Consider the following 56,806-nt stretch of genomic DNA (forward strand, 5'->3'; position numbering starts at 1 on the left):
TGGATTCTCAGGGACGAGTGATTGGCACCTGGGCTGACGTCATCAACCGGGCGAACCTGGGTATGGAAGTGATGCACGAGCGCAATGCTCACAACTTCCCCCTGGACCTGGCCACTGCTGAGGCTCCTGAAATCATCGGCTAGGCTTTGCTAGTCCATTGATTGAGTAACGAAAAAAGCGCTCCCGACCGGGAGCGCTTTTTTCGTTTTTGCTAATGATTTAAATTGAATCTCTTCCTTTCCTAGGCGGCTGTGACCCGACAGATACTCTACACGATCGCAGATATCACCAGTAAATGCCCCCTGACAACGGCTAATGTCATAGGGGTACTCTGCACAACCGCGATATGTCTCTCAATTCTCAAGCGCTGCCCGACTACGAACGCCACCTGTTGGCGGCTATGGCCTTCTTTCTAGGCCGCGACTCAGATGCCCAGGCCCGCGCCTGCCTGTGCATGTACCTGCGCCAGGCCGAGCCTCGCATTATGGCTCAGGTGCGCTACTACGCCCACCAGATTTCTGCCCAAACCGGAAAGCAGATCGCAGCCTATGACCTGCTCCAGATGATTGTCGACTCGCCCGAGGCGGTGGCGGCGGCTCTGCCCCACCTGGGTCGAGTCCATAACGATGACCAGCCCGACATCTTTAGCTGAAAAACTACAAGTTAAGTTTCGCAATCTCTGCTGAATTGGGGGAATTGCCTGTGTATAAATCCTATCAGGCAACTCAGTGGAGTTTATGATGGCGTCTTTTTTGATACAGGAGTTCCGGTTCAGGCCTAGCACCCGCTGGGGGCAATTCGTCGGGCTGATGGGGGCGGCTCTGGTGGGTAGCCTGCTGCTGGCGGCACCGGGGTACGAGGCTAAGGCGCAGGCCAACTCTGCCGCCACCGTCACCGAAATTTTAGACAGCAACCAGGTCTACATTCAGAACCGCGCGGCCCAGGTCAACAGCGTGGCCCAGCAGCGGCAGCAGGTTAGAACACGAGCCGCCCGTGCCTCGCTGCGGTTTAACAGCGGGGCTGTCGCGCGCCTGGCCCACAACTCCAGTTTGGTGGTGGGGCAGTGTGCTCAACTCAACCGGGGCACGCTGCTGGTCAACGGCACGCTCAACGGCTGCTCGACCTCCACTGTAGCCGGGGTGCGGGGCACAATTTATACCATCGAGGTGACCGAGGCGGGCGAGACGATTATTCAGGTGTTTGAGGGGGAGGTAGTAGTCGAACGCAACCTCAACCCGGTGACGGCTGACCCGATGGCAGACGACTTTGACCCCCTCGATCCATCCCTTGACCCGGTGGTGCCGGGCAACGACCCGGTAGTCCCCTTTGTCAACCCGATGGAGCCGCCCGCCAGTCCTGGGATCAATTCCCCGGGGACCAGCCCAGGCATTGAGCCACCTACCACAGGGCCAGGAAGCCCAGGTTTTGACCCGCCTCTAGAGCCCAATCCATCTACCCCGCCCGCTAGCCCCACGACAGGACCCATGGGCTCCCGCACTAAGCCTATTGAGAGACTTTTAGTAGCTGCCCAGGCTGAGCTCAAGCAGGATGGCTTACCGAGCAGCGACGCAGATTCTGATTCTGCTTTGCCCGAGGGGAATGCTGAGGAGGCTGACGGAGAAACCGTGGACTTTAGCGCAGATGACTCCCTGACGATCGCGGAGGGGCAGCAGGTGATTATCGATGCCGAAGATGACGAGGCGGTCATTCTACCCCTGTCGCCCGAGGACTTTATTGACCTGCTAGAAGGTCCGCTGATTGACGGCTTTGCGCTTGAAATACCGGGCATGGCCAACCTGCGGCGATCGTTCGAGCAGCTGTTTCCCGGGGTGCCGCTGCCCTACTACTGGGTGCCGTCAATTCCCAGTCCGCCGATTCGTTTTCCCTTCCCGTTTTAGAGCGAGGCCAAATGCTAGGGGATGGTTGCCGTGGTTAAGTCCTACCGCCGCCTGTTTCAGCTGGGGCACGGGCTGATGGTGAGCTGGGCCGTGTTTGGGGCGATCGCCCTCACCTCCCAGCATCCGTGGATTGTGCTGATTGAGGGACAGGCTCAGTCGTTTTTGCTGCGCCTGCGGGGGCCGGTGCCGCCCCCTGAGGAAATCGTGATCTTGGGCATTGACGAGTACTCTCTCAGCCAGGGCGATCTCTACCGGGCCGACCCAGAGCGCTATCCCTTTCTAGCTCCGCTGGCGATCTGGCCCTGGCAGCGACAGGCCTACGCCCAGGCGATCGAGCAGCTGATGGCCGCTGGCGCGAAGGCGGTGGCCATTGACGTGCTGCTGGTCGACCCCAGCGGCTACGGCCCCGCCGACGACGATGCTCTAGAAGAAACTCTGGCCCGGTGGGGCGATCGCGTTGCCCTGGCCGCCGCCTACGACGTATCGAGCAGCGACTTTGGCCTGTTTACCAACCTGCTGGAGCCGATCTACAGCAGCCAGTCCCAAGTGGGGCTAATTAACCTGGAGGCCGATGTAGACGGCAAGTACCGGACCTTCCCCGATCGCGGCATTGCCACCCTGCGGCAGACCCACGGCTTTGACGATAACTTACCCTCCCTGGCCGGGGCGGCCCTGGCTGCCGCCGACTTACCCAAGCCCGATCGCCAAAGTCAGGATCTCTTTTTCTACGGCCCGGCGGGGACGTTTCCGGTGGTGTCGTTTGTGCAGGTGCTCGACCCCACCAACTGGCCCCTGATTGCCGACCAGTTTGAGGGCAAAATTGTGCTGATTGGCCCGATGGCTGAGTCGTTTCAAGATCGCAAGCGCACCCCCATCGACAACACCATGCCGGGGGTCGAGCTTCACGCCCACGCCCTGGCCGCGCTGATGGCGGGCAAAACCCTCGGCGCGGCCATCCCCAATCCGCTGGTGCAGGGACTGCTGACGGCGATCGCGATCGGCGCAATTGGGCTGGGGTTGGGCTACCGCTTTACTCAGCCGGTGCCCAGGTTGGCGGGCTTTTTGGGCGCGATCGCCGCTTGGGGAGGGCTGGCCTACCTGCTGATGGTGCAGGGCGATCGCCTGGTGCCCGTCGCGATTCCTGTTGCCTGTCTGGGTATGGGCGGTGTCACCTACATCGCCACCGGAGCGGTCAGCAACCGGCTCGAAGAACAACGCCTGCGCCGCACCCTGGAGCGCTACGTGGCCCCCTCGGTGGCCCAGGAAATTCTCAATCAGCCCGAAGATTTCACCAGCCTCACCGTGGGTCAGCGGTTTCAGGCGGCGGTGCTGTTTTCAGACATTCGCGGGTTTAGCCGCATCTCGTACCAGCTGGGGGCCGAAGAAACCGTCAGCCTGCTCAACACCTACCTCGATGTCATGGTGGCCGCCATTTTGGAGTACCGAGGCACCATTGACAAGTTTATTGGCGATGCGGTAATGGCCGAGTTTGGCGCGCCTAAATCGCTCGGGCCAGAGCAGGATGCCCTGGGAGCCGTAGCCGCTGCCCTGGCGATGCGAAAGGTTTTAGCGACCCTGCGCACCACGCTGGTGGCCCAGGGGCTGCCGCCGCTTTTTAACGGTATTGGCATTAGCTACGGCGAGCTGGTGGTAGGCAACGTGGGCTCGGTGCAGCGGCTGGAGTACACCGCCATTGGCGACACCGTCAACGTGGCCAGCCGCATCGAGGGGCTGACCAAACTGATCGGCACCGATATTTTGATTACCGAGCCCTGCTACGACCTGGTCAAAGACCACATTGTGACCGTAGACCACGGCACCCACTTTTTGGCTGGACGCGAGCAGGAAGCGGTGCAGGTGTATGGCGTCGTCGCCCTCAAGGGCGAAAGCGATGAGCTATACCACCAGGTGCAAACCGATCTGGTTCAGCACCTTAGCCAGCCCAAGGCAATCACCATTCCCACCCAGCCCCCCGCGACCTGATACAGCTGGTTAAGGCGGGCGACCTGCGTCAGCTGGCCTGGGTGACCTGGTCGCTGGTGTACGGCCTGTTTATGCTGCTGATTGAGCAACAGTTGCCCATTGCTGATCAGACAGAGAGCATGTCATTAGCTCAATTGGCAACTGACACGCTGGTCAGCGGTCTGACATCCAGTGGTCCAAGTTTGGGGCAACAGTCACTCTCGCCGTCATGCCCTTAGCGCTTGAATAGTCGCCTGGAAGCAGGAGCGAATGCCGCGATCGCCCTTCTATCAGGCGATTAACTGCCCAAGCAAGTCTGTCCGTACTTTCAAGGTCCTATTCTTTTGGTTAGGTACAGCTCACGCATAACTTAGGAAAATAACCCAATCAACGAGTTCAGAACAACTATGATGACGCCCCTCAAGTTTCGGCAGCAGTTTGCACACCATCATCAAGGAGCTGATTGGGCGATCGCCAGCCAGCCGTCAAACTGTTTGCCAGGGTAAAAACCTTGCGTGCCTGGAATTTTCCTTTTATACCTATGCCTTGCAGTATTAGTTGTCTACACAACGAAAATGGGAGGTTTTATGATCCCTTACGTAACGTTAAATACTGAGCGCCTGCGGCTGCGACCCCTCGGTGAAACAGATGCTGAGGTGCTTTACAGCATTTTTTCTGATGCTGCCGTCATGCGCTATTGGAATACGGCCCCCTGGGAACATGTGGGGGAAGCTAGGGATGCGATCGCTAACGATTTTGAGGCCCGTCGTACCGGCAGCTATTTGCAGCTCGGCATTGAGAAAAATGCCGAGGCCCAGCTGATTGGCACCTGCACCTTATTTAACTTCAACCATCAGTGTCGGCGGGCAGAGTTGGGCTATGCTCTAGCGCGCTCAGCCTGGGGGCGAGGCTTTATGCATGAGGCGCTATCGGCGTTAATTGACTACGCCTTCGCCGAACTCAAACTGCACCGCATTGAGGCCGAAATTGACCCCAGAAACCAAGCCTCTGCCAAGACCTTAGACCGTCTAGGCTTTCTCAACGAGGGGCATCTGCGCGATCGCTGGATGGTCAGCGACGAAGTTTCAGATTCTCACCTGTATGGTTTGCTGGTAAGCGATCGCCTGAGCCCGGCCCAGGGCAATCGGCAATATCTGCGTGAATATGCTTGATTTCCAGCACACTTCGCCTTTAAACGCTGTTTGGCACGAGAGAGTATCCATCTTCAAAAAAACTAATCAGCGACCTCAGGCTTGGCCTGTCACACCAAGCCAGCCTGATTCGTCCTATGAATGCATATGAATGCTTTTGACCCAATTAATCAAAGAACTATCGCCATGGTACATCTATTACACATTGATACCAGCCCGCGAGGGGAGCGCTCGCACTCTCGATGCATGACGCGCGAGTTTGTTGCCCAATGGCAGCAAGTTCACCCTAGCGATACCGTCACCTATCGAGACCTGGGCCACCAACCTGTTCCCTACGTCGATGAACTGTGGATCGCGGCAGCGTTTACGCCACCCGAACAGCGCACGCCTGAGATGTGGGAGGCGATTCGCCTCAGCGATCAGCTCGTAGACGAATTCTTGGCCGCCGATATCTACGTGATTGGCGTTCCGATGTATAACTTCAGTGTTCCTGGGGTTTTCAAATCGTATATTGACCAGATTGTGCGGGTCGGCCGCACGGTCATCTATGGCACAGACGACTCTACCCATGGATTTAAGCCTCTAGTGCTGGGTAAGAAAATGTTCGTCATCGAATCTCGAGGAGCCGCTGAGTATCACCCTGGTGGGCAGTACGAGGCCATGAATCATCACGATCCCTATCTGGTTACTGTGTTTGGGTTTATCGGCATTACCGATATCACTTTCATTTATGTCGGCAATGATGTTGAGTCAATCTCTAAGGCACGTACCCACGCCATTGACCTAATTGCTGCTTAGTACGATGTGTTGAGTCGTCTAAATTTCTATGAGTGATCTGAAAACATTCAACCAATACCGTCCTTTACTGTTTTCCATTGCCTACCGAATGTTGGGGACGGTTGCCGATGCGGAAGATATGGTGCAAGAAACCTTTCTGCGCTGGCAAAAAACGGCAGGGGTAACGGTAAACTCTGCCAAAACCTATTTATCAACGATCGTTACCCGTCTCTGTATCGACCATTTGCGCTCTGCTCGCGTGCGGCGAGAACAGTATGTTGGGCCGTGGCTACCTGAGCCCATGCTGACCCAGCAAACGTCAGATCCAGCCGATGCGGTGGAGCTGGCCGATACTCTCTCAACAGCTTTCTTAATGTTGATGGAAAACCTCTCGCCTCTAGAGCGAGCTGTATTTCTACTCCGGGAAGTTTTTGACTATGACTACAGTGATGTGGGGCGCATGGTGGATAAAACCCCCACCTATTGTCGGCAACTGGTGCGACGGGCACGCCAACACCTCACGTCCCAGCGGCCTCGCTTCGAGGTTTCACCCCAGCGGCAGGAGCAACTCGTACAGCAATTTCTTCGAGCTTGCCAGCAGGGTGATTTGCAGGGCTTGATCAGGTTGCTCTCCGAAGATATTACCTTCTGCTCAGATGGTGGCGGTAAGGTGGCGGCCGCTCTAAAGCCTGTCCAAGGGGCGGTCAAAGTTGCTCGACTATTGCTAAATATTCGTCGTCACAAACCCCCTTCGACGCGAGATTATTCAGTCGAGATTAATGGGCAGTCAGGAATACTTCAGTTTGTTGATGAGCAGCTTTCCTATGTGTATACCTTTGATTTTTCTGGCGATCGCATTCAGACCATTTATACGCAGGGCAGTCCAGACAAACTGATGCTGTTAAAGCAAAAAATAGCTTCCGAGCAACATGTTTTCTCAGCTTTTTAGATCGCTAATAGATCTGCTATCTACTAATCGATTACAGAATCATGCGGTCAAATTTTAAGCAGATAAATGGAGAGAATTGATGCAAAAAATCAGTGGACTTGCAATCATGGCGATCGCCTTACTTCACAGCCTGATCGGTCTAATCGCACCAGGGCTGATCGGCTTTGAAGGCATTTGGCAGGATATTGCGGCTTCAGGTGTTTTCGATGCCGCTAAACCACAGACCCTCAGCCTTTGGGGGTATTACTGGTTCCTGCTGGCTGGAATCTTTCTGATGCTTTGTGGTGGTCTATGTTACTGGGTTGAACATCGCCTCGACCACATTTTGCCAGCTTTTGTAGGGTGGGGGCTGCTGGCGATCGCCCTCTTTGGCATCGGTCTAGATCTAGATACCGGCCTTTGGCTGGTACTGCCTGTAGCCATCAACACCGTGCTAGCCTCGCGAGCTAGCGCTGCGTTGCCAGACTAATCATCAAAACGTTTAAGAGCCCATAACGAACGATGCCTCCTATTAATCAAGAACGAGCAGCAGCATGAAAGAACTGACCTACTTTGTCGCTTGCAGTGTTGATGGGTTCATTGCCCACCCCGACGGCTCCCACGACGGCTTTTCTCAAGATGAAGCCTATCTACAGGACTTATTCAGCGACTTTCCTGAAACGGTGCCGACTCATTTTCGTGCGGCTCTAGGTATCTCCAGCGAGAACAAGTGGTTCGACACGGTGCTGATGGGCCGCAAGACCTATGAAGTCGGCCTCAACGAGGGCGTGACCAGCCCTTACTCCCACCTCAAGCAGTATGTGTTCTCGCGCAGCTTGCCAGCCAGCCCCGATAAACATGTAGAGCTGATCTCAACCGATGCCGCCGGATTTGTGTCTCGTTTGAAAGACGAACCCGGCCAGGGCATTTGGCTCTGCGGTGGGGCAGATCTCGCCGCCACGCTCTTTGCCCACCGCCTGATCGATCAGCTGATTTTGAAGGTCAACCCGTTTTTGATGGGGGTGGGCATTCCCCTATTTGCCCATGGGATTGAGCAAACGGCGCTGACGCTGTGCGATCGCACCATCTACGACAACGGCGTAGTGCGACTTCACTACCGCTTGAAGTAACGCTTTTGAAGATTCATTTCGTCTGCCCACAAAATAGTACGTGAGAACTATAGTATTTGGGCGGTTAGCCGACGTTGCCCCAGCCGGTACCCACCATGTCTGAGTCAAACACCATTGCCCTGCGGCCCGCCACCCTAGCCGATGTGAGCCTCCTCCGTCGCTGGGATGAGCAGCCCCAGGTGATTGCCGCCGACCCCAACGACGACTGGGAGTGGGAGGTTGAGCTAGCCCGCACCCCCACCTGGCGCGAGCAGCTGATTGCCGAGCTAGATGGTCGCCCCATTGGCTTTATTCAAATCATTGACCCGGCCCAGGAAGACAGCCACTATTGGGGCGATGTGCCCGCCAATTTGCGGGCGATCGACATCTGGATTGGCGAACCCACCGAGTTGGGCAAGGGCTACGGCACCACCATGATGCGGCTGGCCCTGGCCCGCTGCTTTGCCGACCCCCAGGTGACGGCGGTGCTAATTGACCCGCTGACCAGCAATACCCGCGCCCACCGCTTCTACCAACGCCTGGGGTTCAAGTTTTTGGAGCACCGCCGCTTTGGCGACGACGACTGCTCGGTCTATCGCCTAGACCGGGCCACCTGGTCTGAGATCAACGCCCAGTCTCCCTAGCTGGGCAATACATTATTTGGGGTAAATGATTGGTCGCCCTGTCGATTTTGCCTCCCGGCGTTCGACTAATGGGTAGAGCCAGAAATGTCATTCATTCAAGGAGACCGTTATGCAAGTTAACCCTTACCTGATGTTCGATGGTCAGTGCGAAGCCGCCTTCAAGTTTTATCACCAGGTCTTAGGGGGAGAGCTAGGTGACATGATGACCTTCGCCGGTTCCCCTGCCGAGGGCGCAGTGTCCCCCGAGTTTGCCAACAAAATCATGCACACCCAGCTAACCTTGGGCAATTGGGCGATCATGGGCTCTGACTGCCCTCCTGGGCAATACGATGCGCCCAAAGGCTTTTCAGTTTCCCTGCAAATTCCTGACCCCGATAAAGCCGAGCATGTTTTTCAAGCTCTAGCCGAAGGCGGCACCATTCAAATGCCCCTCGAAAAAACCTTCTGGGCGCAGCGGTTTGGTATGGCAGTCGATAAATTTGGCATTCCCTGGATGATCAACTGCGAGTAGGTCCAGGTCGAAAAACCGGCTCGTTGACGGTCAATTGAGAAGATTTCTAAGCAAGAATTTTCCGATTTGGCTCAAACATTCCGGACGCTGTAGCAATGCCCATCATTAGAGAATCAGTTCTCTAAAAATAATCTACGCAGCAATTAGTTTTTCACCGCGTAAATCGGATGTCTGCATGTCGTATTCAGCGATGACATGCAGGCATTTACCCTCAAAAGCGATAACTCAAGGAGAAATCTAATGACTACTACAACTGACCTGCAACAAACTCAACCGGCAGTAGAGCAGCCCACAAAAGCACATCAGTGGCTTCAACAACTCGTAGGCGACTGGGCCTATGAGGTTGACGGCATGGCAGGACCAGACCAGCCCATGGAAACATCCACAGGGACAGAGAGCGTGAAATCTCTGGGTGACCTGTGGGTAGTCGCCGAAGGCCAGGGGGAAATGTGCGGCAGCCCCGCCACCACCATGATGACGCTCGGCTATAACCCTCAAAAACAGCGCTTTGTCGGCACCTGGGTGGGGTCGATGATGGCTCACCTCTGGGTCTACGACGGCGAACTCGACGCTGCCGAGCGGGTGCTCACTCTGCAATCTGAAGGCCCAGTCATGACTGGCGAAGGCAAAATGGGCCAGTATAAAGACGTGATCGAATTCAAGAGCCCTGATCACCGGGTACTGACCTCCTTTTTCTTAAGCGATGACGGCCAGTGGCAGCAGTTTATGACGGCCAACTACCACCGCCAGTAGCGGTTGCCCAAACAGCTCCTCGGCTGCGTCCCTCTCTGGCTTGAGGCACCCGAGGAGCTTTGACGATTGTGAATTTTAGTTTTGCCAGAAACCCCACAGCAGCAACTCCTCTGAATTGCTTTTCATTGATGTGGACGATGCCAGTGCCGAGCATCAGCGCATTGCGGCAATGGGGGTATCGATTGAGGTGGAACTGCGCGATGAACCCTGGGGCGATCGCCACACCCATCGAGACCGAAGCCCAGGGTGAGCGCTTCTTCCAGGTGAGCGACCCCAACGGGTGGTGATTCAACTGGTGCAATGGATGACGCCCTCAACGGCGTGATTGATTGGTAAAAATCTTGCAACATTAATTTGTAGTATGTATACTACAAATCTGTCGTTGATGCTTTAACAAAGCCGCAAAACACCTAAAAACATGGATGGGGGCCGATTCAGGTTGCTCGGAGGTGGCTAAAGCACCTCGTTTTAACTGAGGAATTGGCTATCCGATGGGGGTAATTACGAGGGCAATAAACTCTTCCATGTGAGCATTCCTGTCAGAATCCGACCTCAGAATCTGGCTAGACCAGCGCTACTACAGCGATGCCCGTTCCCCTATTTGGAGCAGTCCCACTATCGCCACCAGCGCTGGTGGCGATAGCTTTAGGTGAAGACTGATAAACCCTGGTTTATGCAGCTGTAGGGTGGGCAATGCCCACCGCTAACCAACGCTACTTATCCCAGACCTCTACTGCATAGTATTGATGAAACCCGTTTTCTACGTCATTTTAGCTAACTCATTGGTGGCAAGCCTAACCAACACCTTGGTCTGGTTTGGGGTCACGTTTTGGGTTTACCTGCAAACGCAGTCGGTGCTGGCGACCTCGGTAATGGCCGGGATATACCTGGTTACTGTCGCCATTTCTGGCTTTTTCTTAGGCTCACTGGTCGATCGCTACCGCAAAAAAACGGCCCTGCTGATTTCCAGTGTTGGTTCGCTGGTAATGTATGCAATCGCCTACTTAGTTTATGTATCTACGCCAGCGGCTGTTTTTGCCGACGCATCTAGCGCCATTCTCTGGGCATTTATTATTTTGGCGCTGATGGGGGCGATCGCCGGGAACCTGCGCACCATTGCCCTGCCCACCCTGGTAACGGTGCTGATTTCTGAAGCGGAACGCGACAAAGCCAATGGCTTGGTGGGCACCGTCAATGGGGTAGCTTTTTTGGCGGCTTCTATTGTAAGCGGGCTGGCAATCGGGTTTTTAGGTATGTACTGGATGCTGGTGATGGCGATCGCGCTCACCGTTCTGACCATTCTCCATTTGTGTACTATCCCCATTCCTGAAAAGCGAATTGTTCAGACCGAGGCAAAGCTCAATCACATTGATATTCGAGGCACCATTCAGGTGATTCGTCTGGTGCCCGGATTATTTGCGCTGATCTTCTTCAACTGCTTCAACAACTTTTTGGGCGGCGTCTTTATGTCGCTGATGGATGCCTACGGGCTATCTCTGGTGTCGGTACAGGTGTGGGGCACTGTGTGGGGAGTTTTGAGTTTGGGGTTTATTGTTGGCGGGTTGGCAGTGGCCCGATTTGGGCTGGGTAAAAGCCCGCTAAAAACCATGTTTCTGTCCAACATTGTGATGTGGATAGTGGCCATGGGCTTCACAATTCAGCCGTCGATTGTTTTGCTAGCGGTAGGGTTGCTGGCGTATCTCTGTCTAATTCCCGTGGTGGAAGCTTCCGAGCAAATGATCTTACAAACGATGATTCCGCTGGAGCGCCAGGGACGGGTGTTTGGCTTTGCCCAAAGTATTGAGCAGGCGGCCTCACCGCTTACCGCCTTTATGATTGGCCCGATCGCCCAATTTCTGTTTATTCCCTTCATGACCACCGGGGTCGGGGTCGATTGGATTGGCCCCTGGTTTGGCACCGGCAGCGATCGCGGCATTGCCCTGTTATTTACCCTGACAGGCTGCGTAGGGCTGGTGGTAACGGTGCTGGCGATGCGATCGCGGTTCTACCGCAGACTGGCAACAAATTATGAAAAGCGCTACGCAGAGAATCTCCAACTTGAGGCCAGGCAGCTTTCTTGAGATGTTGATTGCTACATTTTCAAAAATTATAACATCCCATGAAATTACCGAGGCAAACTTTAACCCTATTGAGGTTTTAGGCCATGACCAATCAACGCCCCGCAGGCGTCACTATTCTTGCCATGATTCACTTGATCGGTGGTGTGTTGACCGTGGGTGTCTCAGCCATAGTTTTTGGCGGGATATTTAATGCTGATGCAGCCGCAACGCCAGGTACAGAGATTAGTACGAGAGAGTTGTTAGCCGCTAGCGTTGTTATCTTCATTAGCGGTTTAGCTGGTCTTTTCACAAGCTACGGGCTATTTAATCTCAAAGGCTGGGGGCGGATTCTGGCCATAGTTTTTACCTTCATTAATGTTATTTATAGCCTGATCAATTTGTTTAAGGCAGTCAACATCGTCGGAGCCTTTGTCGGCATCTTTTTCTCTGGTTTTATTCTGTATTATTTAAATACTGTCTCTGTAAAAAGGGCATTTGGTAGAGTTTGAGTATCTTGGTTAAACTGGGTTGCCCTAGGGCTATTTTTGCTGGTTATAAAAATTATTTTTTCTCAGATTTTTGGGGCAGAAATCTTCTCCTTAGTTATGCCCATTTTGGGGTAGACGCGCTGGCATTTCACTAAGCAGAAGGATAGGCGATGACCGATTCCATTCGTTACCGTAATACTGTTCTGGCGTTGACCCAGGCCAAATGCGTGGCTACCCCGCTTCTACTGACTAAGCTGCACCGACCGTCACCGCGATCGCATCTGGTGAGGCGTGATCGCATTTTGCAAACCCTTCAGCAGGGGGTGAGCAGTCGGATAATTTTGGTGTCTGCCCCCGCTGGTTTTGGCAAAACGACAGCCCTGGGCGAGTGGGCGCAGCAGACCCAACAGCCGGTAGGCTGGCTGGCCCTAGACGAGCGAGACAACAACCCAAGGCGCTTCTGGAGCTATCTGGTGGCAGCCTTGCAAAAGGCAGATGGGTTGCTGGGAGAAGCCACGCTGTCGATGGTGCAATCGCCAGAACCGATCCCCTTTGAGGTCTTTTTAACGCCGCTCTTGAATGAGCTAACCCAGCTGCAAAGCGATCTAATTCTGGTGCTGGATGACTACCACGTGATCACCGCTCCGACTATCCACGAGGGGCTGAGGTTTTTGCTGGAGCATTTGCCTGCGGGGGTGCGGATGGCGATCGCCACCCGCAGCGATCCGCCATTCCCCCTGGCTCGCTGGCGGGTGCGGTCGCAGCTAACAGAGTTGCGAGCCACCGACCTGCGCTTCACCGATGCCGAAGCTACCACCTTTTTGCAACGGTCGCTTCCGCAGTCTCTCACTGAGGCTCAGGTGATGACCCTCCAGCAGCAAACCGAGGGCTGGATTGCAGGACTGCAGCTGGCGATGCTCTCCCTGCGGGAGTCGGCTAGCCCGACAGCGCTGCTAGCAACCTTTGGCGGCACTCAGCGATACATTTTGGACTATCTGGTGGAGGAGGTGTTGAACCGCCAACCGCCCTCCGTGCGGCAGTTTTTGCTGCGAACGGCGATCTTGGAGCAGCTGTGCGGTAGCCTCTGTGCCGCCGTGGTGGATGAAGCGGCGGTTAGCAGCACCCAGGCCCTGGAGCAGCTAGATCGGCAGAATTTGTTTGTAGTGCCGCTGGATGACGAGCGCACCTGGTATCGCTACCATCACCTGTTTGCCGAGGCCCTGCGCCACCAGCTCCAGCGGACGGAACCAGATCTGGCTCTGGGCTGCCACCGCCGCGCGGCCCAGTGGTATGAGCAGCAGGGTTACGTGGCCGACGCCCTGCACCACGCGATCGCCGCCGATGCCTTTGACTATGCCGCCCAGCTAATCGAGCGGGAAATGCAGACCAGCGAAAACCCGCGACTGGATGCCGTGGTGCTGAGTGATGCCCTGGCGACGCTGCCCCTCGACCTGGTTCAGGCCCGTCCCTGGTTGCTGGCGGCAAAGGCCTGGGTGGGGTTTACCGCTTCCCAGTTTGCCGAGGCGGTTGCCGTTATTGAACAGATGGAGCAACTGCTCGAAAAGAACATATCCGAGACGGAAAACACCGATCAGCTCTGGGGATTGGTGGTCGCCCTGAAGGGAATGAAGGCCCGACAGCAGGGGAATAACGTTGAGTCAGCCGCCTTTATGGAAAAGGCGCTACAGCTGTTGCCCCAAAACTATTCCTGGCTGCGATCGCTGATTCTGCTCAATTTGGGCGTCACCTATTTTGTCGATGACAACTACAATGCCGCCCAGCGGTTGCTGCCGGAGGTCAGCCGGATTGGTCGCGCGCGGGGGGCGGCAGATCCGGCGATCGCGGGGCTTTACCTACAGGCTCAGTTTCTCGCCCTGCGCGGACAGCTCACTGAAGCCACCGCCCTCTGCCAGCAGGGGTTAGACCTGGCGACAGAACGACGCTGGCTCGCCACCTATGCCGGAGTTCTGGTGCAGGTGGCGTTAGCCGATCTGCTGCGGCAGCAAAATCAGCTAGACGCCGCCGCCCACCATCTCGGCCAAAGCATCGATCGCGCCATTGCAAACCAGCAGCCCGGCCTGATGATGGGCTACATCACCCTGGCGCGGGTGCGTCAGGCCCAGGGCGATCTAGCGGCGGCCTGGGCGGCGATTCGCCAGGCCGAGCGGTGTCAGGTCTGGCTCTGGCCAACCATTCTCCCGGTCGCAGCCTGCAAGGCCCGACTGTGCCTGGTTGAGGGCAATCTCAATGCCGCGATCGCCTGGGTGGAGAGCAGCGGACTGACCGTGGACGATGACCTGCACTACAACACCACTGAGAAATGTCCCACCGCCGCTGAACTCATTTACTTAACCTACGCCAGGGTGCTGCTGGCCCAGGGGCAGCAGACCGCATCGGCCCCGCCTTTACAAACCGCCCTGCGATTGCTCACCCGCCTGCAAGCCCAGGCCCAAGCGGGCGGGCGCACCCTGCGCCTGATGGAAACCCTGCTGTTGCAGGCGCTGATTTGGCAGGTACAGGATGAGCGATCGCGCGCCTTAAATTACCTGCAACAAGCGTTAGAAATCCCGCATCAGGATAACGATATGCGTCTGTTTTTAGATGAAGGGAAAGCGATGGCAGACCTGCTTGCCTGCGCTGCTTCCAGCAGAGTTCAGACTAAAGAAGTAGTGAGATTACTGGCAATCTTTGAGCTTCAGCCAGCCCAGAAACCTGCTGTGGTGCAGCCGCTGGTGGAACCCCTGAGCGATCGCGAACTGGAGGTATTAACCTATTTGGCCACGGGCATGACCAACCAGGCGATCGCCGATGATCTATACGTCAGCCTCGCCGCCGTCAAATGGCACGCCCGCAACATCTACGGCAAGTTGGCGGTCAAAAACCGTACTCAAGCCGTCGCGAAAGCCAGGGAATTAGGAATCTTACAGTAGCAGCAGCTCAAGCTTCAGGATCTATCCTTTTGGTTAGTGAGTCGGTGGAGCGATCGCGCCATACTAAAACGCTATCGGACGCGTGACCCGACGTGACGACGATACGGTTCCCTTTAATCAAGCGGACGCTTGGCCAACAGTTGTGACTGATGTCGTCGCTGGCGCTGTACAGGAGGGTGCAACCTCTCTCGGCTAAACCCGAATTGAGAATTTCTCTATGGAAAAACAGATTGTTTATCTTTTCGTGTTCGACACCCTGGCTGACTGGGAGACGGGCTATGCGATCGCAGCCATCAACAACCCAGCCTACCAAAAACGTCCCAAACGCTACTGTGTGCAGACTCTGGGGCTATCCAGTGACCCCGTTACCACCATCGGCGGCATCACCATTCTGCCCGATGTATCCCTAGACGAAGTGGAGGCCGGTGCTATGCTGATTTTGCCCGGTGGTGAAGCCTGGGACGATGGCAAAAACGCTCCGATTCTAGAAACAGCTAAGGCTTTTCTCCAAACAGGCATCCCGATCGCAGCAATCTGTGGAGCGACCGCCGGACTAGCCCGAGCCGGGCTTCTAGACGACAGCCCCCATACCAGCAATGCTGCCGAATATTTGCAAGCCACCGGCTATCGTGGTGCAGCCCATTACCAAAACCAGCCTGCCGTCACCGCCGACAACGTGATTACGGCCAATTCAACGGCTCCAATCGAATTTGCCTACCACATCTTTAAAGCGCTCGATCTGTATGATTCGCCCGTTTTAGACGCCTGGTTTGGCCTTTTTAAGACCGGTGATCCGGCTTACTATTTTACGCTACAGCAGCTCACCGCCTCACCCCAACCTTAGCGGAGGAACCGATGAAAGCAACTATCCGGCAGCACTTTAAATCAGAACTTGCCAGGGCAAAATCAGCCACCGCAGAGCAAAACGTTGCGGCGGCCTGGACGGCTCTACAGCGGGCTCACCTGCTGGGGCAGAAAGATGCGATCGCCCACACCGTCGCTCACTGGCACATGCTCACTCTGGCCTGGCAACAACAGGATTTCAAAGAAATTAAAGGACAGATTATGCCGACCCTACTGGCCTTTCCCCTCTCGTATGACTTGGGGGATTAAGCTATGTCTCTTGCTGAGTTAATTCCTTTGGTGAACGATCTGAGCCAGTCAGACAAATTATCACTCTTCAAACTCTCAGCAGTACAAATCCCAGACGCTGAACTACAAATCATCTTTTCTGCATCAGAGTACCCGATTTGGTCACCCTACGACGCAACAGAAGCCGCAAATGTTTTGATGCAGATGATTCAGGATGACCGAGAGGCATCTACTCATGCCTAGTACGATCGAATTTCCTTTTTCTGCTGATGAAGCATTGCTGACGATTCCTATTGCTCTGAGTCATGCTGACTTTTCTATCTCCGCGAATGCATTGCTAGACACTGGGTCTACCGTCAATCTATTGACTTATAGCATTGGGGTTCAATTAGGTGCAATTTGGGAAGAACAAACCGTTCGGTTGCCATTAGCTGGAAATCTGGCAACGGTTGAAGCACGAGGCTTATTTGCGCATGTTCAGATCGGGACTCTAGAACCTGTTCGCCTGGCATTTGCTTGGGCACAAGTCTCTCAGATACCCTTTATTCTTGGGCAAACAAACTTCTTTCGGGAATTTGATGTCTGTTTTCAGCGATCGCGGCGCACAATCGAAATCATCCGCCTCTAAACCTTATTCTCGTTCAGAGATTACTAGTTGATCCTCAATTATTTCCAGACAAAGGTGTAGCGGCAGCTCGTTTCGGCTAAAGCCCAAAATTCTTTCGACCAGATCATTAATTTCTTCTTGAGGTACTTCATGAGCCTCAAGATAGTAAATATAGCCCTCCAGATCGGAGTGAGACAATTCTTTACGGGCAATCATCTGTAAATCATCATTTAGCAATAATGATCGAGCATCGATTGGAACATGACCAATAGAGGGAAACAAGTCTCTCAATTGTTCTAGAGTTGGTGTGTCAGTGAGTTTTTCGGCGAATAAAGCTGCATGATACGCATCACGGTTGAAGTCAAGCATGCGGAATACGGATACTTGACCGTCATCAGATGAGATCGATGCATAGTACCCGCCCCACACTAGGTCAAGGTTAAGCTGTTTTTCCATTGGCCTTCACAAAACTCAAAATCCTTCTTCAACGCCGTCTAACAAATCAATCAACTGCTCGTTTGGGCGAGCAATCGTTTGACGGAGACGGCTACATTCTCAAAAGCCAGGGGAATAATGCTGCCGTCTTGTACGGTTGTTCGCTGTTTGTATTGGCCTGCTATCGGCTGCCTGAATATCGTGACCTGCATTGTCGATAGACTTGCAACCCAATATTCGGGAATCTCGGCGGCGGCGTAAATAGCGGTTTTAATGCTCAAATCTTGCTTCAGGCTCGTTTGAGCAACCTCGACCAGCCAAAAAATATCTTCGGGGTGCGGATGGCGATTACAGTAGGTCGATTCGGGCAGGCGAACCACGGCAATATCCGGTTCTGGTTCAGAATCTGCCAGGGTAATGGGGCCATTGAAGCGAACCTCGGCCTTCCCTGCCAGCAGTGTTTCCAGGTATTTTGCCCCCTGTTTTGCAGTCGTGTAGTGGATCGGGGTTTCTGGACTCATCTCAACGATCTCTCCCCTCAGCAACTCGACCCGGCGCGTCTGTAGAATGCCCGCCTGGATCATTCGGTGGTAGTCGTCTACAGACCATTTAGCGAGGGTTTTCATCGCAAGCTCACTTAATCATCCTCTCGCTATCAGTATAGAGGTGCTGTTGGGAGGAGTCCCTATCCCATATCACTGTAGACTCGCCCCTTCCAGGCACCACCCTGACCTGCCCAGTGCCGTCGCGCCGAGTCGAGCGTCATCAGCGTGTAGAACAGCGCAATGATCGGCAGCGCCAGAGCTAATAGAGGATTACCGCCGTAGAGGCGCAGTGTGGGCCAGTAGGCTAGAGCCATTAACAACCACCCCGCCAACCCGGTCAGCGCCAGGGTCGGGTTGCCCCAAACCAGCCCCAAACCTACGCCGAGGGGCGAGACCAGGTAGACGAGCACCATGCCCAGCACCGTGCCGACCAGCAGCCAGGGTGAGTAGTTGAGCTGCGTGTAGGCGCTGCGGGCGACCATATTCCAAATACTGTGCAGATCAGGGTAGGGGCGCAGGCTGTGGATGGTGGTGCTGAGGCCGAGCCAGATTGGTCCATTGGCTTTAACCGCTGCTCCCAATGCGCAGTCGTCAATTAAGGCCTGTCGAATGGCCTGGAGACCGTTGATCTGCTGTAGAGCGCTAAAGCGGATCAGAGCGCATCCTCCCGCTGCCGCTGCGGTTCGTTTTTGGGGGTTGTTCACCCAGGGGAAGGGGTAGAGCATCTGAAAAAAGAAAATAAAGGCGGGAATCAGCAGCCGTTCCCAAACGCTCTCGCAGCGCAGCTGCACCATTAGCGATACCAGATCGAGCCTGTCGCCCTCGGCCTTACTCACCAACTGCTGAGTGCTGGTCGCATCGTGCTCAATATCCGCATCGGTAAATAGCACGTAGTCGGGCGGGGTAATCTGCGATGCCAGGTAGCGCCAGCCCTGCTCCATCGCCCAGAGCTTGCCCGTCCAGCCGGGAGGGAGGGTTGCGCCTGGGAGGATGGTCAGGCGATCGCCCCGATCTACTGCGATCGCCGCTTCCTTAGCCACCGCCGCCGTTCCGTCACTGCTCTGATCATCCACCAGCACCACGGACAGGTTGCCGGGGTAGGTCTGAGTGAGGTGCGATCGCACCGCCACCCCAATCAGCTCCGCCTCATTGCGGGCCGGAATCACCACCGCCACCGTGGGCCAGGTGGCCAGAGGAGTCACGCCATCGGCATCAAGCCGCTGGTCAGCCCGCCAAAACTGGCCCCAAAACAGCAGCATTCCAACCCAGATTAGGAGGGCCAGACTCGTTAAGCTCAACGCTAAGATCGCCATCACCATGCCTGCGGTTAATTCTTTCGCATCATAGAGGCGATCGCGATCGCTGACGACGCTAAGCTAGAGCAAAAGGCACTCCCAGGAGACTTCCATGGCTCAAGCCAACCCCAAAATTCGCTGGACGACTGCCGATTTAGAGGTTCTGGCCGCCGACGAATGGAAGCGCTACGAAATTATTGATGGGGAGCTGTGCGTGACTCGCGCTCCCCATATCAAACATCAAGATACTGCTGGAGAGATCTATGCCCAGTTGCTCCTATGGTCAAAGCAGAGCGGGTTGGGTAAACCGTCCCTGGCCCCAGGACTGATTTTTACCGACACCGACAACGTCATTCCCGATGTGATTTGGAGTTCCCACGATCGCCTCGCCGCCCTGACGGATGACGAAGGCCACCTGCGCGGTGCACCAGAACTGATTGTAGAAGTGCTCTCTGAGGGCAGCACCAACGAGCGGCGCGACCGCGAAGCCAAGCTCAAGCTCTACTCCCAGCAGGGCGTGCAGGAATACTGGATTGCCAACTGGCGACTGCGGCAGGTAGAAGTCTATCGCCGCCAAGCCGCTCAGCTCCAGCGAATTGCGACGCTACTGGCAACAGACAACCTTGAATCACCACTGCTGCCAGGGTTTCTCTGTCAGGTAGGCAGCTTTTTCTAGATAGACTGTTTAGGTTTAGAGTTGCCCCTCCTAGGCAGTGTTTTAAAACCTGCGATACGATGGGAGTGTAGATTAGTACACTTAAACTGACAGCCTTTGGTAGAACGCAATCCTATTTCACGACGAGATTTGACCAATGATCAATGGCAACGCTTGCAGCCCTTGATGCCTAAACCGAGCCCCGAAGGCGGACGACCGCCTAATGACCATCGCATTACCATCAATGGCATTCTTTGGGTCTTGCGCACCGGTGCCCCCTGGCGCGATTTGCCCGACCGATATGGGGCATGGGAAACCGTATCAGGACGATTTTATGCCTGGCGCAAACGCGGACTTTGGTCTGAGATCCTGGAGCAATTACAACAGGACGCCAATACGGCTGGGGAGTTTGGCTGAACGCTCCATTTTGTCGATGGCAGCGTGATTCGAGCCCATCAGCACGCCGCTGGTGCTAGCGACAGTTCAGCCGAGCAAGAAGCTCTCGGCTATAGCCAAGGTGGCTTCAGTACCAAAATTCACCTCCGTTGTGAAGCCTCTGGCAAACCGGTGACGTTCTTGCTCACAGTCGGCCAGCGTCATGAGGCGGTGATGTTTGAGCCATTAATGGAGCAAGGGGCCGTCAAGCGAGAGGGACCAGGGCGTCCTCGTCTCCGTCCGAAACGGGTTGCAGGGGATAAGGGGTATACCGGCAAACCCATTCGTGACTATCTGCGACGGCGGGGGATTGGCGCAGTGATTCCCCGCCGGGCGAATGAATCTCGCCAGGGCACTCGCTTTGACCGCGCCGCCTATCAAGAACGAAATCGGGTCGAGCGTACGCTAAATCGATTGAAGCAGTATCGGCGCATTGCCACACGCTATGAGAAACGAGCGGTCAATTATCTCGCCATGCTGACGATTGCGGCAATTATGCTCTGGCTTTAGACCTTCAATCCTGAATCTGGCTCACGGGTCCTTGACCGCAACAGATGGTGTTGGAGAGGTTTTAAAACACGCCCTAGTCAGGACCTAGAATGCTGTGCCCCTACGCAAAATTCGTCTGGGCTATCTTTCCCTGGCGGGAGCATTTGCATTATGCTGCCTCAGTGACCGCAGCGTTCAGAATGTGAGGGATGGCTATGCAGACTCAAGAACCGCAGCAGTTGACCGGGCTTGATCGGGCCATCGCCGCCGCCCAAAACTACCTGCTGGCTCTCCAGCACCCCGACGGCTACTGGTGGGCCGAGCTAGAGTCAAACGTCACCATTACCGCCGAAATCATTCTGCTGCACAAGATCTGGGGCACCGACGGCGCGCGGCCCCTGGCCAAAGCCGAGCACTATCTGCGATCGCACCAGCAATCCCACGGCGGCTGGGAACTGTTCTACGGCGACGGCGGCGACCTCAGCACCTCCGTCGAAGCCTATATGGCGCTGAGAGTTCTTGGCGTGCCCGCCAGCGACCCGGCCCTGCTGAAGGCGAAAGACTTTATTCTCAAGCACGGCGGCATCAGCAAAACCCGCATTTTCACCAAGCTGCACCTGGCCCTGATCGGCTGCTACGACTGGCGCGGCCTGCCCTCGCTGCCCACCTGGATCATGCTGCTGGAGTCGCCGTCGCCGTTTACCATCTACGAACTTTCGAGCTGGGCGCGGGGCAGCACCGTGCCGCTGCTGGTGGTCTTTGACCAAAAGCCGGTCTATCAAATCCAACCTGCTATCAACGTAGATGAACTCTACGCCGAGGGCATCGCTAACGTGCGCTGGGAACTGCCGAAAGCGGGCGACTGGAGCGATATCTTTGTCTGGCTCGACGGCGCGTTTAAATTTGCTGAATCGATCAACTTCACCCCGTTCCGCGACGAGGGTCTGCGCAAAGCCGAGCAGTGGATTCTAGAACGTCAGGAGGCGACGGGCGACTGGGGCGGCATTATCCCCGCCATGCTGAACTCGATGCTGGCCCTGCGCTGCCTCGGCTACAACGTCAACGACCCGGTGGTGCAACGTGGTCTACGAGCGATCGACAACTTTGCGGTAGAAACCGACGACACTTACTGGGTGCAGGCCTGCGTTTCCCCCGTGTGGGATACGGCGCTGGGCATGCGATCGCTGACCGATTCGGGCCTGGACCCCGCCCACCCTAGCCTGGTGCGGGCGGGCGAATGGCTGCTCGAAAAGCAAATCTTGGACTACGGCGACTGGATTGTCAAAAATCCCCAGGGCCAACCGGGGGGCTGGGCGTTTGAATTTGACAACCGCTTCTACCCCGATGTGGACGACACGGCGGTGGTGGCCATGGCGCTGCAAGATATCAAACTGCCGGATGAGTTGTTGAAGCGTGAGGCGATCGCCCGAGCCGTGCGCTGGGTCGCCACCATGCAGTGCAAAACCGGGGGCTGGGCCGCCTTCGACATCAACAACGATCAAGACTGGATCAACGCCGTCCCCTACGGCGATCTCAAGGCGATGATCGACCCCAGCACCGCCGATATCACCGCCCGAGTGCTAGAGATGCACGGTCGCCTCAGCCGCGAACCCGGCCTGGCGGCCCGCTACGACCGCGACCTCACCGCCCAACGGCTGGAGCGGGGCTTGGCCTTTTTGCTCAACGAGCAGGAGGCCGACGGCAGCTGGTTTGGCCGCTGGGGTGTGAACTACATCTACGGCACCAGCGGGGTGCTGTCGGCGCTAGCGCTGATGGCACCCGATTCGCACAGCGATCCCTACGGGAAGCGGGCGGGCGGGGCAATCGCTCGCGGCGTCAGCTGGCTGATTAGCTGCCAAAACCCCGATGGCGGCTGGGGCGAAACCTGCCGCAGCTACGATGACCCCGCCCTCAAGGGACAGGGGCCGAGCACGCCGTCTCAAACCGCCTGGGCGCTGCTGGGGCTGCTCGACGCGGGTAGTTCTGGAGCCGCCGAGCTGGCCATCGAAAAGGGCATTCGCTATCTGCTTGAGACGCAGACCGCCGAGGGCACCTGGAACGAGCAGGAGTTTACCGGCACCGGCTTTCCGCGCCACTTCTACATTCGCTACCACCTGTATCGCCACCATTTTCCGCTAATGGCCCTGGGCCGCTACCGAGCGCAGGCTTGATGTATTGCAGCCGTTGATTGTATGGGGGCGTAGCATATGTTGTGCAACATAAGGGTATCCCCCTGAGTGCGACACAAAGCTATGCCCCCTGTGCCAAACTGGTCACAACTTATTCACCTGCAAGCGGGCCAACTTATTCGGTGCAATGAGCCGTAGCTGTGATTTATGGGCCATTAGCACCACTGTTGTGAACGGCTATATCCACCCACTGGGCGAGGGTGTAACCGAGCGAAAACCGCTAGTTTAAATCAACTGTAATAGTTGCTCAATCTGGGCGATCGCTGCGATCGCCCACCTGATCTGCTGACGCTTTTTGATCAGCCCTTCCTGTCGCAGTCAGCTTACAGATTTGAGATCTGCTGCGCCCATCAACGGGTATTTCTAGCCCCTTTGACGCACGAATTAACGCTTAATTCGCAGCAAAATGAGGGCCACTGTCACATTCTGCTATCAACCGTTTGTTATGCAAATTCCATTAGATATCACGTACCGCGATGTCGATAAAACCCCTGCTTTAGAAGCGCTCATTCGCTCCAAAGTGGATAAGCTAGAAGATGTGTGCGATCACATCATGGGGTGTCATATCGCCGTCGAGCGCGCCCACACTCATCCCAGCCACGGGTCGCCCTACCGCGTACGACTCGATTTAACCGTCCCCCCTGGCCACGAAATTGCCGTGGCTAAAAACCCCGGTGAGGGCGTGCAGTACGACTCTCTAGAAACCGTCATTCGCGATGTGTTTGATGCGGCCCGTCGTCAGCTCAAAGAACTGACTGAAAAGCAGCAAAACCACACCAAGAGCCATCCCGAACAGGTTGTCGGCGGTATTGTTAGCAAGCTGTTTCCCTCCCAGGGCTATGGCTTTCTAAAAAGCCTGGACGGGCAAGAGATCTACTTTCACAGCAACAGCGTTTTGCATGATGCCTTCGATCGTCTCACCGTAGGGGCTGGCGTTCAGTACTTTCTTTCGGAAGGCATTGATGGCCCCCAGGCCAGTACGGTGAGATTGCTGGACAAGTCTGGCGTTCGCCCCCCTGACGATCGCTCTGACTCAGCCCCCATTGAGCAACCCCAGGGATGGGGCTACCAACAGACGTAACCTTGTGAATGCTTGGGCTGTTTTAGATTAAATCTGTCTTGAGAGACCCTGATTCAAAACAGAGATCTCGTAGGGACATTGCACAGCGCAATGCCCCTACAAACCAGGGGGTATACGGGCAGGATTTGCTCTAGACATAGCCGTTCCCTTCGACTTCGCTCAGGGAACGGCTATAGCTGTTTTTGTTGTTGAGGGTGCCACGCTAGCGGCATGGACGATTGGTACTAAACGGAACCAGCGGTAGCAGGCACGTTCTGCGCCGTTTCGTTATCTAGCCCCACCAGTCGGGCGCTCAGATCCCACAGTTTGCGAGCCTTGGCGTCGTCCTGAGCTTCGTTTGAAACCTCCTGGGCAAAAGAGCGGCGACCGGGCTTTTGGCGGTTGCCCCAGCTCCAGTACATGCCTGACTCCTTCAGTTCGGGGTCGGTGACCACATCGGCGACCCGCTCGCCCGCCAGCTTCTGGGTCACGTAGCCGCCCGTAACGTTCTTTTGGAACCAGGGGAAGATAGTCTGAAACGCCTTGAAGTGGTTGCGGAACAGCGGCGTATCGGCCACGCAGCCGGGATACAGCGAGCTAAAGGTAATGCCCGTCTCATCGTGGTAGCGGCGGTGCAGCTCGCGCATGGTCAGCACGTTGCAGAGCTTGCTGTCTTTGTAGGCTTTGCCCGACTTAAACTTTTTGCCGTTGATCATCGAGACGGGGGCTTTGAACCCGGCCTCAAAGCCCTCCAGGTTGCCCAGGTCGGGGGGCGCAGGAATGGGGATTTTGCCACCCAGTTCTTTGGGGTTGGCGGTGACGGTGCCGAGAATGATCAGGCGCTTGTCGGCGGCAGACGATGCCTTGAGGTCATCCAGCAAGAGGTTGCACAGCAAGAAGTGGCCCAGGTGGTTGGTGGCCACGCTGATCTCGTAGCCGTCTTCGCTGTACATCGGCTCTTTGAGCAGGGGGTAGTAGACGGCGGCGTTGCACACCAGCGATTCTAGACTGCGCCCCGTAGCCCGAAAGTCGCTGACAAACTGGCGCACGCTGGCCAGAGACCCCAGATCGAGGTGAATAATGCTGTAGCTGCCGTTCGGCATGCCAATGTCCTGGGCCACCTGCTTGGTTTTATCGACGTTGCGGCAGGCCATAACAACGTGCCAACCGCGATCGGCCAAAGCTTTGGCAGCATTTAGCCCCACCCCAGATGACGCGCCGGTAACAATGACTGTTTTCTGCTGTTCCATGACTATCCAAAGACTGAAAAATCGCTTGTAATTTTCCAGTGTTAAGGATTGCACAGGCACTAAGGCAATGTCTTAACGTTTTTTGAGGTGTTGTTACATGGGCTTATAGGTGAAGCTGAAATTTCAGCTTCACCTGTAAGCCTCTAGGTGAACGAACTCGCCCAGTCTTTGGCCCAGTGCAGGTGCTTGTGCACCTCGTCCAGAGTTTTGGCCTCGCTGTAGAGGCGCAGCACGGGCTCGGTGCCGCTAAAGCGAATCAGCAGCCAGCTGTCGTCGGCCAGGGTAAGCTTATAGCCGTCGACATCGAGAATGTTGGTGACGGCTTTACCAGCTACCTCCTCGGGCGGTGCAGTGGCGAGAGCATCGAGCAGTTTGGCCTGCACATCCATGCTGGCCAGGGGCAGATCGATGCGATCGTACTCGGAGAAGTAGCCCACCTTCTCCTGCAGGCTGCGGTAGTAGTCGCTGAGGTCCAGGCCCGAGGCGACCACGGCTTCTAGCACGTAGAGGGCCGACATCAGCGCGTCGCGCTCGGGGATGTGGTGGCCGTAGCCAATGCCGCCCGACTCTTCGCCACCCAGCAGCACTTTGGCCTCCTGCATGCGATCGGCGATGTACTTGTAGCCTACGGCGGTTTCGTACAGTTCCAGGCCGTTGAGCTTGGCCACCGCCGGAATCAGGTTAGAACCGCTGATGGTCTTCACAATTTCGCCGCTGTAGCCCCGCCGCGACTTCAGGTGGTCGATCAAAATGGGGATCAAAATCTGGGAGCTGAGGAAGTTGCCCTGGCCATCGACGGCGGCAATGCGATCGCTGTCGCCATCAAACACCAGACCCACCTTGACGCCCGCCTGGGCCGGATATTCTTTGACGGTCTCCAGCATTTCGCCCAGGTACTTGGGCAGGGGCTCGGGTGGGTTGCCGCCAAACAGCGGGTCGGCGTCGCTGTGCAGCTCGTGAACGCTGGCTTCGCCCAGCAGGCGGGGCAGACCACCGCTGGCAGAGCCGTGCATAACATCGGCAAACACCGTTAGCCTGCCGCTCGAAATCGCCTTTTGAATCGCGGCCACATCGACCTCGGCCTGGAGGGCGTCGCAGTAGGCGGGCCAGGGGTCAAAGGTTTCGATTTGCCCGGCTTTGCCCAACGGAGCGGGCGGGTTGGGCAGCAGCGCCTCGACCTGCTTGGTCACCTCAGGAGAAACCGAGCCGCCAAAGGCCCCTTTGATCTTGAGCCCTGAGTAGGCCGGGGGATTGTGGCTGGCGGTAATCACGATCGCCCCCAGCAGCCCCTGGTGCCTGGCGGCGTAGCTGAAGGCCGGGGTAGGGGCATAGTCTTGGGAGAGCAGCACCTCAAACCCCTGCGCTGCGATCGCCTCGGCAGCGGTACGGGCAAACTCGGCCCCCAAAAAGCGGCGATCGAAGCCCACCGCCACGGTGCGGCTGCCCGTTTCGGACCCAAAGCAGCGGTGCAAAACATGGGCCGATATCGCCGCCACCTGAGCCACGCGCTCAAAGGTGAAGTCGGCGGCAATAATGCCGCGCCAGCCATCGGTGCCAAACTTGATCGGCTTTGGGGTCGCTGGAATAGGGCCAGAGGGTGCTGCCATAGCAGATTCCAAATATCAGAGTAGGAGAGCAGATTTTTCTAGAGTTTACCCGCTTACTTCGGCGGTGACACGGCCAGGGCGGCGGCACCACGCACAATTTACTCAATCGGCTGGTTTTGCCGAAAAGTGTTGAAAGATTGGCGAATTCTCCTGATGCGATCGCGGCCTGGCCGCAAATGCTAGATGCGTTAGGCCGTGGCGGGGCTGTTTTAGGGAAACTGAAGCCGGGTTAAGCCTGTGGCGCAGCGAATACTTGGACTGAGTTGGGTCGTGGCGAAGGCTTTAGACGCTATGATTCGTCGCCGTCGATCCAACTAATTGCCAACGGTGGGTGGCTACTGTGCTACCCTAGTCAAGTGAAAACGGGATGTAGCGCAGCTTGGTAGCGCACTTCGTTCGGGACGAAGGGGCCGTGGGTTCGAATCCCGCCATCCCGATTCCTCTAAAACCTACTGCGGAAGCGCCTTGTAGCCGACGCATCAACCTTTTGATGACCCTAACATATTGTCAATAAGGGGGGTGAGGTTGGCTACTTTTGGACGCTTTTGGACGTCTGAGTGGTAGGAAATTGGTAGGAAGATGACTACTATGCAACCCCCCGTAGCGGCACGCCCGACGCTGAGCCGCGAGCTAGATAGAAGCCTTGTCAAGGTAGAAAGCGATAAAGGCAGGCTGAGATTACGCTTTACCTATGGAGGCACACGCCATTACATAGCCGTTGGCTTGCCTGATTCCAGAGTTAACCGCATCGTGGCCCAGCAGAAGGCGACTCAGATCGAATTGGATATTGCCTCCGGCAACTTTGATGAGACCCTCAAGAAGTACAAGCCACCCAAAGCTGTCGCTAAAAAGCGCGAGGCAACCACCGTGACTGGGCTATTTGAGAAATTCACAGCGGTTCAGACCAAAGCCAAAGACTTGCAAGTGGGTAGTCTTTGCCGATATGGAGCTACGCAGCGACATTTAGACGCATTTTTCTCAACTAAGCCAGCAGACGCTGTGGATGAGAGCAGTGCCGCTGCTTTTGCTGAGTACTTGCGAAAGCGAGTGGTCGAACGAACGGCTAAAGACTACCTAACCCTGGTTAAGTCTTGTTGGAACTGGGCTGAGCAGACACTCGGACAAAACCCCTGGGCATCCGTTCTAGAGAGGGTGAAACCAGCCCCTAAGCAGAAGGTTAAGCCATTTACATTGGCTGAGGTTCAAGCTATCTTAGCGGCGTTTAGAATGGATCGCTACTACCAGCACTACGCCGACTTCGTGACGTTCCTATTCGGTACAGGCTGTCGTTTTGGGGAAGCTGTAGCCCTGAAATGGAAGCATATTGCCGATGACTACTCAACGGTATGGATTGGCGAATCTGTTTCTAGAGGCGTCCGTAAGACTACCAAAACTGGGAAGGATCGGACGATAACCCTTACCCCCACGGTGGCAGAGATGCTATCTGCTAGAAAACCTACCAACGTAGATCCTGAAGCATCAGTTTTTCCATCGCCGAAGGGAAAGCTCCTCAACGACCATACCTTCCGTCGCCGAGCCTGGACAAAAATCTTGACCCGGCTCGAAATTACCTACCGGAAGCCTTACTCTACCCGCCATACTGCCATCAGCCATGCTCTGGCGAATGGCGCAAATCCTCTAGCGGTAGCAGAGCAAACAGGTCACGATCCCCAAATTTTGTTCAAACATTATGCCTCCGTCATTCAGAAATCTGCTGTGATGGTGGAATTTTAAAGCGCTAGCTTTATAGCTTGTGTCCGGCCCAAACTACTCTGCCCATGATGCTTAGGCCATTCGACTTGCTAGACAGGTCTAGGGAAAAAGCTTCGTAGGCAGGGTTATCACTTAGCACCCGGAAGTTATTTTCGGGGATGTATTGCAAGCGCTTAATCAAAATTCGCTCATTTAGCTTAAACAGGAAAAGGCCATGGTCGATAGCCGCTAACTCCCTAACACTGGTATCTACTAGGACTAGGTCTCCGAGAACCAGGGTAGGCTCCATGCTTTCGTCCTGAACTTGGGTCAGGAGTAAGTGGTCATAAGACTTTGGGAACTCAGACTTGAGCCAGTCCGTCTGGAAAGCTAGTGGATCCTTATAGACATACTCTTTGGCGTTTCCTTCTCCCAAGCTGTTACTCTCAGTCTGACCACCAGCCAGCCATTCTACGCTGACGTTTGCCGTGCGTGCTATGGCGAGCAGTGCAGGTCGGGTAGGTTCGCTTTGGCCGTTGAGGTATTGTCGCAAAACTGTGTCAGAGAAACCACAGCTTCGTGCAAAGCCTCGAATGCTATTCTCTCCAACAGCCTGCTTTAATCGCTGGGGGAAATTGTTTGAGTCGGCTAATACCGCCTGCCCCTCATCAGAAGGCGTGTTATTCATCGCAAGTCCACGATCACTACTGCAAATTATAGCGCTTGACATGCGCGTTATTAATTGTTAGCTTCATCGATATATTGATGGAGCTTCGTTGATCTTATGCACGTAGAGGATATTAAGGCAGCCCTTCGTAAGCAAGGCTGGACGTTAACCGGCATTGCCAAAGAGCTCGGTGTGGGGCCTTCTGCCATCTCCCATGCCCTGACGAGGCAACGGTCCCGCAGGGTTGAAAAAGTGATCGCGGCCAAACTTGGCTTATCTCCTCGGGAGATCTGGCCTCAACGTTATAAAGGAGGGGCAACCCATGAATCAGTTTGTCAGCAAGCAGGAAGCGTTACAGTACCTCAATCTCAGCAGCACTACCTTAAAAAAATACAGATTGCAGGGCCTGTTAATCGAGGGCATTCACTGGGTTCGCATTAATAGCCGCTGTACTCGCTACAACTTGGAGCTCATCAAAGATTGGCTCCAAAACCGCCATGACCCAGTGGCCCATCAGCGAGCTATCGAAGTCTATCAGGCCAGTTTGTTGAGTAACCATCGAAAAGTTTCTCAGCGGTCTAATCGTCGATAACCTCAGGGGCATCAAGCCACCTTAGTATCTTGATAGTCCATCAAGTATGTGATGAAGAGTTAGGCTTAGAATCTCATTCTTGAAGCCTATAAAAAAACACCCTAACTACAACGCAGCAAGGGTGTCAGATTTTCTTTGTTTATTTTCTAAGCCAGGCCAATCAACATCCTGATGTGGTTTTCGCCGAACCGCCCAGGGCATTAATCTGCTGCTAGAAGTGGTGTCTTCAACTATAGCAAAGACATCGAAAATGTCCACCCTGGGCACAGCTTACGGTTAAAAAAGCCGGTTGATTGTGATGGCCTGGCTCCTAACTTCAGGAGCTAACCATGGCACAGTACATTTACTCGGGGCGATCGCGCCCCTGTCCAATTTGTGGACGCACCAAAGACCAAGACTGCCGCTGGAATGAGGAGGTGGTGTTCTGCCACACCCACATAGAGCAGGATGGAGCGGTAGACGGCTATGTCTATCGGGGCGCAACAGCCGATGGTATGTGGGGGCAATACTTTGCAGCCACCGCCTCACCCGAGAAGCCGGTTCGCCCCCAGCAGCGGCAGGACTATTTCTATCCCAGCCGCGCCGGGCAGCCGCTGGTGAAGGTGACGCGGGTGGATCGGGGCAACGGTGCAAAGTTTTTTGTGCAGTATCACTGGAACGGGCAGCAGTGGGTCAAAGGGCTGACCCCTGAGATTAGAGCCCAGGTGCCGATCTACCGCTACCGGGATGTCCAGAATGCCATATCCATCGATCAACCTATCTGGATGGTGGAGGGAGAAGGCTGCGCCGATGCCCTATGGAACATTGGCATTCCTGCGACCACGACCCTGGGTGGCTCGAAGAAGTACCGCAGCTATGGTGATTACCGTCAGGATTTGCAGGATGCGAGCTTGGTGCTGTGTCCGGATCGCGACCAGGTCGGCATTGTTCACATGGAAGAAGTCGCTCAGGACTTTCCCTCGGCTCAGTGGTGCTACCCCTACCCTGACAGCCTGCGCTGGCAGAACCTGCCGAAGCATGGCGGGCTGGATGTAGCGGATTGGATTCACGACGGGGCCACAGCGGATCAGATCAAAGCGGCGGTGCAAGACCGACGGCAGCTGGAAGTCAACTCTAATCAAGGCCCCGAGCGACTGTCGGTGCAGGCCTTACAAGACCAGATCCGCACCTACCTGGGCACCAGCCCCACCGAACTGGCCCTGGCGGCACAGGTGGTGCAATGGCACCAGGAGACAGGTCTATCGGCCAAGGATATCAGCAACCTGGTCACCCTCGTGCAGGCGGAGCTGGAGCAAACCGAGGAGCGGGACGATCGCCGGGCCGAGATTCACCAGCTGCTTAAAATTGGCGACTACCAGCTGTGTCTGAGGGAGTATCTTCACTCCGACTTGGCAGAACCCCTGGAGCAGATTGCTGACTGGATTGGCGCGACGCCAGCGGCGATGCTGGTGACGCTGCTGCCGGTGGCGGCGTCTTTGCTGCGGGTGGGTACGGAGCTAGAGATTGATGCTGGGATGGGGTTCTCGGTGCCGCCGATTGTGTTCACCGGGCTGGTGGCCCCCTCGGGCAGCAAGAAAAGCCCGATTCAGCGGCAGATTCTGGGGCCGCTCTCGCTGCTCCAGGCGGAGGCCGATCAAGAGTATGAGTATGCTGCATCGGAATATGAGGTTGACCTGCGGGATTGGGAGCAGACCCGAGCGGAGGATAGGGGCATTCGCCCCAGGAAGCCAATGCCACGGGAGTATCACACCTCGGATGCGACACGGGAGGCGATCGCCCGCATTCAAGCCCAACAGCCGGAGCGGGGTATTTTGGTGACGCCGGATGAGCTGGCGGGCCTCTTTAAGGGGCAGAACCAGTACCGCAATGGCCGGGGCAACGATAAGGAGTCACTGCTGACGGCCTTTGATGGCTCGGGGCTGAAGGTGGATCGGGCTAGCGGTTTACGGATTAGCCTGCCGCGCACCAGCCTGAGCCTGACGGGGACGATTCAGCCCGATATTCTGCGGGAGATGTTGGGGGATTGCTCGGATGCCAGTGGCCAGTGGGCCAGGTTTCTGTGGTGTCTACTGCCGCTGAAGCCTGCGCCCTTTCCCCGGCGAACGGTGCGCTATGACGTGTCGGATCGGCTCTATGGCCTCTACCAGCAATTGGAGGGATTGACGGCCCAGTGCTACCGACTGAGCCCTGAGGCCAAGGCCTTATTTGCCGATTGGTATGACCAGTTGGATCAGCTGCGGGTGATGGAGACCCACCCAGGATTGCAGGCAGTCTATTCCAAGATGCAGGGCTACACGGGACGGCTGGCGCTGATTCTGCACTGCCTGAATGCGGCAGTGGAGGGGCGTTTACCGATCCATGCGGTGGAAGCGAGCCAGATGCAGGCGTCAATTAAGTTGGGGCGCTGGTTCATTGGCCAGGTGAAGCTGCTCTATGCGGACGGGAATACGATGGATGGGGCGCTGGAGCCGGTCTATACGAAGCTGATTCAGCTCTCTCGGGTGCGGGGCTGGCTGCGGGCGAAGGATGTGCGGAATTATGAGCGTAGTTTACGCAAGGCGGGGGTGGAGGTGATTCGCGCTCATTTTTTGGAGCTGGAGGCGATGGGGTATGGGGAAACCCAGGGGATGGGGAATCGGCTGCGGTGGCGAGCAACGGTAGACGCGGTAGACAGATTTGAGGAAACGGTAGACACCCCGTCTACCGCTGAAAGCATTGATGGGCAAGGATTATAGCGAAACGGTAGACAAGTAGACAGGGTTTGCCAATGGGGAATTGCTAGGAAAGTGTCTACCGTCTACCGAAATGGCTGAAGAGCTTACAGATAAGGGCTTTTGCCCGGTAGACAGAGTGTCTACCGGGCGTCTACCGTGTCTACCGACAGAAGCAAGTAGAACCAAGTTAACCATCGCGACTGGGAGAAGGATTAGCGAGAACGCAGATTTTCTCGAATCTGGGCCATGGCGGAAGGACCTTCGACGAGGTCGCCGCGCTGGGCTGCTTCCCAACCAATCTGGGCATCTTGCTGGAGTTCGGGGAATCGCCCTTGATAGATGTCGTCTTGCTGGTCTAGCAGGTGTATGCCTGCTGTGATGACATCTAAAGCAGATTGGTATTTGCCAGCGGTCAACTGGCGTCGGATGAGTTGCTCTAGTTCAGGGGGGAGGACGATTTGCATGAAGGTTCTGGGGAAGCAAGTGTTCTTGACTTAAATCCTAGGGTTAAGGAACGGTCAATTGACTTATGCCGTGTAACACTAGCTTATTTGCTGCTCTCGCCAACTTCTTGCATCCTGAATGCGTTGGCGAATAGACGACTTTGAAAGCAACCTTGATGAAGAATCAGTATCTTGAATGCCGCACAATACTTCCAATTCTTGCAACAAGGGGGTAGTACCGATCTTATTGCCGGATTGATCAAATACGGCTATTGTCTCCAAAATATAACTAACCAAAAGCCATGTTCTAAGTATTGCATATCCTTCACGCCCCCACTTTGTCAGGAGCTTGTAAAGATACTCATCTAACCAATCGATGATTTCAGGGCTGTTAAATGGGGAGTCATGCGTGTCAAGCAAATAATACAAATCATTGAAAAGAAGTTCTGCTTGAGTATCACAAGTATCTTGCCAACCCTCCGGAATTCCATAGACATCTCCTAAAACAGATATGGCTTCTTGCAGGATATGGCCGTTTCTTTCTTGCAAAGAAAGAATGATGGGTTCTTTAAATGAATTACTTAAATCTATTTCAAGGTAAGTATTTTGCCCTAATCCTCCATCTCTATATGGTTTATGTATATCAGCCAGGCTTCGACTTCTAGAAGTTCCTGCCTGATTTGTACGAAGTGGATCTTCGGTCTTTTTCTTACGCTGATTACAAGGCAGACAAGTTGGGACTAAATTGTAAGGGTGGCAAGCTAAGTGTGGATACAAGTGCTTTGGCAAATAGTGATCAATATCAGCTTCTATTTTTCTGTCATCTAAAACCACGTAAACTGAGCCTGCGCTAATGCTATAGGGTGCTTCATCGCAAGCTGGGCAAATTGTTAAATTTGTTTTGTTTTCCTTTTGAAAGGCGCGAAGAAATTCTTGTGCCCCAAACCTTGTAGCGAGAGGATCTGAAAAGATATAATCTGGGAAGCCAGCAGTTACCTGAGAAATTTTGAATGGTATTTTAGAGATTTTGGGAGTTTCTCGCAAGACGCCAGTATAAAAGTATTTGAAGAAATCTGCTATCGCAACTTGCCAGTCATCAGTACCATCAAAAGGAGAAATATTAAATCTTGTACCGTTCAGAAGCCCAAATATATCTCGTGAAAGTCTTTGGATACAGTTCTTCTTGGCAAAAGGTGAAACTTCTGTGCTTTGTGAAAACTCCCTTAGAGGCTTTAATCTTGCCTCTGCATTCCATATCCAATCTGCAATTTGAGCGCCACGCCCAACAAATCTTGGGCATTTATCGAGTTTTCTAGCACAATCGCTCTTATCTGATGAATTTAAACTGGTCTTTGAAGCAGCGTAGAACAGCAACCATGTCTGTAAAACAACAACATCTGTCAGTCTTTCAAGGGTGACTTGGGGTAAACGGACCTCGTGAAGCATTCTACGATTCGATTTCCAACAGCGCTCGACGAATTCGGTATTTCCAGTAGCCCTCACCCACAATGGGTAAGAGGGATTCTAAAGTTTCCCGTTGATGAGCACGATCGCCATTTGATGACTCGGACAGTTTGTCCTGAATGTACTGAACACTTCTAGCACCAGCGGCATGGGGGGCTTGGAACACATGGATCATGATTTCGCTGGGGTCAGCGGCGAAGGTTTTGAGAGAGGGTTGGAGGGCACTACTGGTATAGCTAGAGGTGCGGTTCAACACTACGATGTCTTCTTCCAAGACATCAGATAGGGTGATGCTGGAATGAGTGGTAATGAGAACGTGGCTGTTTTGGCCTTCCAGGGTTCTATCTAGCAAGGAAACAATCTTCCGCTTCCAGAAATCATTAAAGTGGACTTCTGGCTCGTCTAAGAGAACCAGGGCTTCTGTCTCACCCAAAAGCGATAATAGACACATCCGGCCCAAGAAGCTCCGTTCACCGTCGCTCAGCCAGTCTAGCAAGTGAAGTGGGGGATCGTCTCCTGATGTAACGTCGTCGTCTGCTTTTACCTCAGGGTGGCTGGAGATTGAGCGCTGTAGAAAGATATTGACTTCTCGTAAAATGGATTGGCCATATTCTCCAGGGCGACCCAATTTGGCCAATGCTTTGAAGAGTTGTAGACCATCGGAGAATTCTGTCAGGATCCTGTGGGCGGTTGCTGCGGCATTGCTGGTTAGATCGAAGACCAGTAAATAATCTGTGCCCATGCGCAGCTTTCGAGTCGCGATCGCACCCAACCGCTCAACCACCTCTCGATCGCCCGGACTTGATATGCCCTGGGCCATACGAAACTTGAGGGAAAACCCTGATACGGATTGAACACATAGGCTTTTGTTGCCGTGCAGCACTTCACTCAGTCGGGGATAGTCTGGCGGGTCTTGGGTCGATGCGGCCATATCTGCTAGCAACCCACATAGGGTAACCAGCGGCAATTGACCCGACTCAATCAGTAGAAAACGGGTATCTTCATCAGGCTTTGGCGAGTCAGAATCGTCCGGGGAGAATGCCCAGCCGGGAAGTTCTCGAATAGCTAAGTCGAGGGCAGTTAAGTCTTGAATCGAGGATGGATCGGCGCTTTCAACAGCTTGATCAGCCTCTAGCTGTTTCCAAATATGTTCGCTGCCGGTGGTGAACGCAACCACCATATCTGGAAGCAGGGTAAGCCCTACAGTGGTGGGCTCACTATTCTCTAGGGCAACCAGCTCTGACCCAAGAACGACCTGAGTAATGCCGGTCTCTTCGTCGGGTGCTGACTCTTCTAGGTTGGTCAAAATAATCGAGCGAGACTCATCTCCTGTGCCAAGTTCGTAGTCGAGGTAAAAGCCATATTCAATGGGGGCATTGCGCTCAATTTTTCGGAAGATGTCGAACACGGCTTGTAGGACAGTAGATTTCCCGGTTCCGTTGACGCCGACCAAGAAGTCTAGGCTGTAGGATTGCTCTGAGCCGGGTAGATGCACATCGTTAGGGCTGAACTTGATGTCTAGCTCGCGGAGCACGCGGTAGCGCTGCAAAAACAGATTCTTGAGCTTCATGTCTCCTCCTCTGAATTTGATGTGCCTGAGTCGGACTGCCATAGATCTCGCTGGGTGACGCGACGGTAGAAGAAGCTTGACTCGTCCGACTGGGTTTCTGTGATGGTTACAGGAACAATAAGGCCCATGCGCTCCATTAGATCCAACGTGCGTTTGGCCTCGGCCATGTCTTCAGCATTGTCTCTACTAATATCCTGCGGAGTGAACAGGGTTGCTGTCTCGTAATTATCAGCCTCATCTGAATGTGCTGGCCCAGTTCTTTCACATACCTTAGTCCAAATTGCCTTTTGCTCTTCATTAAACTGTGTGACCAGTGGCAGTTCCTCATCCTCTAGAAGGGGGGAGGGCAATTGTTGGGTAGCGATGGGGGGTAGCTCTAGGTGCCCAAATAGGTTGTCGATGCGCTTGGCGAGCTTGAGTTGGTTGGCATAGATCTGACCTAGCAATGTAGAAGGAGAGGCTAAAATCTGGCTTTCTGTTGGTTTAACAACGTAACGTTCTGGACGCAGATCGTAGGCTTGTTGCTCGATGTCGCTGGTGGATACACAGGCCCCTATCAAGCGAGGGCTTTCCCCTAGGGTTCCTTCCCCTTGTCGAAAGAAGGCGATCGCAACTCCCCTGGCTGGTCGGCTCAGCAACTGAATAGCAGCAGTCTCCCCGCTCTGCTCTACTGGGTCTTCTACATTGCCTGATTCATCATCAGGTTCTGTCTCTTCGTTGTCGCTGGCTTCGGTGGATGCTGATACGGCACCAGGCAAGGCCCAGACTTCGGGGGGAATGGGGATAGTCACCGTAACTTTTGGCTCGGCGGGCGGTGCCACCAGTTCTACACGTAGCTGAGGTGTTGGCTCAACTACTTCAGCGTCGGTGGCTTGATCGACTGGTTCTACCTCTGGGCGGCTAATGAACTTGACAGACTTAATATCGTGAGTAAGCCCTGTACAGACTACACCAGGGCAACCGGCTTCTCTAAGTAGCCAATGCACGCTTATGGAAGGGGTTTCTCCTTCAGGAAAATGGGCATTGGGGGGTTCATCGAGCATTTCCCAAACCTGTTCGACAAAGGGGAGATCGTTGGCTTGGGCAGATGGGTATTTGGTGAGATCGCGGCTACGACCAGAGGGGTAACCGTCTTGCTCTAGCTCAAAAAACCAGACGTGATGATTAGGGGGTGGCTGGGTTTTCTTAAACAGCAGCAGGTTGGTTTGTAGGGGGCTGTAAGGTTGAAAGGCGTCTTTAGGAAAGGCGATGACAGCGTTTAGGGTATTGTGTTCAACTAGTACTGCCCGTAAGTCTTTATCAGCTAAGCTGTTACTGACCAGCAACCCAGCAGCAGACAGCACCCCCGCCCTGCCCTCCGGGGCTAAGTTAAGTAAGGCCAGCTTGATTAAGGCTGTCTCGCTTCTACCGACTCTTTGTCCTAGGGCTCGTTCGGATAAGAATGCATCGATTCTCTCGCCAAAGGGAGGGTTCATAAGAATGCAGTCAAACCCTTCGGCGTCGGCATTGACCTCAATGTCGAACAATCTGGGCTCAACGACGGTGCCTCTGGCCAAGTTGAGGGCATTGCCGTCTTGGATAGTGTCGGCTTCCACTGGAATTCCATGGAGCAACATGTTCGCTCGGGCAATTTTGGCCCACTCGGGTGAGATTTCGTAGCCTATAGTTTTGACCTGTAGGTTCGGATGAAAACGACCGATGAGTAACCCACCGCTGCCACAGGCAAAGTCAGCTAAAGAGTTGGTGGGGCTGACTTGGACGAGGTTATGCATAAAGCGGGTGATGTGGCGCGGGGTGGGGTAGCGACCACCCGCTAACATATCAGTTAGACGAAAGAGCACATGCTGGTCGAAGAGAATCGCCGGTTTGTTAACGTTGTCTCCGCCAGGAACTTGGCTAACCGCATGTTGTAATTGATCTGGAACGCTTGCCAAGTTAGGCCGTTGAGGTAGTTGACGGGGGAGTAAACGCTCTGCACCAGGAATTTCCAGCCCACTTGCATTTAGTAGGAGGCGGGCGATGTATTCAATGATGGTCAGGTCGTCGGCGATACCGTCGCTACGGAAAGTAGACCATACTCTGTTAAGCGCCTCGTTCGCTGACACCTGCTAACCCCTGTGAGAATTGTCTCTAATAATAATTCAGCTACAGCTCACCCCGAAAGGCTCGATCAAGGATAGATTGTTCAAGCAAATCCAAGGTCTTTATGTCTTGGTGTACCAGTTCAGTCATTTTTTCAGATTCGTTTAAGACAGTATCCAGATAGGCAACCGCTTGCCGTTGGGAATTGATGGGCACTTTAGGAAAGGGAATTGTCTGCACATCTCTGGGATAAATGTGGGTTTGGCCCCGCTTATCAGCAAAAGCGATACCTGTGCGTCTCGATAAGATTTCTCGCTGACCTCGTTCAGACCAAAAATAGTAGTAAATCCATTTACCTAAAACTACATTCTCATCCTTAGAACGTAGAATCATAATTTGAGTATCAACTGTCCAATTTTCTTCGCATTCATGTACGTAAGAAACTCGTCCTAAAGTCCCTTCAGCGATATTAGCCATCAGCGCATCACCAGGCCTTAAGAATCTTTCTCTTGGCCATTTTGGGGCTTCCTCTGGTTTTGCATAGCTAGGATCGCCTAGTCGTAACTTGTGAGGATAGGTATGCCGAGTTTTGAAGACTCGTACATTTGATTTACCAGATCCGCTTGCTCGACCATTAAATGCAGTTCCGATATCTTGGAAAGAAACAGTTTCAATGACGGACTCAAGCTTAGTAAAGACTTCATTAATAGCCACTTCTAGCAAACGCTTTGCATCTTGATATATACGATCACAAATCTTTCGAGACTCCTTAATCTCGTGCAACAAGGCCTCTATTCGAGTAACAATCCGTCTTTGTATCTCAATTGATTCGACTGGATCTTCCGGGCATGGAATTGGAATAACCGAATCAAAAATATCCTGGTCAGTGACAGCAGGATAATTAGCTCCTCGCTGCTTAGGAATAAGTTGCTGGATAAATAGATTAGAGCGGCAAAAATAGTAAATATATTTTGGCAAGGCGGATTCTCTAATTACATTGAGAACACAGAAGCCAGTTGAACTTATTGCTTGGTCTAATTCTGAATCAACAATGGCAATATTACGAAGATAAGGGCGAGTTGTCGCAACAATGATACTATCAGTCCGAACGACTTTCCTTGCTCGGCTTGGTGCGTCTTCTCCTAGTATTTTTTTGACAGCTTTTATTTCTCCCTTTTGATTGTCTACGCTGGATATATCAATATATTGAAAATAATTCTGAGGCGCATCTTTTTTGGGATTGAAGCGTCTGGCATCTTGAGCTATATTCTCAAGTTTTTTCCATGCCCATCCCGTCGGCAAAACTTTATCTAAATACTGCCTCTCAAGTTCTAAAATCATTGCAATTCCCCATCGCCAACCATTTTGTGAAGACGTTCAATAATGCTCTGAAGCTTCTCTTGATTATCTAGAATTCTAGAAGTTAATTTAGAAGGGTGAGGCAAGATTTCCTCCTGAGCCTGATTTGGATTTCTAGCAGATAAATCAAATTCTCTACCTGCTAAATCATCTAGGTTCATGAACCAACTTTCGTTGGTTAATTTTTCGGAAGGAATATCTTTTTTCTCAAACTGCTTCAAAAGTAGGCTGATATGTCTTGTTTCATGAAAATGTTGATCCCCGATGGGGTTTCCCTTGCTAAACTTTTTCAAGTTTTCAGGCAAAGGCATTTCATGATACAGCACCTTTTTGGTTGAACCAGAGCGTCTAAAAAACATCAAGGCCGTCTTCACATCCGAATAAGGCGCAAACGCTCCCGGAGGCAAGCTAACAATCATAAACAAGTCAAAATCATTCAGCATCATCTCTTTCACGACAGCAAATGCACCACCTCGAAAGAGCGTTCCTTCCGGCACAACTACTCCACAGCGGGCATTACGTCCAGGCTTCAGCTTTTTAACGATATGCTCAAGAGCCAACAGTTCCGTAGCGTTGCTCTTCACCGGAAAGTTTTGCTGAATTTGAGTATTTTCTTGCCCCCCAAAGGGTGGATTGGTCAGTACCACATCAAACCGTTCTGATACAGCACTAATCACATTTTCTTCCAGTGTGTTTCGTCGCCGTACTTCCGGCACCAACACCCCGTGTAAAATTAGGTTCATCGCCCCTAGTAGTGCTGGTAGCGCTTTTTTCTCCTGGCCGACAAATGTTTTACGCTGCAAGACTTGGTGGTCTTTAGTGGTTTTCTCCTGCGTTTTCATATACTCAAACGCCTCTACTAAGAATCCGCACGATCCGCAAAAGGGGTCATAAACAGTTTCCCCAATTTGAGGGTCAATCACCTCCACCATAAAGCGAATGATTGGGCGAGGAGTATAGAACTCCCCAGCCATTTTGTTCTCATTGCCGAGCTTTCTCAGCAGATCTTCGTAAACATGAGAAACGGTATGGATATCGTCTGGGTTTTTGAAGTCGATGTTATCAACAATCTCCAGCACATCCTTTAGGTTATAGGGCGAGGCGCAGATTACCACATTGCGATCACTAAACAACCCGCCAATCACATCTCGCTCAGGAGACCCTGACAGGCTGCCCATGTAAGGGATAATCTCTCCCCGCACAATCTGCATGAGGCGATCACCATCCCACTCTGGTGTTTTGCGCCGGTTCTTTTCCCCTGTTTTCTCTCCAATCGCCTTCGGCACCCAGTCAGACCAACGATAGTCTTTATCGATCACTCGTTTATACTTGCGCCCAGCTATCGCCGCTTCCTGCTCAAAAATCTCCTCCTGTTCATCAAAAAACTTGAGGAACAGCAGCCATGCCAAATGCTCCACATACTCCATCACACCGCCGCAGTTGTCGTCCCGGCGGAGTATGTCACAGGCCCTCCAAATGTCGTTCGTTAGCTGCTCTCGGCTCACGCAATATCCTCACGATACAGACGCCGCTGCACCTCATCGAGGGCTTGGCGTAGGCTCTCTATAGTACCGAATCGCCGTATCACTCCTGGAGCTTGCCCCATTTCTCTGAAGGGCGACAGCCTGAACACCTCTGGGTTCGCCATCTCATCCACCCCCGTCAGTCGATACTTATCCAGCAGCGCTAGGATAACCTCCCTGGCCTCAGGCGAACGGTTCTCCAGAAACCGCTGCTCATAATTGAGAAAGGCTTCTGCCCGCTCGTCGCGGGTATGGATGGGCTTATCGAAGGCAATATGGGCCAACAGGTCAAACTGGTCAGCCTTGGGCTGGGCCAAAACATCCGCCAGCACCTCGATGTGAACACTCTCAGACTCCAGCTCTTCTACAAAAGCCTCTCGCTGTTGGCCATCAGTCCAAACCTCATGGAGCTGACTCCAGGCCGGGACGTAGCCAATGACCTTGCGTCGGGTGTAGTCCAAATACTGGGCCAGGGTAAGTTGTTCTCCGGTTGACTCTACTAAGAAAGTAGCCTCATCGGCAATGGTGACTTCTAACCCCCGCACGCGAATCTTGCCGGGGGTAGCCTGAGTGGGCTTTAGCTCAATGGTTACCGTCTGGGTCGCATCGGCCCCGGTCTCCACCGCCACGCTTCTGGGTCGAAAGCTGGCACCATTCACCGATAGCCGAATCGTCGTCGCTGGCAGCCCCTCAAACTGGAAGTTGCCGTCTTCATCCGTCCGTACTGGCCCAACCTGCTGGTTGGCCCCAATCAAGGCACTCACCGAGGCCCCCACCAGCAGCTCTCCGGTCTCAGCATGAACGATGGTGCCCTTCAGGGTGCTGGTCAGGGGGCCTTCTATGGCCTCTGGTGGTTCTCCCGGTGGGCGATCCCACTCATCAAACAGGCGAGAGGCACCGACATAGTCGATAATGCGAAACCACTCCTTGCCAATGGCCGCATCAATGCGGGCTCCTCTGCCAATAATTTGTTTGAACAAAATTGGTGAGGAAATAGGCTTAATAAACACGATATTGCGGCAGGGGGGCACATCTACGCCAGTGCTTAGCAACTCTGCCGTTGTGGCAACGACCGGGTTGGGGCGATCGCTATCTTGAAACTGAGTTAACCAAGCCATCGCCTCCCCTTCTTCCGAAATAATCGGCACCGCATAGTTGGAGTAGCCCAGTTCCGCAAACTCGTTTTGAAGTAGCCGCGCCGTTAGCCGAGCATGGTTCATATCTACGCAAAAAACCATCGTCTTTTCTCTGGGGCCAAACCGACGCAGCAGGCCAGCTAGGTGCTTAGCAATGGCTTCGGTGCGATCGGGTAAGGTAATCTCTCGCTCAAACTGAGGCGTCATGTAGACATCTCTCAAGTCTTGCCCCTCAGGTACATAAATTTCTGCCCCTTGCACCTGAGCATCTTGGATATGCAGCCCATCTTTATCGACCGTCGTCCGCACCCGATGAATCTTATAGGTAGCGAGAAACCCATCTTCAATGCCCTGCCCCAGGCTGTAGCTGTAGGCTGGTGGCTGCCAGGTGCCCTTAGCCGGGTCTTCTTCGTCTAACAGAATCTCCGGCTCTTCCGCACAAAAATAGGCATAGGTATCAATGCTCTCACTCTGCTTCGGCGTTGCCGTCATCCCCAACTGGATGGCCCCTGAAAAGTGCTTGAGAATAGCATTCCATTTACCAAAGCCAGAGCGATGGCACTCGTCAATCACAATCAACCCAAAGAAATCGGGCGGAATACTCTCAAACAGTGGGCTATCTTCCCCAGAATCTAAGGCCTGATACAGGGCAAAATAAAGTTCTCGGTTGGCATTAAATTTTCCGCCCCGAATCAACGCCCGTGGATCGGATGAGCCACTGGCAAAAGGCCCAAAAGCGTTATATGCCTGGTTGCGCAGAATAATGCGATCGGTCAAGAAAAGAATTGGTTTAGTCAGCCACCCCGATTTCTTCAGTTTCCAAATCGTTTGAAAAGCTGTAAATGTCTTTCCGGTGCCGGTTGCCATTGTCAGCAGAATTCGCTTCTGCCCTGCCATCATGCGCTCAATTACTCGCCGAATGGCAATTTCTTGAAAATAGCGTGGCTCCTTACCGCAGATAGAAACTGGACAAAATGGATGTAGAATTGGGCTAGATTGTGGGTCAGGCGTTACAACATACACCCCTTCTTCCTCAGCGGCGGCTTGCCGAGTTTTGAGATTAGCCGCTAACTGATTGCGGTACTGCTCCCATCGCTGCCACAGTTCACCAGGAGAAGGTACCCCAGGTGTTTCACGGCTTTGATTAGTAAAAAAGTCGAATTCAATAAAGCCATGGCCATTACTGGCATAGGCAAAGGGAAGGTCTAGCATCCGCGCATAGGATTTAGCCTGCTCCAACCCTGAGTCAACCTGCTGGCTTTCGTCTTTAGCTTCTAACACGGCAATCATCTGCCCGTGATAGCGCAGCAGATAATCAACTCGGCGCGGGGTGCGGCGCTTAGACTCCTCCCCTACCAGGTAAATCCTGCCAGCGGTAACGGCTCGACCTTTAACAAAGTAATGCTCCCGCTCAATCTGACTCTCCCCCCAACCGGCCAGCTTCAGTTTAGGGTCAATCAGCTTGGCTCGTGTATCGGCTTCGTTAAAGGAAGGCATGTAGTCTTTTCGGCAGGATCTTGTTTTCCTATGCCGCAAAGATAACGCTCTTCGCCTCAAAGTATTACGATCGTCAGCAATTCTTCAAACCCTGATGTTCTCGTCGCAAGGGGCAATTCCCCTCAGCATCTGACTGAACCAACATCCCTGAATCTAAAATCATGGTCGATGGCTCCAACTTGTCTATATGGCCAGCTTTAGCATGGTCATCTACCCTCTCAACCGTTTCTGCATCGTTTCCAACTTCCTCAAATCCGCCGCCCGCTTCCGGCGCTGATAGCGCTCCTTGGCCACCCCATTCACCGCCTGCATCGCCTTGGGGTGCTCCGCCAAGTAAAGGTACGCCGCCTCAAACCACACCTCCTTGGTGATCTTCTCATCCATACAGAGGTGGCGCAGGGCCTTATCAATTTCTTCCTCCAACCGGGTCGTCGTCCGCACTAGCTGCGGTAATTCGGTCTCATCATCTTGGCTAACAGACATACTGACGTCAACACCCGTAGACTCGCTAGAGTCACTATATCCCGACCCATAGTCTCCCACTGCCACCTGTTGAGGAGACTTCACAGGTAACTCTGCCCCCAACCCATCGGCACGGGGCGGCACACTCGGGCGCTGTCGCTGCATCAACCGTTCCAGCGCATCCTCAGCCATTCTCCTGACCCTGCTCTAACGCCTCAATCACCCTGTACAGCGGATATTCCAACTCCCCATAGCCAATCTCTGACAGCCGCTGTCCCTGCCGAATCGCCTGCTTGTAGCGCTCACTCTCCACAATCGACGGCAGCACCGGGATTGCCCCTGCCACCTGCTGCATGGCTGCTATGGCCTCTCGGCTATCCGTCGCCTGAGACCTACCAAACCACTTATCGCGAAACGGCAGCACCCCCAGCACTTGGCCCGTAAACGCCCGGATTTGCCGTAGTTCCTCTAGCAGCTCCAAACTACGCAGCAGCGAATTTACCCCCTTGGTAGAGGCCTCTGCTGAAATCAGCACCCAGTCAGAAGCCCCCACCACCGACAAACAAATCTGGGTGCGCTGGGGCGGCGAGTCGATAATGCAAACGTCAAACAACTCCTCCACGGACTCCAGGGCATGGTGCAAAGCCAACGCCCCCATCCCGATGGTGGCCAAGTATTCCTGGGCCTTGTGCAGCCCCTCATCGGCTGGAATCAGAAACAGATTCGCTGCCGCCAGCGGATAGATCCCATCAGCTGTTTCCACCTGGCCCTTCAGCACCTCTAGCAGGGTGGGTTCATTCGCCTGAACGTCATGACCTAAGTAAAAGGTGAGGTTTGCCTGCGGATCGGCATCCACCATCAACACCTTCTGGCCCCGATTCGCCAAGAGCCGCCCCAGCAGCAGCGAAACCGACGTTTTTCCCTGCCCCCCAGAGAGCGCCAAACAACTCACCGCTTTCATAGATATGGTTCACTCCCCTTACACCGCTCAGCCCCTGATCACCTCTACAAGGCTCGCCTTACCCAAACCCCTGCCGCCTTTAAGATTGTGAATCTAGAGACATTAAGACGTATTGACGTCAATACGTTTGCTTTTGTGTCTGTAAATCAGTTGTCATGTCATTTTGTTAGTTGAAGCCTAACTATTGGGCTGAAAATATCTGTGGTACAAGGGAACCGAAGAAGATAAACTTACGTCGCTTTTGGCAATTTTTTATAGATCAATTTCGACTGCAACCATAGAGTTTTTACGTGTCGCTAATCGCGTTGGTAATTGGCAGCAAAAATTTCAGGCAACATGGATTATGTGTGACCTTAGTATAAAAAGTATTCCTGCTTTGAAGAGTCTACATAGACCGGTCAATAGCTTGATTAACATCACGCAAGATTACAGAATCAGGCACGATATTCATTGACTTGTATAGGCTTTAAGAATGGATTTGAGCTGCCTTAGCCTGAATCCACAATTTAGTTTCTCATTTCACCACCGCTGAAAAATATTGCTATATTGATCAAATCTTTACGCAATTCGAGTTGAATACTTCACTCATTGGTGAGCACGCGAGTCATGTCATCTGACTGATTTCAGGAGACTTCAATCATCAGTCAGACTCAATTCATTTGAGCCATGAAAAATCTCTACATTTTCCCGTTGATGGAGCGACTGGTAGGTCAGATGAATCCGCTTCCAGACCTGCCGCTACTCGCCGTAGCGTTCCTGGGCCTTACGCTAGATGTCCTCTTCCACGGCACCGCCTTACTCGTGGTGCTTGCCGTGGCAGGGTTTACAGGACTTGCCTGGAAGCAGGACATAACACCCTCCCGTTCCTTGCCCAGACGGGCGTCTAAATCCCAGGATTTCAGTCGAAAGGCTGGGCGGCTTCTGGGTTTAGGGCTGCTCTGGCTGATCACTTTGCTGGCCTACCCCGCCCATGCCCAGTTCTTCGGCGGGGCCGAAACCTGGATGACTACCAACTTTGGCACCGCTGCGGGCGATGCCATTCCCCTGGTCTTCAACGTCCTGCGGGGTCTGTTTCTGCTCTACGTCGGCATCTCGCTGGTGCGGGTGATCAACAGTGCCCGCAATGACGAGGACTGGCAAACTATTGCCCGCACACCGCTAATTATCATCATTGCCGTCACCGCTGGCGATGTGCTGACGACGCTCATCACTGGCTAGTTGTCGCCGTGCGGCTATTCAGATCGAGGGTGCAGTTCTACACCTCCTTTCGGCACTTCTAGCGGCTTATGGCACCTCAATTTCGTCCCGTTAACACCATCCTGGGGGCGCAACCCCGGTTAGGCCCCATTCCGGCAGACCAGATCATTCCCTGGTTCTGCATCACGGGGGCGTCCTACCTGCTGGGGCGAGGGTTCAGCCTCAGCTGGATTTCGATTGGATTCATTGCCGCTTGGGGCATGTCTACCTGGTGGATTCTCACCGGGGGGCAGAGCTGGAAGTTCACCGCAAAATTTGTGCCGACTCCCACCTGGAGTCGCGGCTATGCCCGATATCTGAGGTTTACCCACGATGAAACAGACCATCGGCAAACACCGACTCAAGCTCGGCAGCCAGTTCGTCAGCACGTTGACGCCCTTTGAAGATGCGCTACACCTCGCCGCTATGTTGCGGATCGAGCTTCGGGGGCAACAGGTTGGAGCCTACGTCTTGACCAAGGGCAAGAACCGCGAGCACCTCTGCTTTGTGTTTGGCTTCGACTGCCGAGGCATCCACAACACCCTGACCGATGACCAGGTAGAGACGGTATTTGACCAGCTGGAATCAGGGTTGAAGGATTTGCCCAGCGGTGAGCGGTTGACGATTCATCTGGGGTCGTTTTCGGCGGATTGCAAGCGACAGCAGGATTTAGCCCAACTCACCCAGATCGCCCCCAATCAGGCTCTCAAGTTCCTGCTCACCGCTGAACGGGCTCGGGTTCAACAACTCACCCAGCAGGGCTTGCGCAAACCCAAGTTTCTGCGACTGTACGTCACCTACACCGTCCAAACGGGCTCTGAGGGAGCCCAGGACATCATTGAGAAGGTGATCAGCAGGGGCGAAACCCTTTGGAAGTCGTTCACGGGTGAGCTACGCCAGGCCAAAAACCAGCGACTGCAAACGGTGATCACCAAGGCCTTTACCGACGGCTTTTTGCTTTGGGAGCAAGTGCTCTCAACCAAGATGGGTCTCTCGGTGAAACCTTTGGGTGAGGGGGATTTGTGGAGCCTGCTGTGGAACCGCTTCAACGCTAGCGACCCAATCGACATTCCTCAGCTGATCATCCTGGATCAGGAGGGCCTACACGAGCAGGTCAACTCGGACATTCACAGCACCACACTGCTGACGCGGGCCGGGGTGCCCACCGCCGGGAAAACCTGGGTCAAGGTCAAAGGGCAGTATGCGGCCCCGCTGACGTTCCTCGAAAAGCCCGGTGGTTGGGCCAGCGAATCGGCCCAACTGCGCTACCTGTGGGAGATCATCTCGCGCGAGACGGTGGCCGATACCGAAATCTTCTGCCAGCTGACGCGGGCCAACGAAACCCTGGTGAAAACCACCGTGCAGCGAATGCTGAAGCAGTCTAACCTGACGGCCACGTTAGCTGAAGACAGCCATTCGGTGGATGTAGCCGCTGAGCTGAAAATGAAGCGCTCGATTGAGGCCCAGGAAGAACTCTTTGAGGGTGCCTTACCCATTCACACGGCTGTTGTGTTCCTGGTGCATCGCCCGGATCTGGAGCAGCTGGATGAAGCCTGCCGCTATATCCAGAGCTGCTTTCGCCGCCCGGCCTGGGTAGAGCGCGAGCAAGACTACGCCTGGAAAGTGTGGCTCCAGACGCTGCCGATTGTTTGGGAAGCGCTGATGGCGACCCCCTTTGGACGGCGGCAGCTCTACCTGACTGGCGAAGCACCGGGGCTGATGCCGCTGGTGGTAACCCAGCCCTGCGACAGAAGTGGCTTTGAGCTAATCGCCGAGGAAGGCGGGCAACCCATCCATCTGGATTTGTTCAACCAGCACCAAAACCTGGGCCTCTTTGCTACCACCCGCGCTGGAAAATCAGTCTTGGTCTCTGGCATCCTTACCCAAGCCCTGGCCCACCGCTTCCCCGTGGTGGCGCTCGATTTCCCCAAACCCGATGGCTCTTCCACCTTCACCGACTACACCCAGCTGGTGGGTGGGGCCTACTTCGACATCTCCCGCGAGTCCAACAACCTGTTCGAGTTGCCCGACTTGCGTCACCTGCCGGGTGATGAGCGCAAAGAACGCCTTGATGACTTTCAGTCGTTCCTGGAGTCGGCCCTGCTGACCATGATTGTAGGTTCATGTGCCAATAGCTCAGTGATGACCCAGACCATCCGCTCAATTTTGGTGCTGGCCCTCAATGCCTTCTTTGCCGATGCCCCGATTCAGCGACGCTATCTGGAAGCGATGGAAGGGCGCTTGGGCTCAGGGGCCTGGACTCAAATGCCCACCCTGGCCGACTTCCTCGACTTCTGCACACCCGAAAAGCTGGAGCTGCAACAGGTGGGCGGCAACATCGAGGCAGCCCTGAACATGATTGACCTGCGGTTGCGGTTCTGGCTCTCCAGCCGGGTGGGACGGGCGATTTCTGCTCCCTCCAGCTTCCCCACCGATGCCCAACTGCTGGTCTTTGCCCTGCGCAATCTATCCAACGAAGAAGATGCTGCTGTGCTGGCCCTCTCCGCCTATGCTGCTGCCCTGCGGCGTGCACTGGAAGCTCCAGCCTCTATCTTCTTCATCGATGAAGCCCCGATCCTGTTTGAGTTTGACGAAATTGGAGCCCTGATTGGCCGACTTTGCGCCAACGGAGCCAAGGCCGGGATTCGGGTGATTATCTCCGCTCAAGATCCCGATACCGTCCATAAATCGCCCGCCAGCGCCAAGATCTTTCAAAACCTGACTACTCGCCTGATTGGGCGCATTCAGCCCATGGCGGTGGATAGCTTTGAGCGCATTCTCAAATATCCCAAGGCTGTCATCAGTCGCAATGCCAGCGAAAGCTTCTTTCCCAAACGGGAAGGCATCTACAGCCAGTGGCTGCTCGACAACAACGGCCTCTACACCTACTGCCGCTACTATCCCGCTTTTGCCCAGCTCGCTGCGGTGGCCAATAACCCCGATGAGCAGACGACCCGAGACCTGGTGCTGCGCCATGCTCCGGATACCTTCACGGGCCTAGCGGAGTTTGCTCGGCTGCTGGTGCTCTCGATTCAATCGGGGGAACCCCTCTCGGTGATCACTGAGCGCTGGTTTGCCGAGCGCAATCCCCATCCCGAAGTTCCTTTGTTTCCGCTCAACTCCCTACCTACTGGAGGTCATTCATGAACCCTCGCTTTCGCGTTGCCCTCGTTCCAATCTTGGCCACCACCCTGCTGGTGGCACCGATCAAACCCGTCGCCGCCTCGCAGGTGGATACCACCTTCACCGACATCTTCGGCATTTTCCGCCAGGCTTTCGAGACCAGCAAAACCTATATCGAGCAAACTATCTCTGGCTTGCTTAGCCCGCTGCCCGGCGATCTAGATGGCGTCATCCAAAACGCCCTGGGTGATCTGGGCCTGGTTGACCCCAATCGGGTACGTTCTGAAATCTCGACGGAACTAGCCACCATCCTGGAAGGCGATCTAGTCCAATCTGACAGCATCTATGCAGGCATTGAAACCGCCAATGAAGTTGACCGGCAGCTCACCCGCGCCCAAGTCGATGCGGTGCTGGGTCAGAGTGGGCAAGCCGCCACCCGCGACAAGATTACTTGGATTGAAGACACCATCGGCCAGGTACAGCAGCACGCTGACTCAGCCCAGACCGCTGTGTCCACCCAGGCGGCAATCAAGCAAATGGCGCAGCAAAATGCGCGTCAGTCAGAAATTCTGGGGGCGGTGCAGTCAGAACTGCTGCAATCTCGCCAGGATGCCCAGTTGACCAACCTCAACCTGGCCAACATGTCGCAAAACCTGGATCAAGAGGCCCGTGCCCGTCGCCTCCAAGAATTGGGTAATACTCTCGACACCCTGCAAATTAGTGCCCAGGCCCGTCTGTTCTAGACGTCTGTTAGTCATGACGTCAACTTGGATGTGAACCCCCATGCTGCTGGATTGGCCCGTCTTACCCATTGCCCAGTTACCCCGCGACACTGCCGACATCATTGAGGGCGGCGCTGTCGCGTCTGAAGCGGTGGCCGAAAGCTGGAACCAGCTCTGGGACAGCGTGCTTCAGGGGGGGCTTTACTTTGCCCTGGCTCGGGTGGGGGTCTTGTTCGCTGTGGCTACCCTGCTCCTGTTTATGACCCAGTGGACGCGGCAAATGGTGGAAGGGGAAAGTAGCCGCGCCTACGCCGACTTCATCTGGCCGCTGCTGGTGATCGTGCTGCTCTCTAACAACGGCGATCGCCTAGCGGCTATCACTCTGGATATCCGCAACTACATCAACCAGGTTAACCAGGACGTCTTGTCCTACACCGCTGCCGATATCCGCTTGCAAGAGGCCTATCAGGCGGCGGTCTTAGAGGGTTCGGTGGAGCAGACCATCATTCAGCGTCGCAACCAGTGCTACGAACTGCAAAACCCTGAAGAGCGGGCGAATTGTATTGAGCTAGCGGCGATTGAAGCCCGCGAGTTCATCGAGGACTACCGTGCTAGAACCGGCAACCCCAATGCCCTATCCCGTTCATTGGAGGCGGCTCAGGCTGGGGATAACCCCCTCGACTCAGGTCTGCGGTTTGGGGGAGCACTGATGGGTTCAGGCTTTCAGACCGTGACCCGAGGCCTGTTGATGGCGCTGCACATTGCCTTTCAGTGGCTGATAGAAGCATCGCTGTTGCTGACCGCCACCCTGGGGCCGCTTGCCGTGGGCGGCTCGTTACTGCCGGTGGGAGCCAAACCGCTGTTCGCCTGGCTGACGGGGTTCTTTTCCTTGGCGATCGCCAAACTCAGCTTCAACATCCTCTCGGGTCTGGTCTCCCTGGCGGTACTGAATGCCGGGGATTCTCACCCGCTGATTGCCCCCTTCTTTCTGGGCCTGCTGGCTCCCATTCTCTCTCTGGCCCTGGCGTCGGGCGGTGGCATGACGGTTTTTGGAGCCCTGACCAGTACCGCTGGGGTAATTGCGGGGACGGGGGCCATGGGTGGCATCGCCCGTGCCCCTAGCTACTCGGCCCGACGTCGGGCCTACCGCGTGCGTCGCTGACCTCACTCCTGTCGCTGACCTCATTCATTAGGACATGTTCCATGGTGCAGTTGATTGAGAAACGCAATACAAACTACCTACCCCTGTTTGTCTTAGGCAGCGTGGGGTTGCAGCTGGTGATGCTGGTGGTCTTGTTTCTCCAGGCCGGGGCCTTGAGCCGCATCAGCCGTCAGGATGCCCCCACCTTGGTGCAAATGCAGGACGGGCAGGCCATTCGAGTCGGCACCATGGGCTCCCGTGAGCGTACCCCAGAGACGATCCGGCGCTTTGTCAACGACACCCTGGTGCTGATGTTCAACTGGAGCGGCAGCCTGCCTGCGACCACGGCAGAGGAGGCCAGCCAGCCCAGGGCCGACCCCGGCCTACCGATTGAGGTGGAACGGGGCAGACGCAATATTGCTACCGCCAGTTGGCAAGCCAGCTTTGCCTTTTCCGAAGATTTCCGCCAGGACTTCTTGAAGCGGGTGGCCGAACTGACGCCATCGGGCGTCTTCACGGGCACCAGTCAGGTGGTGATGGTAATCAACCACGTCGGCAGACCTGAGGTGGTTGGGGAGGGCCGTTGGAAGGTGGCGGTGGTGGCCCATCTCTATGTCTTTAACGATGCCAATGCCCTGGGCCAAGCCATTCCCTTTAACCGAGAGGTCTTTGTAGAGGCCGTCACCGCGCCCGCTGTGCCCGATGGCGATACCCCCTTGGAGCAGGCCATCTACAGCATTCGCCAAACCGGCCTGCAAATTTATGCCATCCGTGAACTTGACCGGGAGGACTTGTGATGACGACACCGAACAATCTGTGGGATGACCAAGAGATGGCTGACCTGGTCGGTCTCCACCTACCAGAACCGGTTTCTGATCCTGGACAGGAGGTTGTACCTCCCCCCAATGCATCGGAATCGGAACCTCTTTTGGATGCCGAAGATATAGACGGACAGGGCTTACGCGAGCGCAAGCCCAAGTTATCCCTAGCGGCTAACCCCTTCACCAAGCTGGGCGTTGTCGCGGCTGGAACGGGTCTGGTAATTGGAGTCTTAGCCGTCTTCACTAGCGGGGTGATGAAGAACGACTCTCCACCGGCTGAAGAGGTACAAGCCGATTTTCCAGAACCTATGGTCGAGGGAGAGGAGCTGAGTGCCACCGATGACCGGGGCCAGCTGCTGACCGATTTAGCGATGGGGCGTCAGCAGGCCGAACTGGAAGCTCTGGCCAATGAAGAGCCTACGGCTCAGCCGGAAGTGCCAACCGCCAGAGAAACCCGGGAGTTGTCTCCCGCGCCTCCACCCCCGGCACGACCACCCCAACCTGTCGCGGCGCGACCCATCCCGGCACCGTTACCTCCTCGGCCAGCCCACGTCTCCCCTGCGGTTTCAGCCCGTCCCGTAGTGTCCCAACCGATGGCTCAACCCGTCGTCGATCCAACGGAACGATGGCTGGCACTGTCCCATTTAGGGAGCTACGGACAGGGCAGTCCCTTACCGCAGGAACCCTCTGCACCGCTAGTCACGGAGGCTCCAACGTCAGTGGCTCAAGTCAACACCCTACCCTCACCCCGTGACATCAACCATGCCGAAGAGGCAGCCATTCTCCAGGGTCAGCCGGTAGCATTGCCCCCGACATCACCCCTGCTGCTGATCGGTACCCAAGCCCCAGCTGTATTGGAAACACCTTTGATCTGGGCGGCGGAGACAGACAGCCCTCAGTTCGTGGTGCAGTTGACGGAACCCTTGCTGACTGCCGACGGAGAAATTGGCTTACCGGCAGACACGTCGCTAGTGGCACAGGTGACCTCGGTGGCAGACAGCGGCCTGGTGCAGCTGTCGGTAGTTTCGTTCATTCGTGCCGGGCAAGAGAACCCGCTGTCCGCTGGAGCGGTTCAACTGAGAGGGGTAGAGGGCACCCCCCTGATCGCTCAGAAGTATGACGACCCAGGCATGGACATCGCTCGGATGGATGCCATGATGGCGGCCATGGCTGGTTTATCTCGGGCGGCAGGGTTGGTGAATCGGCCCAAAACCTCATCGGTCATCACCTCTGTTGGAAGCAGCGCGATCACCCAGGACACCGGAGAGCCCAACCTTCTGGCTGGGATTCTTGAAGGCGCGTTTGAGCAGCTCTCGGGGCAGATGGAGGCGCGGAATCAGGCAGCACTGGATGAAATCTTAAATCGCCCTGTCGTTTGGTATTTGCCAACCGGCACAGCGGTCGAAGTGTACGTGAATCAAACGGTGGTGCTATGAAAACACCTTGGACTTCCTGGATTGTGGCTGGAGCGCTTTCTCTAGCGGGTATCTCCTTCCACCCCGCCCAAGCCCAGTCAGCCTATTCCGTTTCTGCCAGCCATGCTCAAGGGTTAACCCGCAGTCAGGCTCCCGTTATTCACCTGTGGCCCGGCTATGGCACCAACTTGAGCTTTATCCCGACGAACGAAAGCATTGTGCGGGTGTGGATCGATGATCCGTCCCGAGTAGCCCTTGATTTTGATCAACCGCTCTGCCCCACCGTTGTTGAATCCGGCTGTGTCTCGGGTCGTCCCTCGGTGGTTCATCTGAGACGGGTTCAAGGGCTGGCTTTCGAGAATTTACCCAGGGCCAGCGGCACGCTGCTGACGGTGATCACCGAGACATCTGGGGGAGGTCGCCGCCTCTACGAATTCCGCATCGCCTTCGGTACGGGCGAGCCGGATTACCACACTGTTGTGGTTAACCCCGCCTCCCCCATCCATCCGCTACTGGGGCCAGGTGATGTGCGCCGAGGGCTTCAGGTAGCTGAAGCCAGAGGACTGATCGCTCCCAACCAGGACTTGTGGAACCGGCTACAAACCTTTCTGATGTTGGCCCAAGGTGGCCTCACCGTGCCTGCTGCCGCCGAGCAAGCTGGGGTTTCCCCTGAGGTGGTCACCCGCTTGGCGGATTGGGGGGCCAATGCCCGCGATGACCCGCCTTTGAACTCTACTGCTCTCTAGGTTCTCCACTCAGGTTAAAGCCATGACCCCATACTTTTTTAGGCGCAGGCGGCCATGGCGGCCTGTGATCGGGATTTTTGTTCTAATTTTGGCGATCGCGCTCCATGGCTGGCGGGTGCAACCGGCCCACTCCAGCCTGCAACCGGGAACACCTGTGCCCGTCATTCAGGATCAAATTCTAGGCACCAAGCCCGACTGGGTGCAGATCACCCTGCGAACCTTGCCTGCGGTGCTGGAGTCTGGATCGTTTGAGGCTCCAGCCGATCTGATCCGTCTGCTGGGCTACGACCCATCGCGGGTCTGGCAGGCCGGTCAAACCGCTGATCAGTACATGCAGCTGGGCGATTTTCAGGAGAGCTTTCAGCTCCAGCAGTTTTCGCTGTATGAGATTGCCGCCCTGGTGGGGCTGGATTGGCCTGCCCTACGGCTGGCGGATTTTGCTCTGGTGACCTGGCAAACCCTGGGGGATTTGGTGCAAGCGCTGCCGGATTTAGCCAACCGCTCGGTAGAGTCGGTGGCCCCGATCGCCGACCTACTCAAGGGAAAAGTAGACCCGCAAACTGCGATCGCTGAGGTGCTCCAAGATGAGGCCTTAGCATCCCTCAGCCTGGGAGACCTCAACCTGGAGCAGTATGGACTGGCCGATATTCCGGGATTGATGGAGGCTCCGCTGGAGAGCTTCCGTGACTGGCAGCAGTCCGTTATCGACCAGGTGCCCGGTCTCGCCGATGTCCCCTTCGCCAACTTCCCCAACCCCATCGTGGAGCAGGGCGTGGTGGTGGGCCAGGTGGATGTAGTGTTTGGCCCGGCAGAGGGCAACCGCACCAACACCATCAGCGGTAGCTATGTGGAGGGGTTCAATGTGCCCTGTGAAGCTGACTGCGCTCACCTGGAAATTGGGCAACCCACACTGGTGGAAGGAACCCAGTGGGTCTCGGGCAAGTACCAGCAGGTGCGCGGCGGGCGTGGGGCATTGGCGGCGGCCAACGGTGGGGTTGAACCTACCGGTCGCCATCCCTTCGGCAATGCGTTCAAGGTGGCGGTATTAGAGACCGATGAGGCTTCCGGCACCGCTGAAACCGGGCTGTATTTCCGCATGTGCGTCCGCAACCTGTTTATGGACTTGGGCTGTACTCCCTATTTCATCGGCCCTATTCCCTGGCTACCGGTGCAGGAAGAAGGCATGGTCTTCTTAGGGCAAGTCAAGGAAGGCCTTTCAACCACCGATTCAGCGGTCGCCGCTACGGCGAAAGGGATTGATCCACAGACCGGCGAACCCAAACTCACACCAGCCCCAGCCCCAGCGACCAGAGCTTCAGGATCGCCTGGCACCGCTGCCGGACGGTTCATTCACCCCGCACCGGGCTATGGCGTCACCAGTAGTTTTGGCTATCGCACTCACCCAATCCATGGCGATCGCCGTCTTCACAGCGGCACCGATTTTGGCACCCCCACCGGCACCCTCATTCGAGCGGTTGACGGCGGACAGGTCACCTTCGCGGGCATCAGCGGTTCCCTCACCAGCGGCTACGGCAGGCTCGTCATTGTCAACCACGGCAATGGCGTAGAGAGCTACTACGCCCATCTACAAGGCTTTTTCGTGCAAGCGGGCGACATCATCGCCCAGGGCGATGATGTCGGTCGCGCCAACAGCAGCGGCTGGTCAACGGGGCCGCATTTGCACTTTGAGGTGCGCCAGAACGGTCAGCCCCAGAACCCTATGACCTATCTCAGTTAAGGAGTGTAGCGATGAGACTCAACCGTACTGTTTTCGCTGGTTTAGCAGGCCTCTGTCTGCTGCTGGTCGGTCTAATCTCTATTGTGGGCCTCAATCTGGCTCGGGCGTCAGACCCCATTCCCGAGGCGGTCTACGATTGCCTGCCCCCTCAGACCCAGGCCACCAAACTCTGGGGCTTAGTTGAAACAGCCTCCGGCAGCTACCTCCTGATCGGGGCCGGTGAAGGCGAGACCTACCAGGAAGTGCTGATTTACCTGGACACCCAAGCTGCCTGCCGATCGCTGCTGCCGGAGGATGACCCAGTGCTGAGTCACTACATCCCCCTGAACTTGGCCCGCGAGCTAGCCCTTCAGCGCTACACCCAAGTACTGCAAGAACAGGGCGGACGCGACGCCTACCAGCAGCAGTTGACCGAGTATCTGACAGCGGCCCCCGAAGGTACCCGCAGCCAGTTCCCTGAGGAATACCTCTGGGCGCTAGATCAACTGGGCATTGAGCTACCGCCCAATAGCTATGAGGTGCTGCGCTGATGCGTTACACCACCGAACACCCCTCCATCTTGGGTCAGGTGGGCTCTGCCTCCAACCAGTCAATCTCTCAGCTGGTGACCTCACTCCAGTCTCACCAGGGCCTCACCCTCCTGGGCTGTGCCGTACTAATTGCCGCCTTCTCCCTCATGAGCCAAGGCAAGAAAGGGAAGCTCGCCACCAGTCGCTTTGGTAGCAGCCCCGAGAAATCCGCCGCCCGCAAGCGAGCGGTACGACAGATTCAGGAGCGCAAACGCAACGCGGTTTCCCTCTACATTGGCAAGCCCACCCGCAAGCAAGATGCC

52 protein-coding genes, 1 tRNA gene and 3 pseudogenes (1 of these 56 cut by a window edge) are annotated in these 56,806 nt (G+C 55.0%); 41 read left to right on the top strand and 15 right to left on the bottom strand.

Annotated features, from left to right (window positions below; translation table 11 throughout):
• From ACQ4N7_RS13380 to ACQ4N7_RS13480, 21 genes and pseudogenes are all read left to right on the top strand, one after another.
• Positions 1 to 143 (top strand): annotated as a pseudogene (locus ACQ4N7_RS13380) (photosystem II q(b) protein); the annotation flags it as partial.
• 203 nt (positions 144 to 346) lie between these two features.
• The gene (locus tag ACQ4N7_RS13385; protein WP_430712007.1) at positions 347 to 652 is read left to right on the top strand and encodes a hypothetical protein; all 306 of its coding nucleotides are present in this window, start codon (positions 347 to 349) and stop codon (positions 650 to 652) included.
• 88 nt (positions 653 to 740) lie between these two features.
• Complete coding sequence (locus ACQ4N7_RS13390) at positions 741 to 1,898, top strand: hypothetical protein (protein WP_430712008.1); 1,158 nt, start codon at positions 741 to 743, stop codon at positions 1,896 to 1,898.
• A 30-nt stretch (positions 1,899 to 1,928) separates the two neighbouring features.
• A complete protein-coding gene (locus ACQ4N7_RS13395; protein WP_430712009.1) occupies positions 1,929 to 3,881 on the top strand; it encodes a CHASE2 domain-containing protein in 1,953 nt (650 codons plus the stop codon).
• A gap of 566 nt (positions 3,882 to 4,447) precedes the next feature.
• Positions 4,448 to 5,032 (top strand): GNAT family N-acetyltransferase, encoded by a 585-nt coding sequence (locus ACQ4N7_RS13400; RefSeq protein WP_430712010.1) that lies wholly within the window; start codon positions 4,448 to 4,450, stop codon positions 5,030 to 5,032.
• Between the two features lie 165 nt (positions 5,033 to 5,197).
• Complete coding sequence (locus ACQ4N7_RS13405; protein ID WP_430712011.1) at positions 5,198 to 5,809, top strand: FMN-dependent NADH-azoreductase; 612 nt, start codon at positions 5,198 to 5,200, stop codon at positions 5,807 to 5,809.
• Positions 5,810 to 5,837: 28 nt separating this feature from the next.
• A complete protein-coding gene (locus ACQ4N7_RS13410) occupies positions 5,838 to 6,737 on the top strand; it encodes an RNA polymerase sigma-70 factor (protein WP_430712012.1) in 900 nt (299 codons plus the stop codon).
• A 79-nt stretch (positions 6,738 to 6,816) separates the two neighbouring features.
• On the top strand, positions 6,817 to 7,206 hold the full coding sequence (locus ACQ4N7_RS13415) for a DUF6463 family protein (RefSeq protein ID WP_430712013.1): 390 nt from the start codon (positions 6,817 to 6,819) through the stop codon (positions 7,204 to 7,206).
• A 64-nt stretch (positions 7,207 to 7,270) separates the two neighbouring features.
• Positions 7,271 to 7,846: a dihydrofolate reductase family protein gene (locus ACQ4N7_RS13420; protein ID WP_430712014.1), complete on the top strand. Its 576-nt coding sequence runs from the start codon at positions 7,271 to 7,273 to the stop codon at positions 7,844 to 7,846.
• A gap of 95 nt (positions 7,847 to 7,941) precedes the next feature.
• Complete coding sequence (locus tag ACQ4N7_RS13425) at positions 7,942 to 8,469, top strand: GNAT family N-acetyltransferase (protein ID WP_430712015.1); 528 nt, start codon at positions 7,942 to 7,944, stop codon at positions 8,467 to 8,469.
• Positions 8,470 to 8,578: 109 nt separating this feature from the next.
• The gene (locus ACQ4N7_RS13430; protein WP_430712016.1) at positions 8,579 to 8,980 is read left to right on the top strand and encodes a VOC family protein; all 402 of its coding nucleotides are present in this window, start codon (positions 8,579 to 8,581) and stop codon (positions 8,978 to 8,980) included.
• A 240-nt stretch (positions 8,981 to 9,220) separates the two neighbouring features.
• The gene (locus tag ACQ4N7_RS13435; RefSeq protein ID WP_430712017.1) at positions 9,221 to 9,733 is read left to right on the top strand and encodes a DUF1579 domain-containing protein; all 513 of its coding nucleotides are present in this window, start codon (positions 9,221 to 9,223) and stop codon (positions 9,731 to 9,733) included.
• A 169-nt stretch (positions 9,734 to 9,902) separates the two neighbouring features.
• Entirely contained in the window at positions 9,903 to 9,983 is an 81-nt protein-coding gene (locus ACQ4N7_RS13440; protein WP_430712099.1) for a hypothetical protein, read from the top strand.
• Positions 9,949 to 10,058, top strand: a pseudogene (locus ACQ4N7_RS13445) (VOC family protein); the annotation flags it as partial. The gene ACQ4N7_RS13440 and the pseudogene ACQ4N7_RS13445, both read left to right, overlap by 35 nt.
• 421 nt (positions 10,059 to 10,479) lie before the next feature.
• Entirely contained in the window at positions 10,480 to 11,814 is a 1,335-nt protein-coding gene (locus ACQ4N7_RS13450) for an MFS transporter (RefSeq protein ID WP_430712018.1), read from the top strand.
• Between the two features lie 83 nt (positions 11,815 to 11,897).
• Entirely contained in the window at positions 11,898 to 12,302 is a 405-nt protein-coding gene (locus tag ACQ4N7_RS13455; RefSeq protein WP_430712019.1) for a DUF2127 domain-containing protein, read from the top strand.
• A 149-nt stretch (positions 12,303 to 12,451) separates the two neighbouring features.
• Positions 12,452 to 15,211: a LuxR C-terminal-related transcriptional regulator gene (locus ACQ4N7_RS13460; protein WP_430712020.1), complete on the top strand. Its 2,760-nt coding sequence runs from the start codon at positions 12,452 to 12,454 to the stop codon at positions 15,209 to 15,211.
• Between the two features lie 217 nt (positions 15,212 to 15,428).
• Positions 15,429 to 16,055: a type 1 glutamine amidotransferase family protein gene (locus ACQ4N7_RS13465; protein WP_430712021.1), complete on the top strand. Its 627-nt coding sequence runs from the start codon at positions 15,429 to 15,431 to the stop codon at positions 16,053 to 16,055.
• Between the two features lie 11 nt (positions 16,056 to 16,066).
• Complete coding sequence (locus ACQ4N7_RS13470; protein WP_430712022.1) at positions 16,067 to 16,324, top strand: DUF3703 domain-containing protein; 258 nt, start codon at positions 16,067 to 16,069, stop codon at positions 16,322 to 16,324.
• 3 nt (positions 16,325 to 16,327) lie between these two features.
• The gene (locus ACQ4N7_RS13475) at positions 16,328 to 16,546 is read left to right on the top strand and encodes a hypothetical protein (protein WP_430712023.1); all 219 of its coding nucleotides are present in this window, start codon (positions 16,328 to 16,330) and stop codon (positions 16,544 to 16,546) included.
• Positions 16,539 to 16,931, top strand: coding sequence for a hypothetical protein (locus ACQ4N7_RS13480; protein WP_430712024.1), 393 nt, complete (start codon positions 16,539 to 16,541; stop codon positions 16,929 to 16,931). Before ACQ4N7_RS13475 ends, ACQ4N7_RS13480 begins: the two co-directional genes overlap by 8 nt.
• Before the next feature lie 3 nt (positions 16,932 to 16,934).
• Here ACQ4N7_RS13480 and ACQ4N7_RS13485 read toward each other — a convergent pair whose 3' ends face one another.
• Genes ACQ4N7_RS13485 through ACQ4N7_RS13495 form a run of 3 tightly spaced genes read right to left on the bottom strand, consistent with a single transcriptional unit; the run spans position 16,935 to position 19,203 of the window.
• Complete coding sequence (locus tag ACQ4N7_RS13485) at positions 16,935 to 17,366, bottom strand: hypothetical protein (RefSeq protein ID WP_430712025.1); 432 nt, start codon at positions 17,364 to 17,366, stop codon at positions 16,935 to 16,937.
• Between the two features lie 50 nt (positions 17,367 to 17,416).
• Positions 17,417 to 17,971 (bottom strand): Uma2 family endonuclease, encoded by a 555-nt coding sequence (locus ACQ4N7_RS13490; RefSeq protein ID WP_430712026.1) that lies wholly within the window; start codon positions 17,969 to 17,971, stop codon positions 17,417 to 17,419.
• 59 nt (positions 17,972 to 18,030) lie between these two features.
• Positions 18,031 to 19,203 carry a glycosyltransferase gene (locus tag ACQ4N7_RS13495; RefSeq protein WP_430712027.1) on the bottom strand — a complete coding sequence of 391 codons (1,173 nt, stop codon included), beginning with the start codon at positions 19,201 to 19,203 and terminating at the stop codon, positions 18,031 to 18,033.
• 94 nt (positions 19,204 to 19,297) lie between these two features.
• Here ACQ4N7_RS13495 and ACQ4N7_RS13500 point away from each other — a divergent pair, with 94 nt between their 5' ends.
• The 4 genes and pseudogenes from ACQ4N7_RS13500 to ACQ4N7_RS13515 all read left to right on the top strand — a co-directional run bounded on the left by ACQ4N7_RS13500 (position 19,298) and on the right by ACQ4N7_RS13515 (position 24,034).
• Positions 19,298 to 19,861 (top strand): Uma2 family endonuclease, encoded by a 564-nt coding sequence (locus ACQ4N7_RS13500; RefSeq protein WP_430712028.1) that lies wholly within the window; start codon positions 19,298 to 19,300, stop codon positions 19,859 to 19,861.
• Between the two features lie 114 nt (positions 19,862 to 19,975).
• Positions 19,976 to 20,785, top strand: a pseudogene (locus tag ACQ4N7_RS13505) (IS5 family transposase).
• A 194-nt stretch (positions 20,786 to 20,979) separates the two neighbouring features.
• Positions 20,980 to 22,935 (top strand): squalene--hopene cyclase, encoded by a 1,956-nt coding sequence (gene shc / locus ACQ4N7_RS13510; protein ID WP_430712029.1) that lies wholly within the window; start codon positions 20,980 to 20,982, stop codon positions 22,933 to 22,935.
• 463 nt (positions 22,936 to 23,398) lie between these two features.
• Complete coding sequence (locus ACQ4N7_RS13515; RefSeq protein WP_430712030.1) at positions 23,399 to 24,034, top strand: HPF/RaiA family ribosome-associated protein; 636 nt, start codon at positions 23,399 to 23,401, stop codon at positions 24,032 to 24,034.
• Between the two features lie 224 nt (positions 24,035 to 24,258).
• Here the strand turns inward: ACQ4N7_RS13515 and ACQ4N7_RS13520 are convergent, their stop codons facing one another.
• A complete protein-coding gene (locus ACQ4N7_RS13520; RefSeq protein WP_430712031.1) occupies positions 24,259 to 25,263 on the bottom strand; it encodes a protochlorophyllide reductase in 1,005 nt (334 codons plus the stop codon).
• A 143-nt stretch (positions 25,264 to 25,406) separates the two neighbouring features.
• On the bottom strand, positions 25,407 to 26,870 hold the full coding sequence (locus ACQ4N7_RS13525; RefSeq protein ID WP_430712032.1) for a phosphoglucomutase/phosphomannomutase family protein: 1,464 nt from the start codon (positions 26,868 to 26,870) through the stop codon (positions 25,407 to 25,409).
• A 363-nt stretch (positions 26,871 to 27,233) separates the two neighbouring features.
• Between ACQ4N7_RS13525 and ACQ4N7_RS13530 the strand changes: the two genes are divergently transcribed.
• Both ACQ4N7_RS13530 and ACQ4N7_RS13535 read left to right on the top strand, forming a co-directional pair.
• Positions 27,234 to 27,307 (top strand) — tRNA-Pro (locus tag ACQ4N7_RS13530).
• Positions 27,308 to 27,458: 151 nt separating this feature from the next.
• On the top strand, positions 27,459 to 28,604 hold the full coding sequence (locus ACQ4N7_RS13535) for a tyrosine-type recombinase/integrase (protein WP_430712033.1): 1,146 nt from the start codon (positions 27,459 to 27,461) through the stop codon (positions 28,602 to 28,604).
• A gap of 10 nt (positions 28,605 to 28,614) precedes the next feature.
• Here ACQ4N7_RS13535 and ACQ4N7_RS13540 read toward each other — a convergent pair whose 3' ends face one another.
• Positions 28,615 to 29,250 carry an XRE family transcriptional regulator gene (locus tag ACQ4N7_RS13540; RefSeq protein WP_430712034.1) on the bottom strand — a complete coding sequence of 212 codons (636 nt, stop codon included), beginning with the start codon at positions 29,248 to 29,250 and terminating at the stop codon, positions 28,615 to 28,617.
• 96 nt (positions 29,251 to 29,346) lie between these two features.
• Here ACQ4N7_RS13540 and ACQ4N7_RS13545 point away from each other — a divergent pair, with 96 nt between their 5' ends.
• The 3 genes from ACQ4N7_RS13545 (at position 29,347) to ACQ4N7_RS13555 (ending at position 32,556) form a co-directional block, all read left to right on the top strand.
• Positions 29,347 to 29,670, top strand: coding sequence for a helix-turn-helix domain-containing protein (locus tag ACQ4N7_RS13545; protein ID WP_430712035.1), 324 nt, complete (start codon positions 29,347 to 29,349; stop codon positions 29,668 to 29,670).
• On the top strand, positions 29,552 to 29,821 hold the full coding sequence (locus tag ACQ4N7_RS13550; protein WP_430712036.1) for a helix-turn-helix transcriptional regulator: 270 nt from the start codon (positions 29,552 to 29,554) through the stop codon (positions 29,819 to 29,821). Before ACQ4N7_RS13545 ends, ACQ4N7_RS13550 begins: the two co-directional genes overlap by 119 nt.
• 329 nt (positions 29,822 to 30,150) lie before the next feature.
• Positions 30,151 to 32,556: a DUF3987 domain-containing protein gene (locus ACQ4N7_RS13555; protein WP_430712037.1), complete on the top strand. Its 2,406-nt coding sequence runs from the start codon at positions 30,151 to 30,153 to the stop codon at positions 32,554 to 32,556.
• 191 nt (positions 32,557 to 32,747) lie between these two features.
• On the opposite strand, the gene ACQ4N7_RS13560 is transcribed toward ACQ4N7_RS13555, so the two are convergent.
• The 9 genes from ACQ4N7_RS13560 to ACQ4N7_RS13600 all read right to left on the bottom strand — a co-directional run bounded on the left by ACQ4N7_RS13560 (position 32,748) and on the right by ACQ4N7_RS13600 (position 45,032).
• Entirely contained in the window at positions 32,748 to 32,999 is a 252-nt protein-coding gene (locus tag ACQ4N7_RS13560) for a ribbon-helix-helix domain-containing protein (RefSeq protein WP_430712038.1), read from the bottom strand.
• Between the two features lie 78 nt (positions 33,000 to 33,077).
• Positions 33,078 to 34,424 carry a hypothetical protein gene (locus tag ACQ4N7_RS13565; protein WP_430712039.1) on the bottom strand — a complete coding sequence of 449 codons (1,347 nt, stop codon included), beginning with the start codon at positions 34,422 to 34,424 and terminating at the stop codon, positions 33,078 to 33,080.
• 1 nt (position 34,425) lies between these two features.
• Complete coding sequence (locus ACQ4N7_RS13570) at positions 34,426 to 36,012, bottom strand: AAA family ATPase (protein WP_430712040.1); 1,587 nt, start codon at positions 36,010 to 36,012, stop codon at positions 34,426 to 34,428.
• Positions 36,009 to 38,117, bottom strand: coding sequence for an HsdM family class I SAM-dependent methyltransferase (locus tag ACQ4N7_RS13575; RefSeq protein WP_430712041.1), 2,109 nt, complete (start codon positions 38,115 to 38,117; stop codon positions 36,009 to 36,011). The genes ACQ4N7_RS13570 and ACQ4N7_RS13575 overlap by 4 nt, the downstream gene beginning before the upstream one ends.
• A gap of 40 nt (positions 38,118 to 38,157) precedes the next feature.
• Positions 38,158 to 39,435, bottom strand: coding sequence for a restriction endonuclease subunit S (locus tag ACQ4N7_RS13580; protein ID WP_430712042.1), 1,278 nt, complete (start codon positions 39,433 to 39,435; stop codon positions 38,158 to 38,160).
• A complete protein-coding gene (locus ACQ4N7_RS13585; protein ID WP_430712043.1) occupies positions 39,432 to 40,958 on the bottom strand; it encodes a type I restriction-modification system subunit M in 1,527 nt (508 codons plus the stop codon). The genes ACQ4N7_RS13580 and ACQ4N7_RS13585 overlap by 4 nt, the downstream gene beginning before the upstream one ends.
• Entirely contained in the window at positions 40,955 to 43,609 is a 2,655-nt protein-coding gene (locus ACQ4N7_RS13590) for a DEAD/DEAH box helicase family protein (RefSeq protein WP_430712044.1), read from the bottom strand. The genes ACQ4N7_RS13585 and ACQ4N7_RS13590 overlap by 4 nt, the downstream gene beginning before the upstream one ends.
• Positions 43,610 to 43,819: 210 nt before the next feature.
• Entirely contained in the window at positions 43,820 to 44,263 is a 444-nt protein-coding gene (locus tag ACQ4N7_RS13595; protein WP_430712045.1) for a hypothetical protein, read from the bottom strand.
• Complete coding sequence (locus tag ACQ4N7_RS13600; RefSeq protein WP_430712046.1) at positions 44,256 to 45,032, bottom strand: ParA family protein; 777 nt, start codon at positions 45,030 to 45,032, stop codon at positions 44,256 to 44,258. The genes ACQ4N7_RS13595 and ACQ4N7_RS13600 overlap by 8 nt, the downstream gene beginning before the upstream one ends.
• Positions 45,033 to 45,698: 666 nt before the next feature.
• On the opposite strand from ACQ4N7_RS13600, the gene ACQ4N7_RS13605 reads away from it, so the two are divergent.
• The 11 genes from ACQ4N7_RS13605 to ACQ4N7_RS13655 all read left to right on the top strand — a co-directional run.
• Positions 45,699 to 46,250: a hypothetical protein gene (locus ACQ4N7_RS13605; RefSeq protein ID WP_430712047.1), complete on the top strand. Its 552-nt coding sequence runs from the start codon at positions 45,699 to 45,701 to the stop codon at positions 46,248 to 46,250.
• A gap of 68 nt (positions 46,251 to 46,318) precedes the next feature.
• Positions 46,319 to 46,672 (top strand): hypothetical protein, encoded by a 354-nt coding sequence (locus ACQ4N7_RS13610; RefSeq protein WP_430712048.1) that lies wholly within the window; start codon positions 46,319 to 46,321, stop codon positions 46,670 to 46,672.
• Positions 46,602 to 49,415: a hypothetical protein gene (locus tag ACQ4N7_RS13615; RefSeq protein ID WP_430712049.1), complete on the top strand. Its 2,814-nt coding sequence runs from the start codon at positions 46,602 to 46,604 to the stop codon at positions 49,413 to 49,415. Before ACQ4N7_RS13610 ends, ACQ4N7_RS13615 begins: the two co-directional genes overlap by 71 nt.
• A complete protein-coding gene (locus ACQ4N7_RS13620; RefSeq protein WP_430712050.1) occupies positions 49,412 to 50,134 on the top strand; it encodes a hypothetical protein in 723 nt (240 codons plus the stop codon). Before ACQ4N7_RS13615 ends, ACQ4N7_RS13620 begins: the two co-directional genes overlap by 4 nt.
• A 40-nt stretch (positions 50,135 to 50,174) precedes the next feature.
• Positions 50,175 to 51,275 (top strand): hypothetical protein, encoded by a 1,101-nt coding sequence (locus ACQ4N7_RS13625; protein ID WP_430712051.1) that lies wholly within the window; start codon positions 50,175 to 50,177, stop codon positions 51,273 to 51,275.
• Between the two features lie 41 nt (positions 51,276 to 51,316).
• Positions 51,317 to 52,051, top strand: coding sequence for a hypothetical protein (locus tag ACQ4N7_RS13630; RefSeq protein ID WP_430712052.1), 735 nt, complete (start codon positions 51,317 to 51,319; stop codon positions 52,049 to 52,051).
• The gene (locus tag ACQ4N7_RS13635) at positions 52,051 to 53,511 is read left to right on the top strand and encodes a TrbI/VirB10 family protein (protein ID WP_430712053.1); all 1,461 of its coding nucleotides are present in this window, start codon (positions 52,051 to 52,053) and stop codon (positions 53,509 to 53,511) included. Before ACQ4N7_RS13630 ends, ACQ4N7_RS13635 begins: the two co-directional genes overlap by 1 nt.
• Positions 53,508 to 54,236 (top strand): hypothetical protein, encoded by a 729-nt coding sequence (locus ACQ4N7_RS13640; protein WP_430712054.1) that lies wholly within the window; start codon positions 53,508 to 53,510, stop codon positions 54,234 to 54,236. Before ACQ4N7_RS13635 ends, ACQ4N7_RS13640 begins: the two co-directional genes overlap by 4 nt.
• A 64-nt stretch (positions 54,237 to 54,300) precedes the next feature.
• A complete protein-coding gene (locus tag ACQ4N7_RS13645; protein ID WP_430712055.1) occupies positions 54,301 to 55,974 on the top strand; it encodes a M23 family metallopeptidase in 1,674 nt (557 codons plus the stop codon).
• An 11-nt stretch (positions 55,975 to 55,985) separates the two neighbouring features.
• On the top strand, positions 55,986 to 56,504 hold the full coding sequence (locus ACQ4N7_RS13650) for a hypothetical protein (RefSeq protein WP_430712056.1): 519 nt from the start codon (positions 55,986 to 55,988) through the stop codon (positions 56,502 to 56,504).
• Positions 56,504 to 56,806: the beginning of a type IV secretory system conjugative DNA transfer family protein gene (locus ACQ4N7_RS13655; RefSeq protein ID WP_430712057.1), read on the top strand. Its footprint extends 1,428 nt past the window's final position; the window shows 303 of its 1,731 coding nt (coding positions 1-303); it begins with the start codon at positions 56,504 to 56,506; its stop codon lies off the right edge, out of view. The genes ACQ4N7_RS13650 and ACQ4N7_RS13655 overlap by 1 nt, the downstream gene beginning before the upstream one ends.

Source organism: Nodosilinea sp. AN01ver1 (genome assembly GCF_050565655.1).
Taxonomy (GTDB): domain Bacteria; phylum Cyanobacteriota; class Cyanobacteriia; order Phormidesmidales; family Phormidesmidaceae; genus Nodosilinea.

Excerpts from the sequence above, each read along its gene's own strand:
- ACQ4N7_RS13385 (WP_430712007.1), top strand. The coding sequence starts at position 347 with ATGTCTCTCAATTCTCAAGCGCTGCCCGACTACGAACGCCACCTGTTG.
- ACQ4N7_RS13390 (WP_430712008.1), top strand. The coding sequence starts at position 741 with ATGGCGTCTTTTTTGATACAGGAGTTCCGGTTCAGGCCTAGCACCCGC.
- ACQ4N7_RS13400 (WP_430712010.1), top strand. The coding sequence starts at position 4,448 with ATGATCCCTTACGTAACGTTAAATACTGAGCGCCTGCGGCTGCGACCC.
- ACQ4N7_RS13405 (WP_430712011.1), top strand. The coding sequence starts at position 5,198 with ATGGTACATCTATTACACATTGATACCAGCCCGCGAGGGGAGCGCTCG.
- ACQ4N7_RS13410 (WP_430712012.1), top strand. The coding sequence starts at position 5,838 with ATGAGTGATCTGAAAACATTCAACCAATACCGTCCTTTACTGTTTTCC.
- ACQ4N7_RS13415 (WP_430712013.1), top strand. The coding sequence starts at position 6,817 with ATGCAAAAAATCAGTGGACTTGCAATCATGGCGATCGCCTTACTTCAC.
- ACQ4N7_RS13420 (WP_430712014.1), top strand. The coding sequence starts at position 7,271 with ATGAAAGAACTGACCTACTTTGTCGCTTGCAGTGTTGATGGGTTCATT.
- ACQ4N7_RS13425 (WP_430712015.1), top strand. The coding sequence starts at position 7,942 with ATGTCTGAGTCAAACACCATTGCCCTGCGGCCCGCCACCCTAGCCGAT.
- ACQ4N7_RS13430 (WP_430712016.1), top strand. The coding sequence starts at position 8,579 with ATGCAAGTTAACCCTTACCTGATGTTCGATGGTCAGTGCGAAGCCGCC.
- ACQ4N7_RS13435 (WP_430712017.1), top strand. The coding sequence starts at position 9,221 with ATGACTACTACAACTGACCTGCAACAAACTCAACCGGCAGTAGAGCAG.
- ACQ4N7_RS13440 (WP_430712099.1), top strand. The coding sequence starts at position 9,903 with ATGGGGGTATCGATTGAGGTGGAACTGCGCGATGAACCCTGGGGCGAT.
- ACQ4N7_RS13450 (WP_430712018.1), top strand. The coding sequence starts at position 10,480 with ATGAAACCCGTTTTCTACGTCATTTTAGCTAACTCATTGGTGGCAAGC.
- ACQ4N7_RS13455 (WP_430712019.1), top strand. The coding sequence starts at position 11,898 with ATGACCAATCAACGCCCCGCAGGCGTCACTATTCTTGCCATGATTCAC.
- ACQ4N7_RS13460 (WP_430712020.1), top strand. The coding sequence starts at position 12,452 with ATGACCGATTCCATTCGTTACCGTAATACTGTTCTGGCGTTGACCCAG.
- ACQ4N7_RS13465 (WP_430712021.1), top strand. The coding sequence starts at position 15,429 with ATGGAAAAACAGATTGTTTATCTTTTCGTGTTCGACACCCTGGCTGAC.
- ACQ4N7_RS13470 (WP_430712022.1), top strand. The coding sequence starts at position 16,067 with ATGAAAGCAACTATCCGGCAGCACTTTAAATCAGAACTTGCCAGGGCA.
- ACQ4N7_RS13475 (WP_430712023.1), top strand. The coding sequence starts at position 16,328 with ATGTCTCTTGCTGAGTTAATTCCTTTGGTGAACGATCTGAGCCAGTCA.
- ACQ4N7_RS13480 (WP_430712024.1), top strand. The coding sequence starts at position 16,539 with ATGCCTAGTACGATCGAATTTCCTTTTTCTGCTGATGAAGCATTGCTG.
- ACQ4N7_RS13485 (WP_430712025.1), bottom strand. The coding sequence starts at position 17,366 with ATGGAAAAACAGCTTAACCTTGACCTAGTGTGGGGCGGGTACTATGCA.
- ACQ4N7_RS13490 (WP_430712026.1), bottom strand. The coding sequence starts at position 17,971 with ATGAAAACCCTCGCTAAATGGTCTGTAGACGACTACCACCGAATGATC.
- ACQ4N7_RS13495 (WP_430712027.1), bottom strand. The coding sequence starts at position 19,203 with ATGGCGATCTTAGCGTTGAGCTTAACGAGTCTGGCCCTCCTAATCTGG.
- ACQ4N7_RS13500 (WP_430712028.1), top strand. The coding sequence starts at position 19,298 with ATGGCTCAAGCCAACCCCAAAATTCGCTGGACGACTGCCGATTTAGAG.
- shc (WP_430712029.1), top strand. The coding sequence starts at position 20,980 with ATGCAGACTCAAGAACCGCAGCAGTTGACCGGGCTTGATCGGGCCATC.
- ACQ4N7_RS13515 (WP_430712030.1), top strand. The coding sequence starts at position 23,399 with ATGCAAATTCCATTAGATATCACGTACCGCGATGTCGATAAAACCCCT.
- ACQ4N7_RS13520 (WP_430712031.1), bottom strand. The coding sequence starts at position 25,263 with ATGGAACAGCAGAAAACAGTCATTGTTACCGGCGCGTCATCTGGGGTG.
- ACQ4N7_RS13525 (WP_430712032.1), bottom strand. The coding sequence starts at position 26,870 with ATGGCAGCACCCTCTGGCCCTATTCCAGCGACCCCAAAGCCGATCAAG.
- ACQ4N7_RS13535 (WP_430712033.1), top strand. The coding sequence starts at position 27,459 with ATGCAACCCCCCGTAGCGGCACGCCCGACGCTGAGCCGCGAGCTAGAT.
- ACQ4N7_RS13540 (WP_430712034.1), bottom strand. The coding sequence starts at position 29,250 with ATGAATAACACGCCTTCTGATGAGGGGCAGGCGGTATTAGCCGACTCA.
- ACQ4N7_RS13545 (WP_430712035.1), top strand. The coding sequence starts at position 29,347 with ATGCACGTAGAGGATATTAAGGCAGCCCTTCGTAAGCAAGGCTGGACG.
- ACQ4N7_RS13550 (WP_430712036.1), top strand. The coding sequence starts at position 29,552 with ATGAATCAGTTTGTCAGCAAGCAGGAAGCGTTACAGTACCTCAATCTC.
- ACQ4N7_RS13555 (WP_430712037.1), top strand. The coding sequence starts at position 30,151 with ATGGCACAGTACATTTACTCGGGGCGATCGCGCCCCTGTCCAATTTGT.
- ACQ4N7_RS13560 (WP_430712038.1), bottom strand. The coding sequence starts at position 32,999 with ATGCAAATCGTCCTCCCCCCTGAACTAGAGCAACTCATCCGACGCCAG.
- ACQ4N7_RS13565 (WP_430712039.1), bottom strand. The coding sequence starts at position 34,424 with ATGCTTCACGAGGTCCGTTTACCCCAAGTCACCCTTGAAAGACTGACA.
- ACQ4N7_RS13570 (WP_430712040.1), bottom strand. The coding sequence starts at position 36,012 with ATGAAGCTCAAGAATCTGTTTTTGCAGCGCTACCGCGTGCTCCGCGAG.
- ACQ4N7_RS13580 (WP_430712042.1), bottom strand. The coding sequence starts at position 39,435 with ATGATTTTAGAACTTGAGAGGCAGTATTTAGATAAAGTTTTGCCGACG.
- ACQ4N7_RS13590 (WP_430712044.1), bottom strand. The coding sequence starts at position 43,609 with ATGCCTTCCTTTAACGAAGCCGATACACGAGCCAAGCTGATTGACCCT.
- ACQ4N7_RS13595 (WP_430712045.1), bottom strand. The coding sequence starts at position 44,263 with ATGGCTGAGGATGCGCTGGAACGGTTGATGCAGCGACAGCGCCCGAGT.
- ACQ4N7_RS13600 (WP_430712046.1), bottom strand. The coding sequence starts at position 45,032 with ATGAAAGCGGTGAGTTGTTTGGCGCTCTCTGGGGGGCAGGGAAAAACG.
- ACQ4N7_RS13605 (WP_430712047.1), top strand. The coding sequence starts at position 45,699 with ATGAAAAATCTCTACATTTTCCCGTTGATGGAGCGACTGGTAGGTCAG.
- ACQ4N7_RS13610 (WP_430712048.1), top strand. The coding sequence starts at position 46,319 with ATGGCACCTCAATTTCGTCCCGTTAACACCATCCTGGGGGCGCAACCC.
- ACQ4N7_RS13615 (WP_430712049.1), top strand. The coding sequence starts at position 46,602 with ATGAAACAGACCATCGGCAAACACCGACTCAAGCTCGGCAGCCAGTTC.
- ACQ4N7_RS13620 (WP_430712050.1), top strand. The coding sequence starts at position 49,412 with ATGAACCCTCGCTTTCGCGTTGCCCTCGTTCCAATCTTGGCCACCACC.
- ACQ4N7_RS13625 (WP_430712051.1), top strand. The coding sequence starts at position 50,175 with ATGCTGCTGGATTGGCCCGTCTTACCCATTGCCCAGTTACCCCGCGAC.
- ACQ4N7_RS13630 (WP_430712052.1), top strand. The coding sequence starts at position 51,317 with ATGGTGCAGTTGATTGAGAAACGCAATACAAACTACCTACCCCTGTTT.
- ACQ4N7_RS13635 (WP_430712053.1), top strand. The coding sequence starts at position 52,051 with ATGACGACACCGAACAATCTGTGGGATGACCAAGAGATGGCTGACCTG.
- ACQ4N7_RS13640 (WP_430712054.1), top strand. The coding sequence starts at position 53,508 with ATGAAAACACCTTGGACTTCCTGGATTGTGGCTGGAGCGCTTTCTCTA.
- ACQ4N7_RS13650 (WP_430712056.1), top strand. The coding sequence starts at position 55,986 with ATGAGACTCAACCGTACTGTTTTCGCTGGTTTAGCAGGCCTCTGTCTG.